This window comes from Pseudomonas sp. HLMP (genome assembly GCF_046365545.1).
Taxonomy (GTDB): Bacteria; Pseudomonadota; Gammaproteobacteria; order Pseudomonadales; family Pseudomonadaceae; genus Aquipseudomonas; species Aquipseudomonas guariconensis_B.
Map to the genome: position 1 here is coordinate 4,344,160 of NZ_JBDLLR010000001.1, position 57,226 is coordinate 4,401,385.

Here is a 57,226-nt window from a genome sequence, read left to right on the forward strand (position 1 = left end):
GCTCGACACCGCCGACCACGAACACATCGCCATTGCCGGTCATGATCGCCTGGGCGGCGGTGTGCAGCGCACTCATCGACGAACCGCACAGGCGGCTGACGGTCTGCGCAGCGGAGGTATGCGGGATCGGGGTCATCAGCGAGGCCATGCGGGCGATGTTCCAGCCCTGCTCCAGGGTCTGGTTGACGCAGCCCCAGATCACGTCCTCGACTTCCTTCGGGTCGACCTTGTCGTTGCGTTCCAGCAGTTTGCTGATCAGGTGCGCGGACATGTCTTCGGCACGGGTGTTGCGGTGCATGCCACCCTTGGAACGGCCCATCGGCGTGCGGCCGAAGTCGACAATCACCACGTCTCTTGGATTCAGGCTCATATCAATATTCTCGCTCTAACTCGTTGGGCGCTCAGTTGAAGAAGCGCTGGCCGTTCTTGGCCATCTCGCGCAGCTTCGCAGTCGGGTGGTACAGCGGCCCCAGATCGGCGTACTGGTCGGCCAGGGCGACGAACTCGGCGACCCCGATCGAATCGATGTAGCGCAGCGCGCCCCCACGGAAGGGAGGGAAGCCGATGCCATAGACCAGGCCCATGTCAGCCTCGGCGGCAGTCTCGACGATGCCGTCTTCCAGGCAGCGAACGGTCTCCAGGCACAGCGGGATCATCATCCAGTTGATGATGTCCTCGTCGCTCACTTCACGCTGTTCGAAGACGATCGGCTTGAGCACGTCGAGCACCGACGGGTCGGCGACTTTCTTCGGTTTGCCGCGCTTGTCGGTCTCGTAGGCGTAGAAGCCCTTGCCGTTCTTCTGGCCCAGGCGGTTGGCCTCGTAGAGGGCGTCGACGGCGGAGCGGCGATCGTCCTTCATGCGGTCCGGGAAGCCCTCGGCCATCACGTCGCGGCCGTGGTGGCCGGTGTCGATACCGACCACGTCCATCAGGTAGGCCGGGCCCATCGGCCAGCCGAACTTCTCCATGACCTTGTCGATGCGCACGAAATCGACGCCGGCGCTGACCAGCTTGGCGAAGCCGCCAAAGTACGGGAACAGCACGCGGTTGACCAAGAAGCCCGGGCAGTCGTTGACCACGATCGGGTTCTTGCCCATCTTCTTGGCATAGGCCACGGTGGTGGCAACGGCCACTTCACTGGACTTCTCGCCACGGATGACTTCCACCAGCGGCATCATGTGCACCGGGTTGAAGAAGTGCATGCCGACGAAGTTCTCCGGGCGCTTGAGGGCCTTGGCCAGCAGGCTGATGGAGATGGTCGAGGTATTGGAGGCGAGGATCGCGTCCTCCTTGACCTGGGCTTCCACCTCAGCCAGCACGGCCTGCTTGACCTTCGGGTTCTCGACCACGGCCTCGACGACGATGTCGACATTGGCGAAGTCGCCGTAGGACAGGGTCGGGCGGATGGCGTTGAGCGCCTCGGCCATCTTCGCCGGGGTCAGGCGGCCCTTCTCGACGCGCTTGCCGAGCAGCTTGGACGCTTCGTTCAGGCCCAGTTGGATGGCTTCCTCGCGGATGTCCTTCATCAGGATCGGCGTGCCCTTGACCGCCGACTGGTAGGCGATGCCGCCCCCCATGATGCCGGCGCCGAGCACGGCGGCCTGCTTGACGTCGTGGGCGATCTGGTCATGGGCCTTGGCCTTGCGCTTGAGCTCCTGATCGTTGAGGAACAGGCCGATCAGGCTTTCGGCGACCGAGGTCTTGGCCAGCTTGGCGAAACCGGCGGCTTCGACTTCCAGGGCCTTGTCACGGCCGAAGTTGGCGGCTTTCTGGATGGTCTTGATGGCCTCGACCGGTGCGGGATAGTTCGGGCCGGCCTGGCCGGCGACGAAGCCCTTGGCAGTCTCGAAGGCCATCATCTGCTCGATGGCGTTGAGCTTGAGCTTTTCCAGCTTCGGCTGGCGCTTGGCCTTGTAGTCCAGCTCGCCGCTGATGGCACGCTTGACCAGATCGAGGGCCGCCGCCGGCAGCAGCTCGGGGGCGACCACGGCATCCACGGCGCCGACCTTCAGGGCGTCTTCGGCACGGTTTTCCTTGCCGGCGGCGATCCATTCGATGGCGTTGTCCGAACCGATCAGGCGCGGCAGGCGCACGGTACCGCCGAAGCCCGGGTAGATCCCCAGCTTGACTTCCGGCAGGCCGATCTTGGCGGTGCTGGACATGACCCGATAGTCGGCGGCCAGGCACATCTCCAGGCCGCCGCCCAGGGCGATACCATTGATCGCGACGACGGTCGGCACTTCGAGGTCCTCGAAGTCGCTGAAGATACGGTTGGCTTCCAGGTTGCCGGCGACCAGCTCGGCCTCGGGCAGCTTGAAGTTGTCGACGAATTCGGTGATGTCGGCGCCGACGATGAACACGTCCTTGCCGCTGCTGACGATCACGCCCTCGATGGCGGCGTCGGCCTTGATGGCGTCCACGGCCTGGCGCAGTTCGTCCAGGGTCAGGCGGTTGAACTTGTTGACGGACTCACCCTTGAGGTCGAACTTCAGTTCGACGATGCCGCTTTCAAGAGCCTTAACCGTGATGGCTTTACCTTCGTAAATCATCAACTGATCTCCACGATATGGAAGCTGAACTGTACACGCCGATCGCTGGTGCAAGGGCCGGCTATCCCGCCCCCTTTCCCAGGCACACCCGTCAGCGCGCTAGTCGGGATTCTGTACGAGCGGTCTGACATACAAACGCTCAATTCATACGCCCGTTTGATTTGGGTACGCACACATTCTCCGAAAAGATCGACGTTGTCAAATGCTCGCAAGCAGCCTGAAAACGCGACTTTCCGGTCATTTTGCACCCCATGGGCAGGAAACATGATGACAGTGATCGCCGGACATTCATGTCAGCGATAGCCCCTGCGCAGCAGAAAATGTCAGCAGGCGGGAAATGAGTGACTACACTGGCGAGGCGATGTTCAACCGGCCTGCCTGGCCTTGAGGGCACGCCAGGGTCGCCCTGGTGGGTCTGCCTGGGACCGCGGGATTGCCCCGCGGTCTTTTTTTTGGCTTCAGGCCAGGTCCTCGAGGACCTGGGCAATATCCTGCAATACAGATTTGTCGCCACGCTCGCTCCAGTACAGGGCCAGCATGCGGTTGTCGGCCTCGACCTTGTAGACGCTCGCCGGCAAACGGGCAAAGGCCTCGGCCAGGCGCGGCTCCTCGCAGGGTTCGCGCCACTGGTTCCACCATACGCCCGGGGTGACCTGCCAATAGCTCCAGCGGTCGTCGTGCCCCTTGCGCCGCGCCCGGTGGTACTGTGGGCACGGGCTGGGCGGCTCTTTCTCCAGCCAGTGCGGCCACTGCTGGGGCGCCAATTGCATGGCCAGCCCCATGCGCCGCCCTTCCAGGCGCAGGTTCATCTGCTCGCTCTGCTTGCGCGATGGACGCAACCAGGCCAGAGGGCTGAGAATCAGCGCAAGGATTGACACCACCAGCCATACCGTCATATCTGTAGATCCCATAAAGCGTTGCAAATGAGCCGGTTAGCCATGTTTCACGGCGACCGGCCCGAAAGCGACCATACTTCTACTATCGCGATTGTCAGGAGTACCGCTCATGTCCTACGAACATCTTCTGGTCGCCGTCGACCTGACCGAAGAATGCGACCCGGTGATCAAACGCGCCATGAAGCTCGCCGAACCCACCGGTGCCAAGGTATCCCTGGTGCATATCGTCGAACCCATGGCCATGGCCTTCGGTGGCGACGTGCCGATGGACCTGTCGCAACTGCAGCAGCAACAGTTCGACCAGGCCAAGGAGCGCATGGACCGCCTGTTCAACAAATACCCGACCATCAACCGTGGCGACTCGCACCTGACCTACGGCCAGCCACGCCAGGAGATCCATCAGCTGGCCAAGGAACAGAACTGCGACCTGATCGTGGTCGGCAGCCATGGCCGCCACGGCCTGGCCCTGCTGCTCGGCTCCACAGCCAACGACGTGCTGCATGGCGCGCCGTGCGACGTACTGGCGGTGCGACTCCAGAAAAAAGAAGGCTGATAGCACACCGCTCAGCCAGACTGGCCCTTCGCGGGTACCCCCGCGAAGGGCCAGTGCGCATCAGCCTTCCAGTTCGGCCCAGCGCTCGACCAGCGCGTCCAGCTCGGCCTGCATCTGCTCCAGCTTCGCCAGCACCGCCGAGGTTTCGCCGATCGGCCGCTGGTAGAAGCCTGGCGCGTTGACCTCTTCCTGCACCGTGGCCATGCGCTGCTCCAGCTCGTCGATCTGCCCTGGCAGGGCCTCCAGTTCGCGCTGCAGTTTGTAGCTGAGCTTCTTCTTCGCCGGCTCCGCCGCAGCGGCAACGGCCGGCGTGGGCGCGGCCTCGGCAACCGGCTTTTCCACCACCGCACTGCCCAGTTCGGCCTTGCCGCCCTTACTCTCGGTCACGCCCAACAGCTTCGGCGAGCCACCCTGGCGGATCCAGTCTTCGTAGCCACCGACATACTCGCGCACCTTGCCCTGGCCTTCGAACACCAGGGTGCTGGTGACCACGTTGTCGAGGAAGGCACGGTCGTGGCTGACCATCAGCACGGTGCCCTTGAAGCCGGACAGCACTTCCTCGAGCAGCTCGAGGGTCTCCACGTCCAGATCGTTGGTCGGCTCGTCCAGTACCAGCAGGTTGGCCGGCTTGCTGAACAGCTTGGCCAGCAGCAGCCGCGCCCGCTCGCCGCCCGACAGCGCCTTGACCGGTGTGCGGGCACGCTGGGGGCTGAACAGGAAGTCGCCCAGGTAGCTCAGCACATGTCGGCTCTGGCCGTCGATCTCGATGAAATCGCGCCCTTCGGCCAGGTTGTCGATCACCGTCTTCTCCAGGTCCAGCTGATGGCGCATCTGGTCGAAATAGGCGACCTCCAGCTTGGTGCCGCGCTCGATCGTCCCCGAGGTCGGCTCCAGGTCACCGAGCATCAGCTTGAGCAGGGTGGTCTTGCCGGTACCGTTGGCGCCGAGCAGGCCGATGCGGTCCTCGCGCTGCAGGACCATGGAGAAGTCCTTGACCAGCAGGGGGCCTTCGGGGTGGGCGAAGCTGACCTTCTCCAGCACCATCACCTGCTTGCCGGACTTGTCCGCCACTTCGAGCTGGATGTTCGCCTTGCCCTGGCGCTCGCGGCGTTGGCTGCGCTCGACGCGCAGGGCCTTGAGAGCACGCACGCGGCCTTCGTTGCGGGTGCGGCGCGCCTTGATCCCCTGGCGGATCCACACCTCCTCCTGGGCCAGGCGCTTGTCGAACAGCGCATTGGCGGTTTCCTCGGCGGCCAGCATGGCCTCCTTGTGCACCAGGAAGCTGGCGTAGTCACCGTTCCAGTCGATCAGCCCGCCGCGGTCCAGTTCGAGGATGCGGGTGGCCAGGTTCTGCAGGAAGGAACGGTCGTGGGTGATGAACAGCACGGCGCCGTTGAAGCCGCTCAAGGCCTCCTCGAGCCAGGCGATGGCACCGATGTCCAGGTGGTTGGTCGGTTCGTCGAGCAACAGCAGGTCGGGCTCGGACACCAACGCCTGGGCCAGCAGCACGCGGCGGCGCCAGCCACCGGACAGCTCGGCCAGGGTCTTGTCGGCCGGCAGCTGAAGGCGGCTCAGGGTGCTCTCCACCACCTGCTGCAGGCGCCAGCCATCGCGGGCCTCCAGCTCGTGCTGGACGCGCATCAGCTTGTCCAGGTCGGCGTCGCCCTGGATGTTCTGGCTCAGGTGGTGATACTCGGCCAGCAGTGCGCCGACACCGTCCAGGCCCTCGGCGACCACGTCGAACACGCTGCGTTCGTCGGCCACCGGCAGCTCTTGCGGCAGCTCGCCGATCTTCAGCCCCGGCGCGCGCCAGATCTCGCCGTCATCGGCCTTTTGCTCGCCCTTGACCAGGCGCAGCATGCTCGACTTGCCGGTACCGTTGCGACCGATAATGCACACCCGCTCGCCACGGGCGATTTGCCAGGACACCTTGTCCAGCAGCGGCATGGCGCCGAACGCGAGGGACACATCGCTGAATTTGAGCAGGGTCATGATCGTCTCCAAAAACCGGGCGCGCATTCTACCCGACTTACCCTCTCCCGGCATCAGGCAGGCCATCTTCCGGGGGCTTTGCGACATCCGGTCGAAGATAATGATTGGATACAAGCGCAGTGCTTTCACCCGTGGCTGGCAAACGGCTAAGCTAAGGCAATCAACCCCAACAGTGCTGGCTTCGCCGTCACTTTCCCATGGTTCAACTGCCCGGACGTATCATGCGCAGCCGCCTGTTCCAATTCGTTTCCTGCCTGCTGCTCACCGCCACCACCGCGAGCGCGGCACACGCCATCGACATCACCCAGCAACGGCGGTACTACGACGAGGCCAAGCGCGCCCTGGCCAAGGGCGACAAGGGCCCCTACCTGCGCTATGCCCAGGCCCTGCGCGACTACCCGCTGACGCCCTACCTGGCCTACGACGAGCTGACCGCCCGCCTCAAGAGCGCCAGCAACCAGGAGATCGAGGGCTTCCTCGCCAAGCATGGCGACCTGCCCCAGGCCAACTGGATGAAACTGCGCTGGCTGCGCTGGCTGGCCGAGCGCGGCGACTGGAACACCTTCGTCAAATACTACGACCCCAAGCTCAACTTCACCGAGCTGGACTGCCTCAACGGCCAGTACCAACTGACCCATGGCCTGCGCGCCGAAGGCTTCGCCACCGCCGAAAAGCTGTGGAACGTCGGCAAGTCGCAGCCGGCCGCCTGCGATCCTCTGTTCAGCCTGTGGGCCGCCCAGGGCCAGTTGACCGAGGCCAAGCGCTGGCACCGCGCCAAGCTGGCGGCCCAGGCACGCAACTACGGCCTGGCCAACAGCCTGGTCAGGAACCTCACCACCCTCGCGCCCCAGGGCAAGCTGCTGGTCGAGGTGGCGCAAAAGCCCGAGTTGCTCAACCAACCGTCGCGTTTCACGCCAGTCAACGAGGCCATGTCCGACGTGGTCAGCCTCGGCCTGCGTCGTCTGGCGCGGCAGGACCCGGAGCGAGCCATGGCGCTGCTCGACGGCTATGCCCAGCGCATGCACTTCTCCCGTGACGAGAAGGTAGCCATCGCCCGCGAGATCGGCCTGACCCTGGCTCGCCGCTACGACCCACGTGCGCTCGACCTGATGACCCGCTACGACCCCGAACTGCGCGACAACACGGTCAGCGAATGGCGCTTGCGCCTACTGCTGCGCCTGGGCCGCTGGGAAGAGGCCTACGAGTTGACCAAGCGCCTGCCCCAGGACCTGGCGAGCAGCAACCGCTGGCGCTACTGGCAGGCCCGCAGCCTGGAACTGGCGCAGCCGAACGACCCGCAGATCCCGCTGCTGTACAAGACCGTGGCCCGCGAGCGCGATTTCTATGGCTTCCTCGCCGCCGACCGGGCGCAGACCCCCTACCAGTTGAACAACCGGCCCCTGGTGCTGAGCCAGCAGGTGATCAACAAGGTCCGCAATACCCCAGGCATTCGTCGCGCCCTGGAGTTCCATGCCCGTGGCCAGATCGTCGAGGGGCGCCGCGAGTGGTACCACGTCAGCCGCCACTTCACCCGCGAGGAGATGGTCGCCCAGGCACGGCTGGGCTACGAGCTGCGCTGGTATTTCCCGGCCATCCGTACCATCAGCCAGGCCCAGTACTGGGATGACCTGGACATCCGCTTCCCGATGGCCCACCGCGACACCCTGGTGCGCGAAGCCAAGGTACGCGGCCTGCATTCGAGCTGGGTGTTCGCCATCACCCGCCAGGAAAGCGCCTTCATGGAGGACGCCCGCTCCCCGGTGGGAGCCAGCGGCCTGATGCAACTGATGCCGGCCACCGCCAAGGAGACCGCACGCCGGTTCAACATCCCGCTGGCCTCACCGCGCCAGGTGTTCAATCCGGACAAGAACATCCAGCTCGGTGCGGCCTACCTGAGCCAGGTGCACGGGCAGTTCAACGGCAACCGGGTACTGGCCTCGGCGGCCTACAACGCCGGGCCGGGCCGGGTGCGGCAATGGCTCAAGGGGGCCAGGCACCTGAGCTTCGATGTGTGGGTCGAGTCCATTCCGTTCGACGAGACGCGCCAGTACGTGCAGAACGTGCTGTCCTACTCGGTCATCTACGGGCAGAAGCTCAATTCGCCGCAACCGTTGGTGGATTGGCACGAGCGGTATTTCGACGACATGTGATGTACAGGGCCGCTTCGCGGCCCTACTCGATCACCTCGACCTTCATCCCCACCTCGATCCGGCCACTGCCATCTGCCGCCAGGTTCTGCCCGAACAGCACATCCCCTTCCCGCTCGCGGAAGGTCTTCAACGTGGCCAGCGGCTCGCGATCAGCACTGCGCTCGCCGGTATGCGGGTCGAGCGTGGTCAGGATGCAGCGCACGCTGGGCTTGAGCAGCCGAAACGTCATATCGCCGATGCGGATGCGCTTCCAGCCATCCTCGGCGAACGGTGCTGCCCCCTCGACCACCAGGTTCGGCCGAAACCGCAGCATCTCCATGGGCCGTCCGATGCGTCGATTCAGCTCATCCAGCGAACCCTGGCCGATCAACAACAAGGGAAAGCCATCCGGAAACGCCGCCCGGTCACTGTTGAGGCCATAGCCATTGGGCAAATAACGGGCCCGCTGCTCGGGGCAATGCACCAGGCGCACGGGCTTGCCGAGCAGCTCGCTCAGCCAGGCCGCGGCGGCATCGCCAGCATCCGGAACACGCAAGGTATCGCGCCAGATGGTCACGCCCCGCAGGGCCTCGTCGGCAGGTGGCACGGCCACTTCCAGCGGCGCCTGCCCTGCTGTCTCGAGCAGTAGCCTGCCTTCGCCATGGCTCGCCTTGAGCTGGCCCAACCGCGGCCAGGCACGCTGGGTGAGGAAGCGGCCATTCTCCGCCTCCACTACCATCCAGCGCCGGTCGCCCTGCAACCCCAACAGGTCAACCGGTGAATCTTGCAGGCCCTGGGCCTGCCCTGACTTCACCGGGTACCGATACAACGCACTCAAGAACATCCTGCCCGCCTTGCCCAGTCGAAAACATCAAGCTTATACCCGATGCAGGGGCCGCTACGCGCCCTCTTCGCGACACAAGGCCGTTCCCACAAGGTCCTGCGCAAGCCGTAGAGCGCAGCTCAGCTAGGCCATGACATGGTCCAGCATCAAGCGCTGCTGCACCACCTCCACCAGCCGGTCGGGCTGGAATTTGGAGAGGAAGTCGTCGCAGCCGACCTTCTTCACCATCGACTCGTTGAAGCTTCCCGACAGCGACGTGTGCAAGACCACGTACAGGCCACGCAGGCGGGCATCCCCGCGTATCTCGGTGGTCAGCCGGTAACCGTCCATTTCCGGCATTTCCGCATCGGTGAAGACCATCAGCAGCTTTTCGCAGACATCCTCCCCCGCATCGGCCCATCCCTTGAGCATGCGCAGGGCCTTCAGGCCATCGCTGGCCACGTGCAGCTTCATGCCGAGCTGGGACAAGGTGTCACGCAGTTGCGCCAGGGCCACGCTGGAATCGTCCACCAATAGCACCTCGCGCCCCCGGGCACGGGCCAGGACCGGGTCCTCGAGCTTGTCGCGGGAAACCTTGGTGCTGTAGGGCACGATCTCGGCCAGCACCTTCTCCACGTCGATCACCTCGACCAGCCGCTCATCGACCTTGGTGATCGCGGTGAGGTAATGCTGGCGCCCCGCGCTGGACGGGGGTGGCATGATAGCTTCCCAGTTCATGTTGACGATGCGCTCGACACCGCCCACCAGGAAGGCCTGCACCGAGCGGTTGTACTCGGTGACGATGATCGTGCTGTCGGGGCCTGGCTGCAGCGGGCGCATGCCGATCGCCTGGGACAGGTCGATCACCGGCAAGGTCTGCCCGCGCAGGTTGACCACGCCGCAGACGAAGGCATGGCGCTGTGGCATCAAGGTCAACTTGGGCAACTGCAGCACTTCCTGGACCTTGAACACGTTGATTGCGAACAACTGGCGACCCGCCAGCCGGAACATGAGGATTTCCAGGCGGTTCTCACCCACCAGTTGCGTTCGTTGATCTACCGTGTCGAGAATGCCAGCCATTGGAAAACCTCCAGGCTTGAGTCAGGAAAGTGAATTCATCTGCCTTGTATCGGCGGGTTTCGATACGGCTTGACCCCTATCGGAAAATGCCGCCCGAGCAATTGATATCACTTTAACATCATGCTTTACTGCTGCCACGCACCTACAGCCCCTGTCGCCACCCATCAGGGAATCCCCTAGGCGCAATCGGGTGCAACCTGATGTTCCCGCCATCAGTTAGCCATTAATGTGACGCCATTCTCATTGCATGAACGGAGTCAGGCTTTTGCTAGCGATCGTTTTGGTGTCGCCACCCCCTGCTCCAGCCCCGCACGCTGGAGTTTCATGATGGATAGCGCACCCCTGAACAGCAGTGCCCTGCAGGATTTCCTGCTGGACGCCCAAGTCTTGTTGACCAAGTCCCAGGAGTGCCTGCAGCACCTGGAATTGATCGACAACGACCCTGATGCCTGCCACTGCCTGAACGATGCCCTAGCCACCCTCGCCCGGCGCGCCGACACCCTGGGCCTGCTCGAGGTGTCTCATTACACCGCCGGCCTGCAGCAGTTGCTCGCCCCCGCCTGCTGCCAGCAGCACCTGCCAGGCAACGCCCTGGCCGCCCTGCAGGGCTGCCTGACCCTGCTGGCCTGGCAACTGGAACTGGTCGATGTACGCACCGGCCGCCTGAACCTGGACCCTGCGGAACAGACCGAGCTGCTTGGCGAACTGGCCAGCGCCCTGGGCCAGCCACTCCCGCAATTGTGCGGGCCCTGCCAGGAGAGCGGCAACGCCTGCATCCACCCGCATCCACCGCACACCCTCCCCAACCAGGGGAATGCGTCGAGCCTCACGAAAGCCAACTAGGTACATGCACAACTTCAGCTTGGAACGTTGGCTTGGTGCAGACGAAACGAGCGGGGTGGCTCGGTGAGTTGTACCTGGAAGTAAAGCCGACCCACCCAGTAACAGCACATTGCCATCCAACTGGCCGCACGACCGCTCGTATCGGCCCGAAAACCCTGAGGTTTCAGTCAATTAGCCAGTCGCGACCAAATCAACCTGAAGTGATACCATGCGCACAACAAGTGCGCACGTCACAGGTATGGCTCGATTCGACGCACACTCGATGACTGACTGAAAGCAGGACGCCAAAGCCTCTGGCACATGCAAGGCCTCCAACAGCGATGATTCAGTGGCTTCCCAATCTATGCTCCCACGCTTGAAGATCCCCCAGCGTTGCCGCTCCTGCACTGCCCTGTTGCACTGGACGACCGCCGCCCTGTGCGTGGCATCGCTGGCTGCCAACCTGGTGCTGTGCCTGCGTGCGCAACCGCTGCCGCTCGGCCTGTTGCTGTTGCAACTGGCCGCCATGTTCGGGGTCGGTTGGCAACTGCGCCATGGGGCCCGGTCGATCAACCTGCGCCCGGCGGAACTGGCCGACCGCATGCTCAAGGTCCAGGAAAGCGAGCGCCAGCGGCTGAGCCGGGAACTGCATGACGACATAGGCCAGTTGCTCACCGCCGCCAAGCTCCAGGTCGATTGGTTGCAACGCCGCGTGCCCGACGAGTTGCAGACACAGTGCACCACCTTGCGCACGACCCTGGAGAACACCTTGGCCAACGTGCGCGATGTCTCGGCGATCCTCAATCCACGGCAACTGGCCAGCCTCGGCCTGGAAGCCAGCCTGCGCGCCCATCTGCTGCGCACCCTGGAAAACACCGACGTGCACTGGAGCCTGGAATGCCGGCAACGCCTGGGCGGTATCTGCGAAGCCGTGTCCATGGCCGCCTTTCGCATCACCCAGGAAGCGGTCACCAACATGCTGCGCCATGCCCATGCACGCAACCTGACGATCCGCCTGCAACGCACACCCGAAGGCCTCGCCCTGTCGATCCAGGACGACGGCTGCGGCTTCGTCCCCGCCGACGATCCGGCCAAGGCCGGCCAACGGGGCATGGCAGGTATGCTTGAGCGAGCGACGGCCCTGCAGGGCAGCCTGCAGGTGACCAGTCGACCTGGCCAGGGCACCCGTATCGACGCCCTGTTCCCATGGCCGCCACGCACCCGAGAACGTGCCAGGACCTCCGCTGCCCATGACCTGTAGATTGTTGCTGGTGGACGACCACTCGCTGATCCGCGCCGGGGTCCGCGCCCTGGTCGCCGACATTCCCGGCTACGCGGTGGTCGGCGAAGCCGACGATGGCAGCCAGTTGCTGGAGATGGTCCAACGCCTGGCGCCGGATATCGTCCTGCTGGACATTTCCATGCGCTCGACCGGTGGCCTGGACGCCCTCACCCAACTGCGGGCGAGCGGTTGCACCTGCAAGGTGCTGATCCTCTCCATGCATACCGACCCGGAGTTGATCATGCGCGCCCTGGAAAGCGGCGCCCACGGTTACCTGCTCAAGGACACCACGGCCACCGAACTGGAGCAGGCCTTGCTCGCCCTGTGCAACGGAGAGCGCTACCTCAGCCCGGCCATCGCCCACACGGTGATCAACCAGGCCCTGCTACGCGCCCAGACGGGCAGGCAGCCTGCCAGCGACCGGCACAACCTGACCGCCCGCCAGTTGGAGATCCTGCGGCTGATCGTGCGCGGCAAATCGACCCGGGAGATCGCCAACGGCCTGGGCCTGTCGATCAAGACCGTGGAAACCCACCGCTCGCAGATCATGAAGCGCCTGCAGATCTACGACGTGGCGGGCCTGGTGCTGTTCGCCGTGCGCGAGAAGATCATCAGCCTGGACGACTGAGCAGCGGCGAATCGGCCGGCAGGTGCAGACGCAATGCCCCCGGGCAGGCCTCGAATCGCAGGCTGTCGGCCTGCAGCGGTTCACCGTCGAGGTTGATGTCCAGGCCCTGGGAGCTCTTGATTTCCACCCAGGGCAAGCGGGCCCGGACGAACAATTCCTCCCCGGCGAGCAACTCACGCAAGGCCCCCACCATCTCCTGCGGTGCGGGCAGGATACCGATATCCAGCAGGCCGTCGTCGACCACCGCCTGCGGGCACAGCACGTGCCCGCCCCCGGCCTGGCGGCCATTGCCGATGCCCAGCGCCAGCAGGTCGCCCTGCCAGTGGAAGTCCGGTCCCTGCAGCTCCACCGAGGCCGCCTGCAGCTCGCTGAAACGCGACAGGCCGGTGAACAGATAGGCGGCCGCACCCAGCACCTTCTTCAAGTCCTCCGAGGTATTGGCCGTGACCTGGCTGCCGAAACCGCCCGTGGCCATGTTGAGGAACAGTTGCTCGCCGACCTTGCCCAGGTCGATGGCCCGGGCGGGTTGCTCCAGCAGGGCCAGGGCGGCATCCGGCTCCAGCGGTACCGCCGCGGCCTTGGCGAAATCATTGGCCGTGCCCAGCGGCAACAGCGCCAGGCTGGCCTGACCGCCGGCCAGGCCCATGGCCTCGGCCACATCACGCAAGGTGCCATCGCCGCCACCGGCCACGATATGGGGATAACCGGCCGCCAAGGCCTCATCGACCAGGCGCTGGGCATCGCCCGCCTCCCAGGTCAAGCGCACGTCCAGTGTCCAGCCCCGTTCCCGCAAGCTGCCCACGGCGCTGCGCACCTCCTCGTTCATGGCTTGCTTGCCATGCAGGATCAACATCGCCTTGCGCTCGTGCATCGCGCTACTCCCTGAAGAAAGTCCACTCCGATCTCGACCATCGCCCGAGGCAGATTGCTGCATGCCAAGGGCGATTGCGTCAGAAGATAGCCGGTTTCACATAAATAACATTGAAAGCTGAAAGCAGCGGGTGCATCATTCGACAAATATTTGGCCTTCACGGATGATGCCGACAGAAAAAGTCATTTTATTGACTTTTCTCCCCGCCAGACGCCTGACAGGTCGAGATTTCCTTTGGTCGCGCTGCCCGCAGCGCCCTGATTCGAGGCTGTGAAATGAGCGTTCTGATTCCCTGCATCATCGCTGGCGGCGCCGGCACCCGTCTCTGGCCAGTGTCCCGCGAGGCCATGCCCAAGCCCTTCATGCGCCTGCCCGATGGCCAGAGCCTGCTGCAGAAGACCTTCGCCCGCGCCAGCGCCCTGCCAGGCGTGGAGCGGGTGGTGACGGTGACCAACCGCGATGTCTTCTTCCGCACCCAGGACGAGTACCAGCAGGTCAACCCGTTCAACGCAGCCCTGGACTTCATCCTCGAACCCTGCGGGCGCAACACAGCTCCTGCCATCGCCGCCGCCGCGCTGCACTGTGCCCGTCTGTATGGCGACGACTGCCTGCTGCTGGTCATGCCAGCCGACCATTTGATCCAGGACCTGGATGCCTTCGAGCAGGCCGTCGCCCAGGCCGCCCAACTGGCCCATGCCGGTTGGCTGTCCACCTTCGGCCTGCTGCCGACCCGAGCCGAGACCGGTTTTGGCTACATCGAGCAAGGCCAGGCACTGGGCGAGCTCGGCTACCAGGTCGCACGCTTCGTGGAGAAACCCGACGCCACCACTGCCCAGGCCTACCTCGACGGCGGCCGCCACCTGTGGAATGCCGGCATGTTCTGCCTGCGCGTGGACACCCTGCTGGACGAGCTGCAGGCCCATGCGCCGCAGGTACTGGCCAGCGTGACCGAGTGCCTGGAGCAGAGCGAGACCAAGCAGGGTGACCGCACCCTGCAGGTGGAACTGGAGCCGGCCACCTTCGCCAAGGCCCCGGACATCTCCATCGACTTCGCCCTGATGGAGCATTCCCGCCAGGTCGCCGTGGTGCCGTGCGAGCTGGGCTGGAGCGACATCGGCTGCTGGGAGGCGGTACGCGAACTCAGGCCCACCGACCGCCATGGCAACCATTGCAACGGCGAAGCCGTGCTGCACGACGTGCACAACTGCTACATCGATGCGCCGCGCCGGCTGGTCGGGGCCGTCGGCCTGGACAACCTGATCGTCATCGACACCCCCGACGCCCTGCTGATCGCCGATGCCGCGCGCAGCCAGGAGGTCAGGGTGATCGCCCAGCAGCTCAAGCGCCAAGGCCACGATGCCTATCGCCTGCACCGCACCGTCACCCGCCCCTGGGGCACCTACACCGTGCTCGAGGAAGGGCCACGCTTCAAGATCAAGCGCATCATGGTGCGCCCGGGCGAATCGCTGTCCCTGCAGATGCACCATCATCGCAGCGAGCACTGGATCGTGGTCAGCGGCATGGCCTGCGTGACCAACGGCGATGAAGAGTTCCTGCTCGACACCAACGAGTCCACCTTCATCAAGCCAGGCCGCACCCACCGCCTGACCAACCCCGGCGTCATCGACCTGGTGATGATCGAGGTGCAAAGCGGCGAGTACCTGGGCGAAGACGACATCGTGCGCTTTACTGATATCTATGGACGCGCCCCGGCAGCCGCCCTCGGTTGACTGCCCCCAGGGCGCGTTCTGTCTTTCAGGGCCGCCAGGCGGCCCATAGCGAGGAACGGGGCCATGCGCATACTCTGGACACTGCCCTACCTGCCCTGGCCCACCACCAGCGGCAGCAAGACCCGGCAATACCACCTGCTGCGCGAACTGGCGCGGCACGGGCACCGGATCACCTTGCTGGTGCAGTCGAAGGTACCGCTCGGCGATGCCGCCCGCGAGGCCCTGGAACCCCTGGTCGAGCGCCTGGTCGTGCTCCCCAGGCGGCCACTGCACAGCCCGCTCAACCTGCTAGCCTCGCCGATCATCGACTACCCCATGCGGGCCATCATCCATGGCCTGGCGCCGTGCCTGCGACACCGCTTCGAGCAACTGCTGGACGAGCCCTGGGACGTGATCCAGATCGAACACAGCTACAGCTTCCAGCCCTTCGAGAAAGCCCTGCAGGCCCGTGGCCTGCCCTACATGCTCAGTGAGCACACCCTCGAATCGGTGATGGGCGTCGCCTGCCACGACCGATTGCCGCTGTGGCTACGGCCGCTCAATGCCTTCGACCGCTGGCGCTATCGGCGCTGGGAACAGCGGGTACTGCGCCAGCCCAGCGAGGTAGTGGCAGTCAGCGCCCATGATGCCGAATTGATCAGCCAGATCAGCGGGCGCCGGGTGAACGTGGTGGTCAATGGCGTCGATTGCGACTACTACCAGGCGGTGTGCCCGGCCTTTCACAGCCAGCGCCTGCTGTTCGTCGGCAACTTCGAGTATGGCGCCAACCTGGAAGCCATCGAATGGGCGCTGGAGGAGATCCTGCCCCAGGTATGGATGAGCAACCCGGCGGTACGCCTGGCCATTGCCGGGCATGCCCTGCCGCCCAGCTGGAAACTGCACTGGAACGATCCGCGCATCGAATGGATCGGCTATCGCCCCGACCTGCGCGAGCTGCAACGACGTTCGGCGCTGTTCTTCGCGCCGCTGCGCTACGCCGGTGGCTCGAAGGTGAAGATCCTCGAGGCGATGGCCGCCGGGCTGCCGGTGATCACCACCCACAAGGGCGCGTCCGGCCTTGCGGTCAACAACGGCGAGCACTACCTGGGCGGTGACGAGGGTGGTCAGCTCGCCCTGCTGATCACCCAACTGCTCAACCAGCCCTGGCGCATGTGCCAGTTGGGCGAGGCCGGCCGCCAGTTCGCCCGCCAACGCCACGACTGGAGCGTCGCGGCCCAGCAACTGGAGAACGTGCACATGCGCCTGCGCCAGTTGGCACCGGCGCAGGCCGCGTCCCTGGGCGACGTGTTGCTCGGCCGCTCAGCCAAGTAGCTCGCTGAAGGGAATGAACGACACGCTGTCGCCCTCGCGCGGCGTGGTGCCTTCGCGCACTTCCACCAGCCCCTCGGCCCAGGCCGCGCTGCGCAGCACGCCAGAGCTCTGGTTCTTGTAGATGCGCACCTGGCCTTGCTCGATCCGCGCCCGCAGGTATTCGCGGCGCGTGCCTGAGCGGGGCCAGTCGAATCCTGCCGGCATGTCGAAACGCAGTGGCGCGACCTGGGTCACGCCCTGGCGGCGCAACAGGTAGGGCCGGGTCAACAAGCCGAAGGTCACCAGGGTCGACGCCGGGTTGCCCGGCAGGCCGATGACCGGCACGCCACGAAAATGCCCGAACGTCAGCGGCTTGCCCGGCTTGATCGCCAGCTTCCAGAGGGCCAGTTCACCAGCTTCGCGCAAGGCCATTCCCAGGTAGTCGGCCTCGCCCACCGAAACGCCGCCCGTGGACAGGATCAGGTCGACATCGCCCAGCCCGGCCAGGCATTCGCCGGTTCGTTGCAGGTCGTCGGCGAGGATGCCCACATCCACCACCTCGCAGCCCAGGCGCTGCAACCAGCTGGCCAGCAGGCGGCGATTGCTGTTGTAGATCTGCCCCGGCCCCAACGGCAGGCCGGGCTCGACCAGCTCGTCCCCGGTGGACAGCACGGCCACCCGCACCCTGCGTACCACCTCGAGCCTGGCATGACCCAGGGTCGCGGCCAGGCCCAGCTCGATCGGCCCCAGGCGCGTACCCGTGGCCATCACTTGCTCGCCCACCCGGGTTTCCTGGCCCTGCGGGCGAACGTTCTGGCCGACCTGCAACGGCTCGAGCAAGCGTACCCGGCCATCCTCGAGGACCTCGACGTTTTCCTGCATCTCGACGCAGTCGGCGCCTTCGGGCAGTGGCGCGCCGGTGAAGATCCGGGCGCAGGTGCCCGGCTGCAGCGGCGCGGGTGCGTGGCCGGCGAAGATACGCTGGCTCACCGCCAGCGGCTCGCCCTGCCAGTCGGCCAGGCGCAGGGCATAGCCATCCATGGCACTGTTCGGCCATGGCGGCAGGTCGAGGCTGGCCACCAGGTCACGGGCCAGCACCCGGCCCTCGGCGTCAGCCAGGGCCACGTCCTCGGTGTCACGGATCGGCGCGGCCTCGGCCAGCGCCAGCAGCCGCTCCAGGGCTTCTTCCACCGGCATCAGCGGCCGGGCCTGCATACCCTCAACCACGGCTGTCACAGGCCGCTGCCTGCTTCAGGTGGAGGACGAAGTTGCAGGGCCGGTGACGGGCATCGAGCTGTTCGGCGAGGATGCCATCCCAGCCGGTACGCACGGCATTGGTCGAGCCCGGCAGGCAGCACACCAGGGTACCGTTGGCCAGGCCTGCCAGGGCACGGGACTGCACGGTGGAGGTGCCGATGTCGGCCACGGAGATCTGCCGGAACAGCTCGCCGAAGCCCTCGACCTGCTTGTCCAGCAGGCAGGCCACGGCTTCCGGCGTGCTGTCGCGGCCGGTGAAGCCGGTACCGCCGGTGATCAGCACTACCTGCACCTGGTCATCGGCGATCCAGGTGGCGACCTGGGCGCGGATCTTGTACAGATCATCCTTGAGCAGTACCCGCGCGGCCAATCGGTGGCCGGCGGCGGTGAGCCGGTCGACGAACAACTGGCCGGAAGTATCGGTTTCGAAAGTACGGGTGTCGCTGACCGTCAGCACGGCGATGTTCAGCGGCACGAAGGGGGTATCTGCCTTGGCTTTCATGGAGATCCGTCGCAGCGGTGGGTGATGGCGGTTGTTATATCACAGGGTGGGCCGTCGCAGGCTGCGCTGCGTGGCTATGCAGGGGGCAACTGGGATTTGTCAGCCCATCGCCGACAAGCCAGCTCCCAGGGGCCGCGCCGTTCTTGAGATTCGGGGGGCAAGCGCGCCCCAGGACGACAGGCTATTGTTCTCCATCAATGCCCCACCTTTGCCGCTATGCTGCACTTTGCAAGGAACTTGCGCAGACACCTTGCGTCTTAACTGGCATCAAGCACCATTGCACTGGAGAAACACGATGATCCAACGGACCCTTCCCGCTTTCCTGCTCGCCCTGGGCCTGGGCGCCCTCGCCGGCTGCGCATCGCCAACCGTCATTACCCTGAACGACGGCCGCGAGATCCAGGCAGTGGACACCCCTTCCTATGACGAAGACTCCGGCTTCTACGAATTCGAACAGCTCGACGGCAAGCGTACCCGCGTCAACAAAGACCAGATCCGGACCGTCAAAGAGCTGTGATTTCGCCTCCCCTTTTTGGCAAAGCTCCTTTTTGCAACAAGGGGTTGCGTTCGAAAAGGGTATGCAGTAGGATTTCGGTCATCGGAGTGTAGCGCAGCCAGGTAGCGCGTCTCGTTCGGGACGAGAAGGCCGCAGGTTCGAATCCTGTCTCTCCGACCAAATTCCTCGAAACTGCAAGAAGCCCGCCTTGAGCGGGCTTTTTGTTGTGCCTGGAAAAAGGCTCTTTTACTGCGGCCATTGGGGGCCGCTTCGCGCCCCATCGCCGGCTTGCCGACGATGGGCTGCAAAGCAGCCCCATGGCGTGAGCAACAGCATTGCCCCGCGGTACATGCTTCAATTTACTGCACCGCAGCCACTTCCTCCGGCAGCACCGGAACGTGCAGCAGTTGCAGGCGCGAATGGCTCCACTCACGCGTCTTGTTGGTCAGCTCGAGGTCGTTGTTCAGCTTCTGGCCATACGTCGGCACGATCTCCTTCAGCCTGGCCTGCCATTCCGGGGTCTTGATGCGGTCCTTGAAGGTCTTCTCCAGCACCGTCAGCATGATCGGCGCAGCCGTCGAAGCGCCTGGCGAAGCGCCCAGCAGCGCGGCGATGGTGCCGTCCTGGGAGGCCACCACCTCGGTGCCGAACTGCAGGATGCCGCCGTGCTCAGGGTCCTTCTTGATCACCTGCACGCGCTGGCCGGCCTGCAGCAGTTTCCAGTCCTGGTTCTGGGCGTTGGGGAAATACTCGCGCAGGGCATCCATGCGGTCGTCGAAGCTGAGCATCAGTTGGCCCATCAGGTAGGTGCTCAGGTCGAAGTTGTCGATGCCGGCATTGATCATCGGGCTGATGTTATGGGTGGTCAGCGAGGCGAACATGTCCAGCAGCGAGCCGTTCTTCAGGTACTTGGTCGAGAAGGTCGCGAATGGGCCGAACAGCAGCACTTCCTTGCCGTCGATGACACGGGTATCCAGGTGCGGGACCGACATGGGCGGTGCGCCGACCGAAGCCTTGCCGTACAGCTTGGCCTTGTGGCGGGCGACAATGTCGGGGTTGTCGGTCATCAGGAACTGGCCACCGACTGGGAAACCGGCGTAGCCCTCGGCTTCAGGGATACCGGACTTCTGCAGCAGCTTCAGCGCGCCGCCACCGGCGCCGATGAACACGAACTTGGCCTTGACGCGGGCTTCCTTGCCACCCTTGGCAAGGTCCGCTACCACCACGTTCCAGCTGCCGTCATCATTGCGCACGATGTCACGCACTTCGTGACGCAGGTGCAGCTTGACGTTCGGGTTGCGGGCCATGGAAGCGAACAACTGGCGGGTGATCTCGCCGAAGTTGACGTCGGTACCAATGGCCATGCGGGTCGCGGCGACCTTTTGCTCGGGCGAACGGCCCTCCATCACGATCGGCACCCACTTGCGAATCTGCTCGTGGTCCTCGGAGATCTCCATGCCACGGAACAGCGAACTGTGCCGCAGGGCCTCGACACGCTTGTGCAGGAACGCGACGTTCTCGTCACCCCAGACGAAGCTCATGTGCGGCACATTGTTGATGAACGACTTCGGGTTGCTCAGCACACCCTGCTCGACCTGGTAGGCCCAGAACTGCTTGGAGACCTCGAACTGCTCGTTGACGTTGACCGCCTTGCTGATGTCGATCTTGCCGTCCTTGCCTTCGCTGGTGTAGTTCAGCTCGCAGAAGGCGGAGTGACCGGTGCCGGCGTTGTTCCAGGCATTGGAGCTTTCCTCGGCGACCTGGTCCATGCGTTCGTAGACGTCGACCGTCCAGTTCGGCTCCAGCTCGGTGAGGTAGGTCCCCAGGCTCGCGCTCATGATACCGCCGCCGATCAGCAGGACATCGACGGACTTTTCCGGCTCGCCGGGCTTGGAACAGCCGATGACGCTCAGGCACAGGAGCGTCAGCAGGATTTTTTTCATAGCTCAATCCAATTGAAGTGAAGTGGTTGGCATCTCGTTGCCCCCGGTGTGCACGCCCGGTTGTTGTTCTCGCCCGCACGACCGGCACTCGAGGCGAGTGGCGTCTTGCGGCAGTTGGCCAGCAAGATCGCAGGGTCGGCGAATGGGGTTTCGATGGATCGGGGCACGATCGCCTCGGGCACTAAGCCCAGCCCGCGCCAAAGCACAAGCCGTGCCAGCTCCACCAAGACCAATGGCTAATAGCTGAGGCGCATGGTCGCACCCGAAGATTGGCGGTTTTGCTGGCGACAATCCGCCACCTGCAGCGGGCGTTTGTCCAGCAAATGGCGGATTTCCCCCATTCAAGCTCCAAGCTTCAAGCTGATCGGCGCAGGGTGTCATGCCTGAGCGCCGTCCGCTCTTACTTACAGCTTGCGGCGTGAAGCTTGCCCCACTCTTCACGCCGAACTGAACTGCAGGGCAGCCAACCTTGCATAGAGCGGGCTTTCCTCGATCAATTGACGATGGTTGCCGATCGCCGCCAAGCGGCCCTTGTCGATCACCGCGATGCGGTCGGCATGCTGCACCGTGGCCAGGCGGTGGGCGATCACCAGCGTGGTCCGGCCCGCCATAAGGCCGGGCAATGCCTGCTGGACCAGGTGCTCGCTCTGGGCATCGAGGGCGCTGGTGGCTTCGTCGAGTAGCAGGATCGGCGCATCCACCAGCAGCGCGCGGGCGATCGCCAGGCGCTGGCGCTGGCCGCCGGACAAGCCGATGCCACCCTCCCCCAGCAGGGTCTGGTACCCCTGGGGCAATTGCTGGATGAACTCATGGGCATGGGCGCTGCGCGCCGCTGCCTCGACCTGCGCCAGGCTGGCCTCGGGCCGTCCATAACGGATGTTGGCCTCCACCGTGCCACGCAGCAACGCCGGGTTCTGCGCCACCAGGGCGAACTGCCGACGCAGCTCGTCCGGGGCCAGCTCGGCGATCGCCTGGCCGTCGAGCAGGATGCGCCCCTGCTGGGGGTCGTAGAAGCGCAGCAACAGGTCGAACAGGGTCGACTTGCCCGCACCGGAAGGCCCCACCAGCGCCACGGTCTGCCCAGGCTCGATGGTCAGGCTCAGGCCATCGATGGCCGCGACCGTCGGCCGCGACGGATAGGCAAAATGGATACCCTGCAGCTCGATACGCCCCTTGGCCCGCCCGCTCGGCAGCACGGCAGGCTCGACGGGGGCCAGGATGGCGCTGCGCGCCGCCAGCAGCTCGGCGATGCGCTCGGCGGCGCCGGCCGCTCGTTGCAACTCGCCGATCACCTCGCTGAGGGTGCCGAAGGCACTGCCGACGATCAGGCTGTAGAACACGAAGGCCGCCAGTTCGCCACCGGAGATGCGCCCGGCGATGACATCCATGCCGCCGACCCAGAGCATCACCCCCACCGCACCGAGCACCAGCACGATCACCAGGGTGATCAGCCATGCGCGCTGGGCAATGCGCCGTCGCGCCACGGCGAACGCCGCTTCCACGGTGCCGGCGAACAGCTCGCGGTCCCGCGCCTGATGGTTGTAGGCCTGCACCGTCTTGATCTGCCCCAGGGCCTCGGCCACGTGGCTGCCCACGTCGGCAACCCGGTCCTGGCTCTGCCGCGACAGGCTGCGCACTCGCCGACCGAACAGCAGGATCGGCGCCAACACCAAGGGCAGCGCCAGCACCACGATGCTGGTGAGCTTGGGGTTGGTGACGAACAACAGCACCACCCCGCCGACCACCATCAAAGCGTTGCGCAGGAACATCGACAGTGACGAGCCGATCACCGATTGCAGCAAGGTGGTGTCGGCGGTCAGCCGCGACTGGATCTCCGAGCTGCGGTTGTCCTCGAAGAACCCCGGGTGCAGGCCGACCAGGTGATCGAATACCGCCTTGCGGATATCCGCCACGCAGCGTTCGCCGATCCACGACACCAGGTAGAAGCGGCTGAAGGTCCCTACCGCCAGGGCCAGCACCAGCAGCAGGAACAAGCCGATGGCCTGGTTGAGCTGGTGTGGGGAGCGGGTCATGAACCCCTGGTCCACCAGCAGGCGGATGCCCTGTCCCATCGACAGGGTGATGGCGGCGGTCACGACCAGTGCCAGCAAGGCCAGCGCTACCTGCCTGCGGTACGGACGGATGAACCGCCAGCCCAGGCGCAGGGCGCGGCGCTGGCGGGAGGAAACCGGCTCGGGCATGAAGGTGTCCATTCACAGCTAGGGGGCAGCAGACTACCACTCATCCGCTCACGGGGAACCGTGGCCAGCCTCCCGGTATCGCAATGAGGACCACAGCGCAGCGGCGAGGCGATGGCCAAGGTTGCTATACCCTTTCGTTCTAACGTGCCTCTGGAGCTTTGCCGCGCTTTCTGTTGGACTGTCCCTGTCGTGACGCCCAGGGAGCTGTCACAGGCTAGTCACGGCAAGTGGTTTACCCTGAGCTTGAACCTGATGAGGAGACAGGAAATGAGCTTGCAGCATAGCAGCGATACGCCCAAGACCACGAACCAACCGCAATCCCAGGTCTGCGGCTCGATCATCGACGCCCAGGGCCGTGAAATCCCGATCACCGAGCAGATGATCCAGAAGGCCTGCAAGGACCTGGAAAAGAGCCGGGAAGAACCCGTGCGCAAGGCCTGAAGGCAACGAATCCCTTACAACCCGGCGCTTGCGCCGGGTTTTTGCTTTTCAGGGGCACCATCGTGGGGCTGCGTCGCAGCCCATCCCCCTAGACCAGCACGCCCCCCAAGGCACTGACCACCTGCGCCAACTGTGGCGCATCGCCGTTCAGGTGCACCTTCAGCCCCTCGATCTCGCGCCGATGCGGGTAATGCTTGCGCAGCAGGTCGAAGGCCGCGCGCTGCTCGGCCGGAACATCACTGAGGCTGCGGCGAAAATCGGCGTCGTCGCGCCGAGGGTCGTACACCGCCCGGCACAGGGTCGCCAAGGCCCAGGCCGGATCCGCGGCGGCATCCAGGTCGAGCCGCGCCAGAGCCGGCGCCGGCAGCAGGTCGGCCAACTGCACCTGCTCCGGCTCACCCCGCCAGCGGCAGAACGCCTGGTAGATCTGCGCCGTGCCACGCTGCTTGCCATCCAGGCTGTAACCGGCGATATGCGGGGTAGCCAGGGTACACAGGTCGGCCAGGACCAGGTCCACCTGGGGTTCGCCCTCCCAGACATCCAGCACCGCATGCACGTCTTCGCGCTCCAGCAGCAACTCGCGCAGGGCCTGGTTGTCCACCACCGGACCGCGGCTGGCATTGATCAACCAGGCCCCCGCACGCAGGCGCGCCAATTGCCCCGCGCCCAGCAGGTGCCAGGTGGGGTGTGCGCCCTCGCGCTGCAACGGCGTATGCAGGCTGATCGCATCGCACTGTTCGAGGATCGTCTCGAGGCTGACGAAATCGCCACCCTCACGGGCCTGGCGCAACGGGTCGCAGACCAGCACCTTCCAGCCCAGGCCGTGCAGCACCCGCACCAGGCGCTCCCCGACCTGCCCCGCACCAACCACGCCGTAGACCCGCTTGGCCAGGTCCACGCCATCCAGCTCCGCCAGGGTCAGCAGGCTGCCCAGCACGTAGTCCACCACCCCCCGGGCGTTGCAGCCCGGGGCGCTGCTCCAGTGGATACCGGCTTCGGCGAAGTAGTCCAGGTCCAGGTGGTCGGTGCCGATGGTGCAAGTGCCGACGAAACGCACCTGGCTGCCCGCGAGCAGTTGCCGGTCGACTTGGGTTACCGAGCGCACCAGCAATACATCGGCGTCCTTGACGCAGGCCGCGTCGATGCTGCGTCCGGGGTAACGGCGAATCTCGCCGAAACCGGCAAAGAAGGCATCGAGCAGCGGGATATTCTCGTCGGCAACTATCAGCATGGCGCTCTCCTGTCAGGGGCACGCAGTGTAGGCGCTATGCCAGGCACGATCCAGCGGGCTCAATCGGCCTTCTTGCGGATCCAGTACAGGTAGGTGCCGGCCTGTTCCTCTTGCTCGAGCAGCTCATGGCCGAGGAAGTTGCAGAACTTGGGGATGTCGCGGCGGGTCGAGGGGTCGGTGGCGATGACCTTGAGCAGGCCGCCGGCCGCCAGGTCACGGACGTGCTGGTGCAGCATCATCACCGGCTCCGGGCAGTTCAGGCCGGTGGCGTCGAGGATGGCGTCAGGGGTGAATTCGGTCATGGGGTGCTCCACAAATGATGGGGGCATTGTCGCGCATCGGGCCGCGCGCTCCAAGCGCCCGGGCACATTCGCCCGGGCAGCGGCCGCCAGCCAGCCGCCTCAGCGTGGCTTGAGGTCCAGCCGGCGCAGGTGGCAGGTGACCTCCTCGCGGTCGTGGTACAGCTGCTTGCAGGCGATCGACACCTTGACCTTGCGTGCCTTGAAGCCGGCCTCGATACGTTCGAGCAGGCGGCGTACCTCGGCATAGCGCTGCTTCATCGGCAACTTGAGGTTGACCACCGCCTCGCGGCACAACCCCTCGCCCAGCCAGGTCTCGATCAGCGCTGCGGTGCGCGCAGGCTTCTCGACGATGTCGCAGACCATCCAGTCCACCGTCTGCTTCGGCTGCCAGGTGAAACCGTCGGCCATCAGGTGCTGGACCAGGCCAGTGTCCATCAGGCTCTCGGCCATCGGGCCGTTGTCGATGGCCGTTACCAGCATGCCGCGCCGAACCAACTGGTAGGTCCAGCCACCGGGCGAGGCCCCCAGGTCGACACCGGTCATGTCGTCGTTCAGGCGCTGCTCCCATTGCTCGCGCGGGATGAACTGGTGCCAGGCCTCCTCCAGCTTGAGGGTCGAGCGGCTGGGCGCCTCGCGGGGGAACTTCAGGCGCGGGATGCCCATGGGCCAGAGCGCCGAATTGTTCGCCTCGACCAGGCCGACGAACACCCGCCGGCCACTGATGAAGGTCAGCAGCAGGCGCGGTCGCCCGGCGCCCTCGACCAGGCGGCCAGCCTTTTCCAGGGCCTTGCGCAGCGGCACCTCGAACTTGCGGCAAAAGGTCGAGAGCGCCTTGCCCTCGTTGCTGTCAAGCACCTCCAGCCACAGGCTGCCGTACACCGGATGCTCGGCCAGGTGCTCGAGCAGCACGCCGATGCGCTCGCTCTCGGGCAACTCGACGAACTCGCCCCGGGCCCACTGGCGCGGAAAGATCAGCTGCTCGAAGCGCAGTTCACGCATCAGGCGCGCGGCGCCGTCCGGCTCGGTGCAGACGAACTCGGCACAGGCGCTCTGCGGCTTGCCCCGGGCATAGCCCGCGACACCCAGGCGGGCGGCGTGTTCGCTGATCTCGGCGCAGACCTCGCCCTCGAAGCCGGGCCGGCAATGCATGAACAGGATATTCATCTCTCACTCCACGTCGCTGGCGTGCACCGCCAGCCTTGATCCGGCGCAAGGCAGGCGCCGGCAGGGCGGCGATGATAAAGGAAGATCGGAACCGGCGACATGCCCCACCGGTCCAGAACAAGGTCAGGTCCGGCAATTCGGTCTACCCTGACCATTCAGCCAGGTCCGTGCCGTGCGGACCACCACAGAGCGGTGACACCGGTATCCCGTGGTCTGTGTGGCGGGTTCGCGCATTCGATTTCAGCGCCAGGACTTGAGTACGCGAATCAACCGCACGCACCACCGAAGGTACCGGGCACCGGCGCAGAAGGAGTTGGCAATGCCCTCGCTCGATAGCCTGAAGACCCTCAAGACCCTTACGGCGGCCGGCCGTACCTACCATTATTTCAGCCTCGCCGAAGCCACCCGCCAACTCGGCGACCTCGAGCGCCTGCCCATGTCGCTCAAGGTGCTGCTGGAGAACCTGCTGCGCTGGGAGGACGGCAAGACCGTCACCGGCGACGACCTGCGCGCCCTGGCCCAGTGGCTCGGCGAGCGTCGCTCTGATCGCGAGATCCAGTACCGCCCGGCGCGGGTGCTGATGCAGGACTTCACCGGGGTGCCCGCAGTGGTCGACCTGGCCGCCATGCGCGCCGCCATGGCCAAGGCCGGCGGCGACCCGCAGCGGATCAACCCATTGTCGCCGGTGGACCTGGTGATCGACCACTCGGTGATGGTCGATCGCTACGCGAGCCCCCAGGCCTTCGCCCAGAACGTCGACATCGAGATGCAGCGCAATGGCGAGCGCTACGCCTTCCTGCGCTGGGGCCAGAGCGCCTTCGACAACTTCCGCGTGGTGCCGCCAGGCACCGGCATCTGCCACCAGGTCAACCTGGAATACCTGGGCCGCACGGTGTGGACCGGTGAGGAAGACGGCCGCACCTATGCCTTCCCCGACACCTTGGTCGGCACCGACTCGCACACCACCATGATCAATGGCCTCGGCGTGCTCGGCTGGGGCGTGGGCGGCATCGAGGCGGAGGCGGCCATGCTCGGCCAGCCGGTATCGATGCTGATCCCCGAGGTGATCGGCTTCAAGCTGACCGGCAAGCTGCGCGAAGGCATCACCGCCACCGACCTGGTGCTGACGGTCACGCAGATGCTGCGCAAGAAAGGCGTGGTGGGCAAGTTCGTCGAGTTCTACGGCGATGGCCTGGCCGACCTGCCCCTGGCCGACCGCGCCACCATTGCCAACATGGCACCGGAATACGGTGCCACCTGCGGTTTCTTCCCGGTCGACCAGGTGACCCTCGACTACCTGCGCTTGTCGGGCCGGGCCGAGGAGACGGTGCAACTGGTCGAGGCCTACTGCAAGGCGCAGGGCCTCTGGCGCCTGCCAGGCCAGGAGCCGCTGTTCAGCGACACCCTGGCGCTGGACATGCACGACGTCGAGGCCAGCCTGGCCGGGCCCAAGCGCCCGCAGGACCGGGTCGCCCTGTCCCAGGTGCGCCAGGCCTTCGACGGCTTCATCGAACTGCAACCCAGGCCCTTGGCCAAGGAAGTCAGCCGGCTGGAAAGCGAAGGTGGCGGCGGCGTGGCGGTAGGCAATGCCGACCAGGCCGGCGAGGTCGACTACACCCATGACGGCCAGACCCACACCCTGCGCGACGGCGCCGTGGTGATCGCCGCCATCACCTCCTGTACCAATACCTCCAACCCCAGCGTGATGATGGCGGCCGGCCTGGTGGCGAAGAAAGCCCTGGAAAAGGGCCTCAAACGCAAGCCTTGGGTGAAGAGCTCGCTGGCGCCAGGCTCCAAGGTGGTCACCGACTACTTCAAGGCCGCCGGCCTCACGCCCTACCTCGACCAGCTCGGTTTCGACCTGGTCGGCTATGGCTGCACCACCTGCATCGGCAACTCCGGCCCGCTGGACGAAGCCATCGAGAAAGCCATCGGCAGCGCCGACCTGACCGTCGCCTCGGTGCTGTCGGGCAACCGCAACTTCGAAGGCCGCGTGCACCCGTTGGTCAAGACCAACTGGCTGGCCTCGCCGCCCTTGGTGGTGGCCTATGCCCTGGCCGGCAGCGTGCGCCTGGACCTGACCTGCGATCCCTTGGGGACCGGTACCGATGGCCAGCCGGTCTACCTGCGCGACATCTGGCCCAGCCAGCAGGAAATCGCCGATGCCGTGGCCAAGGTCGATACCGCCATGTTCCACAAGGAATACGCCGAGGTCTTCGCTGGCGATGCCCAATGGCAGGCCATCGAAGTGCCGCAGGCGGCCACCTATGTGTGGCAGGACGATTCCACCTACATCCAGCACCCGCCGTTCTTCGACGACATCGCCGGCCCCTTGCCGCAGATCGACGATATCCAGGGGGCCCGCATCCTCGCCCTGCTCGGCGATTCGGTGACCACCGACCACATCTCCCCGGCTGGCAACATCAAGGCCGACAGCCCTGCCGGCCGCTACCTGCGCAGCCAGGGCGTGGAGCCACGCGACTTCAACTCCTACGGCTCGCGCCGCGGCAACCACCAAGTGATGATGCGCGGCACCTTCGCCAACATCCGCATCCGCAACGAGATGCTCGGTGGCGAGGAAGGCGGCAACACCCTGCACGTGCCCAGTGGCGAGAAGCTGTCGATCTACGACGCGGCCATGCGCTACCAGGACGAAGGCACACCGCTGGTGGTGATCGCCGGCCAGGAGTACGGCACCGGCTCCAGCCGTGACTGGGCGGCCAAAGGTACCAACCTGCTGGGGGTCAAGGCAGTGCTGGCCGAGAGCTTCGAGCGTATCCACCGCTCCAACCTGGTGGGCATGGGCGTGCTGGCGCTGCAGTTCAAGGCCGGGGAAAGCCGCAAGACCCTGGGCCTGACCGGCAAGGAGCGCATCGATGTGCTGGGGCTGTCCGGCGCGCAGCTACGCCCAGGCATGAGCCTGCCGCTGCGCATCACCCGCGAGGATGGCCAGCAGCAACAGATCGAGGTGCTATGCCGGATCGATACCCTCAATGAAGTGGAGTACTTCAAGGCCGGAGGGATCCTGCACTATGTGCTGCGCCAGCTGATTGCGGCCTGAAGCACGGAGGCACTTGCAGGAGCGGCCTTGCCGGGGCGCCTGACCGCTCCTGCAAGGCCAACGGCAACCTTCCCCTCCCCCATTCGCCGCTGGCCCTTCTCCGAACAATCAGTCATGATCGGACCAAACCGTCATAAATCGTTAAAAAAACGCAAACCTGACGGCAACTTACGTGAAATCGCCAGATCCTTTAACCCAGGCGCGCCCTGTGCTCATTGAGCCAGGTCAAGCGAATTTAAGTATCCATTCAATAAAATCACCGGCTTGCCGATACCTGTCGAAAGCCTTGCGGATTGACTGCCCATGCGTAACAACCAGCCGATTACCCAGAGAGAACGGACCTTCCCTGCCCAACAACGGTTGATCTCCACCACCAATGCCAAGGGTGTGATCACCTATTGCAATGATGCCTTCATCGACATCAGCGGTTTCTCCCGCGAGGAACTGACGGGCGCGCCCCATAACCTGGTCCGCCATCCCGACGTGCCCCCGGCGGTTTTCGCCCACATGTGGCAGACCCTCAAGCAGGGCTTGCCGTGGATGGGCATCGTCAAGAACCGCTGCAAGTCGGGCGATCACTACTGGGTCAACGCCTATGTCACGCCGATCTTCGACAACAACCAGGTGATCGGCTACGAGTCGGTGCGAATCAAGCCCACCGCCGAGCAGATCCGCCGCGCCGAGGCACTGTACCAGCGCATCAACCAAGGCAAGCCGGCAGTACCACGGCGTGACAAGTGGCTGCCGGTGCTGCAGGACTGGCTGCCGTTCATCCTGGTCAGCCAGGTCGGTTTCCTGATCGGCAACTGGCTCGGCCACTCCTGGGGCTTCGCGTTGGCCGCGGGCCTGTCGGTACCGCTCGGCCTGCTCGGCCTGACCTGGCAGCAACGCGGCCTCAAGCGCCTGCTGCGCCTGGCCGAACAGACCACCTCCGACCCGCTGATCGCGCAGATGTACACCGACAGCCGTGGCGTGCAGGCCCGTCTGGAAATGGCCATGCTCAGCCAAGACGCGCGCCTGAAGACCTGCCTGACTCGCCTGCAGGACAGCGCCGAGCACCTCAGCGACCAGGCGCGCCAGTCCGATGCCCTGGCCCACCAGAGTTCCACGGGCCTGGAACGCCAGCGAGTGGAAACCGAGCAGGTCGCTGCCGCGGTCAACCAGATGGCAGCCACCACCCAGGAAGTGGCCAATCACGTCCAGCGCACCGCCGATGCCACCCAGGAAGCCAACCGCCTGACCAGCCAGGGCCGGCACATCGCTGGGGAGACCCGCGAGGCCATCGAGCGCCTGTCGGCAGCCGTCGGCGAAACCGGCCAGACCGTCACTCAGCTGGCCAAAGACAGCGACGAGATCGGTGGCGTGGTGGATGTGATCAAGGGGATCGCCGACCAGACCAACCTGCTGGCCCTCAACGCCGCCATCGAGGCGGCGCGCGCCGGTGAGATGGGCCGAGGCTTCGCCGTGGTCGCCGACGAGGTACGCCAACTGGCCCAGCGCACCGCCGAGTCCACCGGGCAGATCCACAACCTGATCGCCAAGCTGCAGCAGACCGCCAACAACGCCGTACAGACCATGGAAAACGGCCACCGCCAGGCCCAGGAAGGCGTGGAGCGGGTCATGGAAGCCGACCAGGCGCTGGCGGGCATCAGCGAAGCGGTGGCCAACATCACCGACATGGCCACCCAGATCGCCGCGGCGACCGAGGAGCAGACCGCGGTGGCCGACGAGATCAGCCGCAACATCAGCACCATCGCCGACCTGGCCGACCAGACCGCCGAACAGGCCCAGCGCTCGGCACTGCTCAGCGAAGAGCTGACCAGCACGGCGGGCAGCCAGTATTCCCTGGTGGAGCGCTTCAACCGCTGAGGCGCTGGCCTTTATCGCCGGTCGTTGTCACCTGGGGCTGCAAAGCAGCCCCAATGTCACTCAGTCAAAGGGTGCTTTGCAGCCCTTGGCTCCCCTCCTCACCACTCCAGCGACAGGCGACTCTCGAAGCAGCGCACCTCCCCTGTCAGTGGATCCTCGAACCGCAACCCTTGCGCCAGCAGCTTCAGTGGCCGCTGGTAGTCATCCTGCACCTCGCACAGCGCCGGGTAGAACGGGTCGTTGCAGATCGCCGCGCCCAGCGCCGCCATATGTACCCGCAACTGGTGCGTCTTGCCAGTCACCGGCGAGAGGCCGTAGCGCCACAGCTCGCCATTCTTCTCCAGGACCTCGGCCAGGGTTTCGCTGTTGGGCTGCCCCGCCACTTCCTGCATTCGAAAAAAGGGCTCGCCATGCACCAGGCGGCTACGGTGCACCAGGGGAAACTCACGCTCGGGCAGCGCCGCGGCGATCGCCTGGTAGCGCTTGTCGATGCGCCGTTCGGGAAACAGCCGCTGGTAGGCACTGCGGCTGTGTGGGTTGGCGGAAAACAGCACGAGCCCGGCGGTATGCCGGTCGATACGGTGCAGCGGCACCAGGTGCGGGTTGCCCAAGCGACGGATCAGGCGACGCAGCAAGGTCTGCTCGACATACTCACCGGTCGGGGTGACCGGCAGGAAATGCGGTTTGTCGGCCACCACCAGATGCTCGTCCACATGCAGGATCGTTTCCTGCACCGGGATCGGCTTCTCGTTGGGCACCTCGCGAAAGTAGTGCAGGCGCATGCCCTGGCGATAGGGCATGTCCACCGGAATCGCCTGCCCTGCGGCATCCAGCACGCGCCCACGAGCAAAACGGTCGAGCCACTGCTCGCGGCTGATGCCCTTGAAACGATCGCACAGGCAGTCGAGTACCGTCGCCCAGCGACCTGGTGGCAGGCAGACCGTACTGGCTTGCTGGTGGGCGGGGTCGAAAGGCGCGGTCATGGCAGGGCTCGCAAACTCAAGGGCGGGCATTATCCTCCATGCCCGCCAGGTCAACCAGCCCGGGCCGCCGTCTCGCTGTGTGCCTTCAGCCAGCGCAAGACCTGCACCGCATCCCAGCGCCCCGGATCGTAGAGGGCATAGACCAAACCCTGGTACCCCACCACATCCAGCTGACGATGGTAACCGGCACGCTGGAACAGCGCCTCGATCTCGGCGAAGCAGGTGTTGAAATGGACCTTGCCGAACGGCGTCCGGTCATCCGTCACCAGACCTTCGAGGCGCAGCTCCAGTACGGCGTCGCAGACCCGCTCGGGGGACATGCGGTTGACGCTGTACTTCAGTTGCTCGACGTTGAGCATTGATTCACCCTGATACTGTATTTATATACAGCATACGGACGTGACCGGTATGCCGTCAATTGGCCTGGGCTTCAGCGGATCCCGGCGAGGTAGCCCGTGCCCCGGCGAATGGTCAACACCTGGCGACGCGGCGCGCCACGCGATACGGCCAGGTGCACCCAGCCGTCGAACTCGAGGATCAGCTGGTCGAACATCACGTCGCTGTCACGGATACGCAGGGCCAACTCGCGGGGCGCGAGGTCGAACACGGTGAAGTCAGCGGCCAGGCCACTGAGGTGGGCGCTACTGGATGCCCCGCCCACGCGCCGGTTGACGGCCGGGCTGCGGTAGCCACTGCTGACGATGATGGGGGCGCCGCACAGCGCGCGCACCTGTTCGAGTGTCCGGCACAGCAGGCCCAGGTTGGCCAGGGCCTGCGCGGGGGGCGCATTGTCCAGCCCTTCGCGCGCGGCGATTTGCGAAACGGTCATTTCCTCGAGGGTGAAATGGGGGGTGATGAGCATCGCAGAGCTACTCCAGGACGATTGAAGGGGCCGACCTGTCTCGGTCGGCCTCGCATCTTCGCCCTGCGCGCCGGATCATGCAGGAGGGCACCGCTTCCCCTCTCGGCAATCATCCCTTCAGGAACGCCACCACCTGCTCCGCATCGAACGGCCAGCCCAGCTCGGCACCGGTGTCGCAACGGCGCAGCACGGGAATGCGCAGGCCATAGCGCTCGAACAACGCCTCGCTGTCGGCGATATCGACCAACTCCACCAGCAGGCCGTGCTCGACGAAAGGCATCAGCAAGGCTTCGGCCACTTCGCACAAATGGCACCCCAGGGTGCCGAACAGTTGGCATTCAGGCAGCATGGACAGGTCCCGCATCAGCAAGGAATGGGATGATCATTCTAGGTCCATGCCGGGCCACGTGCACCTGGCCTGCGTCAATCCTGGCTGGTGGCGCCGATGCGGTGCAGCGACAGGTCGGCGCCCTGGAACTCCTGCTCGTGGCTCAGGCGTAGCCCCGGCACGGCCTTGATAAGGCCATACACGGCAAAGCCGCCCAGCAATGCCACCAGCACTCCCGCCAGGCTGCCGGCCAACTGACTGGCCAGGCTGACACCGCCCAGCCCGCCGAGCGCAGCCTGGCCGAAGAGGCCACAGGCGATGCCGCCCCAGACGCCGCACAGGCCATGCAAAGGCCAGACGCCCAGCACATCGTCGATCTTCCAGCGGTTCTGCGCCGCGGTGAAACTCCAGACGAACAGCACCCCCGCCACCAGGCCGGTGGCCAGGGCGCCGAGCGGATGCATCAGGTCAGATCCGGCACAGATGGCCACCAGCCCGGCCAACGGGCCGTTGTGCAGGAAGCCAGGGTCGTTGCGCCCGGCTGCCAAGGCAGCCAGGGTCCCGCCGACCATGGCCATCAGCGAATTGATCGCCACCAGGCCACTGACGCCCTGCAAGGTCTGGGCGCTCATGACGTTGAAGCCGAACCAGCCGATGATCAGGATCCACGACCCCAAGGCCAGGAACGGAATGCTCGACGGTGCGAACGCCACCAGCCGGCCCTCACGGTAGCGGCCACGGCGCGCGCCCAGCAACAGCACCGCCGCCAGCGCCAGCCAGCCGCCCATGGCATGCACCACCACCGAGCCGGCGAAGTCGTGGAACGGCGCCCCGAAGCGCGCCTGCAGCCAGCCCTGCACGCCGAAGTTGCCGTTCCACACCACGCCTTCGAAGAACGGGTAGACCAGCGCCACGATCAAGGCCGTGGCGCACAGTTGCGGCACGAACCGGGCACGCTCGGCGATGCCACCGGAAATGATCGCCGGAATCGCCGCGGCGAAGGTCAGCAGGAAGAAGCACTTGACCAGGGCATAGCCATGGTCGGCGGCCAGTTCGCCGGCCGGCTGGAAGAAGTTCACCCCATAGGCCACCCAGTAGCCGAGCAGGAAGTACACCAGGGCCGAGACCGCGAAGTCGCTGAGGATCTTCGACAAGGCATTGACCTGGTTCTTGTGCCGTACGGTACCGACTTCGAGGAAGGCGAAACCCGCGTGCATGGCCAGGACCAGGATGGCGCCCATGAGAATGAACAAGGTATTGGAGCCATGGACCAGGGAGTCCATCGCGCTGTGCATGTTTTCCATGAAAGAGGCAGACCTGCTGAAAAAGGCACCAGGACGGTTCAAGAATCCACCGCCTTGCACCGATTCGGTGCCATGGCCCCGCCCCGTTTCGGTGAGCCGGGCAAGGCCTGCGTGGTTTTTCTTGGGTTTGTCGTGGATTGGGTTAAGGTTTATCGGTATCCGTCGGGCCAGCGCACGCATTCGGCGCAACACCCCACGGCCACGCCCCGGGAGATAGCAAGGGTCGTACCAGCGATGGCACTGAACCTTCCTTCTTCCCCATCACTCGAAATAGCCACACACATCCACAGGGAGAGACCCATGGCCAGCAAATCGGCAAAGACTGCTCAAGAGATATTGATGGCTGACTTCCAGGCCCTGGTGCGCGACACTGAGAAACTGCTCGCCGACACCGCCAACCTGGCCGGCGACCAGGCCGACGAACTGCGCGAGCAGATCCACGACCGCCTGGTCCAGGCCCGCGAGACCCTGCAACTGACCCAGGACTCGGTACGCCAGCGCGGCCAGGCGGCCCTCGGCAGTGCCGAGCAGTACGTGCAGGACAATCCGTGGCAGGCCATCGGCATCGCCGCCGGCGTCGGCCTGCTGATCGGCCTGCTGGCCAATCGGCGCTGAGGAGTTCCCATGGAAAACGACGCTCTGGGCACCAGCGCTTCCGGCAAGCGCCTTGGCGCGGCCTTGCTCGGCCTGCTGCACAGCCATGTCGAGCTGTTCGGCATCGAACTGCAGGAGCAGAAAGCCCGTACCCTCAGCCTGCTGCTGTTCGCCGGCCTGGCGCTGGTGTTCGCTTTGCTGCTGCTGACCGCACTGTCCGGGCTGGTCCTGGTGCTGCTGTGGGACAGTTATCGCCTGGCCGGCATCATTGGCCTGTGCGTGTTCTATGGCGTCGCCGCCCTGTACTGCGGGTTGCGTCTGAAGGCCGCGGTGTTCGACGAATCGTCGCCGTTCAGCGCCACCCTCGAGGAACTTGCCAAGGACAGGGAGCGCCTGTTGCCATGAACCTGCCTGAACTCCCCAATACCCGTAATCCCCGTGAACTGCGCAAGGCACTGTTGCGCCTGCGCCTGGAAATGCACCGCCAGGAGATCCGCCACGAATCGGCGCAGTTGGTCGAGCCGGTCAGGCGCCTGCGTGGCATGGGCAGCTCGCTGCAAGATGGCCTGGGCATCCGGCATGCGCCGCTGTGGGGCCTGGGCGCGGTGGTCGCGCTGGGCTTTCTCACCGGCAAGGGCGTGCGCAGCGGCAATCTCAGCCGCCTGGTGCGCCTGGGCAGCAGCCTGGTGCCCTTGGTCCGCCTGTTCCTGCACAACCGGCGCGGCTGAGCGGTCGCGCCTGCCGCTTGCGCGGGCGCGCCTGACACGGGAAGCTATGGCGTCCACCTGACGGGAGATCGAGCCTTGGACTGGCATACCCTGCTGACCCGCGAACGCCTGGGCAAAGCCCTGTACAGCCCCGAGGAACTGGGGCGCAGCCCCTTCCACAAGGACCACGACCGCATCATCTTCTCTGGCGCGTTCCGCCGCCTGGGGCGCAAGACCCAGGTCCACCCGGTCTCCAGCAACGATCATATCCACACCCGCCTGACCCACTCGCTGGAAGTCAGTTGCGTCGGCCGCTCCCTGGGCATGCGCGTCGGCGAGCCCCTGCGCGACAGCCTGCCTGACTGGTGCGAGCCCAGCGACCTGGGCATGATCGTGCAGTCGGCCTGCCTGGCCCACGACATTGGCAACCCGCCGTTCGGCCACTCCGGCGAAGATGCCATCCGCCACTGGTTCCAACAGGCCGCTGGACGTGGCTGGCTGGACGACATGAGCGACGACGAACGGGCCGACTTCCTCAACTTCGAAGGCAACGCCCAAGGTTTTCGTGTCCTGACCCAACTGGAGTACCACCAGTTCGACGGTGGCACCCGGCTGACCTACGCCACCCTGGGCACCTACCTGAAGTACCCCTGGAGCGCCCGTCACGCCGATGCCCTGGGCTACAAGAAGCACAAGTTCGGCTGCTACCAGAGCGAACTGCCACTGCTGCAACAGATCGCCCGCAAGCTCGGCCTGCCACAGCTGGAAGAGCAGCGCTGGGCACGCCATCCACTGGTGTACCTGATGGAGGCGGCAGACGATATCTGCTACGCGCTGATCGACCTGGAAGACGGCCTGGAGATGGAGCTGCTGCAATACGCCGAGGTCGAGGCCTTGCTGCTCGACCTGGTCGGCGACGACCTCCCCGACACCTACCGTCAGTTGGGGCCCGGCGACTCGCGGCGACGCAAGCTGGCGATCCTGCGCGGCAAGGCCATCGAGCATTTGACCAATGCCGCCGCCCAGGCCTTCGTCGAACAGCAGCCGGCCCTGCTCGCCGGTTGCCTGGCAGGCGACTTGGTCGAGCATATGCACGGCCCGGCCAAACGCTGCGTGCTGCAGGCCAAGGACATGGCGCGCAAGAAGATCTTCCAGGACAAGCGCAAGACGCTGCACGAGATCGGCGCCTATACCACCCTGGAGATTCTCCTCAACGCATTCTGCGCAGCCGCCCTGGAACAGCACGGAGGCCGCACGCCCTCCTTCAAGAGCCGACGTGTCCTGGACCTGCTCGGCAACCATGCCCCAGACCCACAAGGCTCACTGCACAACGCCTACCTGCGCATGATCGATTTCATCGCCGGCATGACCGACAGCTACGCCAGTGAAATGGCCTGCGAAATGACCGGTCGCTCCAGCCCAACCTGAAAGACCACAAACCGACCATGGCATGCATCGGCATGCTCTGAAGGAAATTTCCTAGGTCATCGCAGGACAAACTAAACAGCCGCCCCAACTTTTCAATAAAAAGTTACCAAACAACGAATTGACATGACTTATTCGTGATCAATTCGTAGCGCTGGTAACTTTTTACTGTAGGTAAATTCCCATATACGGCCCACAGCCGTTTCCTCCATGTCCCGACGACTTCCAACTGAGCTAAGGTGCGCACTGTTTCCGACAGCTGCCGCATTAGGAAGTTGAATATGCACTCCGTATTTATTGTCGACGACCATCCCGTTATCCGGCTGGCCGTTCGCATGTTGCTGGAAAACCAGAACTACAGGATCGTCGGTGAGTCGGACAATGGCGTCGATGCCATGCAGATGATCCGCGAAACGCGCCCCGACCTGGTCATCCTCGATATCGCCATCCCCAAACTGGACGGCCTGGAGGTGCTGTCGCGCTTCCAGGCCATGGCGCTGCCTCTGAAGGTGCTGGTGCTGACGGCCCAGTCGCCAGCGCTTTTCGCGGTGCGCTGCATGCACTCGGGTGCCGCCGGCTATGTCTGCAAGCAGGAAGACCTGGGCGAACTGCTCAGCGCGATCAAGGCCGTACTTGCCGGCTACAACTACTTCCCCAGCCAGGCAGTCAACAGCAATCCGGGAAAAGTGAACAACGAGGAACAACTTTTCCGACAGGTCAATGACCGAGAGTTGATGGTCCTGCAACTTTTCGCACAAGGTAGAAGCAACAAGGAAATTGCAAAAGGCATGTTTCTCAGCAACAAGACGGTCAGTACCTACAAGAAGCGCCTGATGCAAAAACTCCAGGTCGATACCTTGGTCGACCTGATCGATGTGGCCAAACGCAATGCATTGGTCTGAGGTGGGTAGGTAATGAAGCGCTACCTGACCTGCCTGTGCATCGTCCTGGCCCTGGCCTGTGGCAAGGCCTACGCGGCACAGGCCGATGCCGAGGCCTTCACCCTGCTCACGCGATCGACGGTCAAGCCCACCCGCCCCGAACTGACCGAGGCGCAACGCCAGTGGCTGGAAGGCAAACAGGAACTGGTGATGGGTGCATCCTTTCCGGATTACCCGCCCTTCGACATCACCACCGGCGGCCGCGACTACCAGGGGCTCACCGCCGAATATGCCGGCCTGATCGGCCAGGTGCTCGGCTTGCCGGTACGGGTGCTGCGATTTTCCAGCCGCCAGGCGGCGGTCGACGCGCTCAAGCAGGGCCGCATCGACCTGCTCGGCAGCGCCAATGGCTACGAAGCCTCGGCGGGCCTGGCGCTGTCCCGGCCCTACGCCATCGACCAGCCGGTGCTGGTGACCCGCGAGGACGAAATGCGCCCCTTGGACGACGGGCTCGCAGGCATGCGCCTGAGCATGCTCTACCACTACCTGCCCGCGCGAGAAGTGCATGACAACTATCCGCAGGCCGAGCTCCTGGCCTTCCCCTCGTCCACCCAGGCACTCAACGCCGTGGCCTTCGGCCAGGCCGACGTGTTCATCGGCGACACCATCTCCACCCACTACCAGCTCAACCGGGGCCACCTGCCCCTGCTGCGCATGGCCAGCTTCGGCAATCACGAAGCCATCGGCTTCAGCTTCGCCATGCGCCGCGAGGATACCCAGCTCAAGGCACTGGTCGATGCCGTGCTCGACAGCCAGCCCAACGCCGTGACCGCCAGTATCTTCAAGCGCTGGAGCGCCGGCAGCGACATGCTCCTGACCGACCGCAAGCTGCAATTGACGCCGGACGAGGAGCACTGGCTGCAGCAGCACCCGGTGATGCGCGTCGCCGTCAACGAAACCGCGGCCCCGGTGTCCTACTTCGACGGCAGCGGCCATTTCCGTGGGATCGCCGCCGACCTGCTGGAGTTGATCCGCCTGCGCACCGGGCTGCGCTTCGAGGTCCAGCGGGCCAGCGGCATCCGTGACATGATCGCCCGCCTCAAGGACGGCCGGGCGGACGTGATCGCGGCCATTTCCAGCGACGAGAAACACGACGGCGCCTTGCGGATCAGCCGTCCCTACCTGGAAAGCAACTACGTGCTGGTGACCCGTGCCGGCCCTGGACAAGCCTCCTCCCTCGAGCAATTGCAGGGCAAGCGGGTCGCCATCACCCGCGATAGCCTCATGGCCGAACTGCTCGCGACGCAGCACCCTCAGGTCAGGCGGATCGAGACCGAAAGCCCGTTCTTTTCCATGGCGCTGCTCGGCAGCGGCGCGGTGGATGCGGCGATCGCCACCTTGATCGACGCCAATCATGCGCTGGCCGGCAATCCCGACCTGGTCATCCGCCGCACGATCGGCAACGAGCCAGCCACCTTCACGATGGCCAGCACCGGCCAGGCCCAGGCGCTCGCCTCGATCCTCGACAAGGCCCTGCTGAGCATCTCGCCGGAAGAACTGGGTGTGATCAACAGCCGCTGGCGTGGCTATGGCGTGCAGGACGATGCCCATTGGCGGGAGTTTCGCCGCCTGGCCGTGCGGGTGTTGCTGGGCTTCGGCCTGCTGCTGTTGCTGGCGCTGGTCTGGAACGCCCGCCTGCGCCGGCAGATCCGGCATCGCCAGCGCGCCGAACGGGCGCTGAGCGACCAGTTGGAGTTCATGCGCGCACTGCTCAACGGCACTCCCCACCCGATGTACGTACGCGATCGCGAGGGGCGCCTGCAAAGCTGCAACGACAGCTACCTGGAGGCCGTCCAGGCGCAGCCCGCGGAGGTCATCGGCAAGCGCCTGGCAGACAGCCTGTGCAGCGACCCTGAACATACCCGGCAGATCGAGGCCGACTACCAGCAGGTCATGGAGGCCGGCACGCCACTGATCCTGGATCGTCCTCTGCAAATGAAAGGACGGGAGCTGACCATCTACCACTGGATCCTGCCCTACCGCGACTCGCTGGGCGAGGTGCAGGGGATCATCGGCGGCTGGATCGATATCAGCGACCGGCGCAAGTTGGTCCAGGCCCTGCGCCAGGCCAAGCAGCAAGCCGACGATGCCAATCGCGCCAAGAGTACCTTCCTGGCCACCATCAGCCATGAGATCCGTACACCGATGAACGCCATCATCGGCATGCTCGAGCTGGCCGTCAGGCGGGCGGACCAGGGGCAGTTGGACCGACCGGCACTGGAGGTCGCCTACCATTCGGCCAAGGACCTGCTGGGCCTGATCGGCGACATCCTCGACATCGTCAGGATCGAGTCCGGCCACCTGTCCCTGTCCGTGGAACCGGTCGACCTGGGTGCACTGGTCGAGTCGGTGGGCCGGGTCTTCGATGGCCTGGCGCGGCAGAAAGGGCTGTCCCTGGAAGTGGTCATCGCAGCGAACGCACGCTGCCATGCGTTGCTCGATCCGCTGCGCTTCAAGCAGGTGCTGTCCAACCTGGTCAGCAACGCCATCAAGTTCACCGAACACGGCCAGGTGCGCATCAGCATGGCCCTGCACGACGAAAACCCGGCAGCCGGCCCGACCCTTGACCTGGAGGTGCGCGACAGTGGCATCGGCATCCGTGAAGACGAACTGCGTCAGCTGTTCAACCCATTCGTCCAGGCCAACCCCCACAGCGAGGGCGCACGTGCCGGCACCGGCCTGGGCCTGGCCATCAGCCGCAACCTGTGCCAGATGATGGGCGGCGACCTGACGCTCGAGAGCCTGCAAGGGGTCGGCACCCGCGTCCGCCTGCAGATGCCCCTGCAGCGCGTCGCGGCGCCCTCGTCCGCCCCCCCTGACGTCGCGGACGTGGACACACCGGATACCCGGCTGAACGTGCTGGTGATCGACGACCACCCGGCCAACCAGTTGCTGATGGCGCAGCAACTGGGGTTCCTCGGGCTGCGCCATGCCAGCGCCGGCGATGGCCGCGAAGGCCTGGAGAAATGGCGCGAGGGCGGTTTCGATGTGCTGATCCTCGATTGCAACATGCCGCACATGAGCGGCTACCAGGTCGCCGAGGCGGTACGCGCCGAGGAAGGCGCGCAAGGCCGGCCGCGCTGCGTCATCCTCGGCTATACCGCCAACGCCCAGCCCGAGATCCGCCAGAAATGCCTGGACGCCGGCATGGACGACTGCCTGCTCAAGCCCATCGGCCTGCGCACCCTGAAGCAGCGCCTGGCCAGCGTAACGCCCTGCGCGCCATCCCCACGCAAGCACAAGCGTTTCACGCTCGACGGGCTGGCGACCATCGTCGGCGACAACCAGGAAGATCGCCAGCGCCTGCTGGCCACCCTGCTGCAAAGCCTGCAGCAGGACCTGGCCATCTTGATGGCCATCGATCCACACGAAGATGCCCAGGCGATCGCCGGCCAGGCGCACAAGATCCTCAGCGCGGCACGGATGCTGGAAGCCAGGGAGTTGATGGCGGCCTGCGAGGCCCTTGAACAGGAAGATTTACCGCTGATGCAGCTCAAGCTGCGACGGCAGGCACTGGCGCGGCACATGCGCCGCGTCGAGGAAGCGCTGGCCCGGTACCTGCACGGCCCGGTCGGCGCTCGGTGAAGCGGCACGCCGACGGCGGCCGCTTCGGCAGGATCAATCGGCCTTGGCGTTGATCGGCTTGTCCGGATACCAGGCGTCCAGCAGCGGGCTGACTTCGATCTTGGTCAGTTCGCCACGGCCCTTGAGCCAGGCCTCGACGGTAGCGCGCTGCTCTTCGCTGACCGAACCACGCTTGGCCAGGCAGACCAGGCCGAAGTCATCGCCGCCGACGTAGTCCAGGCCGTTGGCATCCATGGCCTCTGCGAGGAAGGCGTCGAGGAAGGCATCGATGGCTTCTTCGGACAGGTCTTCCTTGAATTCCAGGTTCAGTTCGAAACCCAGCTCCTGGAACTCATCCACGCACAGCTTCTTGCGCAGACGACGGGAACGGTTGGTAGCCATGAAACAATCCTCTTGAGTAATAACGCGCGGCACTTTACCAGTTTCCGTGGCGATGCGGCGCTTTTCCGTCGGACATGGCCCATGGGCGGTACGCTTGGGGCATAATGCGCACTATATTTCGTCTGGGGGCCATCATCTCGTACAGCCCCGTTGTCCTTTCCCTCGTACGCAGGGTTCCAGTACCTATGATCAAAACGCTCCGCCCACTGCTCCTCGCCGGCCTGCTCCTGCCACTGGCCATGCCCAGCCAGGCCGCCCCCGTCAACACCACCCTGTCGCCCAAGGTGCAGCAGGCGCTGAAGAACAACAAGCTGCAGAATTCTGCCCTGTCCCTGGTGATGCTGCCCCTCGATGGGCCAGGCACACCGACGATCTACAACGCCGACGTGTCGGTGAACCCGGCGTCGACCATGAAGCTGGTCACCACCTACGCCGCCCTGGAACTGCTCGGCCCGACCTTCCAGTGGAAGACCGAGTTCTATACCGATGGCACCCTGAGCAACGGCGTGCTCAACGGCAATCTGTACCTCAAGGGCGGCGGCGATCCGAAGCTGAACATGGAGAAGCTCTGGCTGCTGATGCGCGACCTGCGGGCCAACGGGGTACGCACCGTCAGCGGTGACCTGGTGCTCGATCGCAGCCACTTCGTCCAGCCCAACCTGCCCCAGTTCGACGATGACGGCGGCGACATGAACAAGCCGTTCCTGGTCAGGCCCGACTCGCTGCTGGTCAACCTCAAGGCCCTGCGCTTCGTCGCCCGTAACGACGGCGGCAAGGTGACGGTATCGGTCGAACCACCAATCGCCAACATCCGCATCGACAACCAGGTCAAGGCCCTAACGTCCCGGCAGTGCACCGGTGAGGTGCGCTACAACCCGACGGTGCAGGCCAATGGTGTCAGCGTCGTGGTCAGCGGCCAGTTGGGCGATGGCTGCAACTCCCAGACCTACCTGGCGCTGCTCGACCATCCGACCTATGCCGCCGGCGCCGTGCGGGCGATCTGGAGCGAGCTGGGCGGTACCATCCAGGGCCGCGACCGCGTCGAGAACGTGCCCAAGAGCGCACGCCTGCTGACCCGCGCGTTCTCGCCAGACCTGGTGGAAGTGATCCGCGACATCAACAAGTACAGCAACAACACCATGGCCCAGCAGTTGTTCCTCAGCCTGGGCGCGCAGTTCCGTACCGACGTCGACGGCGACGACGCCCGTGCCGCCCAGCGCGTGGTGCGCCAGTGGCTGGCGCGCAAGGGCATCACCGCGCCACACCTGGTGATGGAGAACGGATCCGGGCTGTCTCGCGCCGAGCGGGTCAGCACGCGGGAGATGGCGGCGCTGCTCAAGGCGGCGTGGAAGAGCCCTTATTCGGCCGAGTTCATCAGTTCCATGCCCTTGGTAGGCATGGACGGCACCATGCGCAAGCGGCTCAAGCGCACCGCCCTGACCGGCGAGGGCCACATCAAGACCGGGACGCTCAATACCGTGCGGGCGATTGCCGGGTACACTCGGGACAGCAACGGCCATACCTGGGCAGTGGCGGCAATCCTCAACGATCCCCGGCCCTGGGGGGCTTCGCAGGTGCTTGACCAGGTCTTGTTGGACCTTTATCGGCAACCGAAGCTGATCGAGCGTACGGCGGCTACAGGGCCCTGATGGGCTTGGGGCCGCAAAGCGGCCCCCAAAATGGCGTACTTGCCTACACATAATGCCGAAATCCCGCCCTGCCAAACCTCAGGACAACTCCGCCTCGACCCGATCCCGCCCCGCCTGTTTCGCCGCATACACCCCGGCATCGGCCCGCAGCAACAGCGCATCGGCGCCCTCTCCCGGCCGCCAGCCCGCCACCCCGAAGCTCGCCGTCACCCTGCCCACGCCCTCCACCGCCACACTGCGAACCCCCTGCCACAACTCCAGCGCCAGCGAGCGCGCCTGCTCGGCATTGCTCCCCGGGCACAGCACCATGAACTCCTCTCCCCCCAGCCGACAGAACACATCGGTACGCCGCAGCCTGTGCCCGATACGCTGGCACAGGCTGCGCAACACATGGTCGCCCACCGCATGCCCGTACTGGTCGTTGATCCGCTTGAAATGATCGATATCGAGCATGATCACCGCCAGGTCCAGGCCATCCCGCTGGGCCCGTTCCAGCTCGCTCTTGAGCCGCTCCTGAAAGTAGCGGCGGTTGTGGATACCGGTCAGCGCATCGGTGACCGAGAGAGTCCTGAGCTCTTCCTCGACCCGCTTGAGATCGGAAATGTCGGTCAGGTAGCCATGCCACAAGGTACAGCCATCCTCGCCCTCCTCCGGCGTCGCCTCGCCACGGACCCAACGCAGGCCTGCCCGGGGCAGGACCACCCGGTATTCCTCGCGCCACGGCGTGAGATGCTCGGCCGAATAGCGCACTGACCTGCGCACCCGGTCCAGGTCGTCAGGGTGGATGCGCTCGAACACCACCGTGGCATCCTGGCGCAGCAGCTGCAGGTCGACCTCATAGATGTCGTACAAGCCTTTGCTGGCATAGGGGAAACAGGAACGCCCATCAGCGTCCAGGCGGTACTGGTAGATGCCACCGGGGACTTCGGCGCTGAGCTTTTCCAGCAGGCGATCACGCACGGCCAACGCTTCGAGGACACGCCGGCGCTCGGTGACGTCGATGCAGATCGCCAGGTAGCCGACCCACAGGCCTTGCTCGTCGAGCACCGCGGTGACCAGCATGTTGCCCAACAGGTGGCTGCCATCCTTGCGCACCAGGGTCCACTCCCCCGGTTCGCCACCGCCCTCCTGCACCGTCTCGGCGAACATCGCCTGGCCACCGCAGATCTCGCGCCCGTAGCGCAGGCTCAAGGCGTGGGCACGCTGATGCAATTCCTCGGGCTGGACCAGGTCCTCCAGCGTCAAGTGGCCGATCGCCTCGCGGGCCGTGTAGCCGAACATCCGCTCGGCGCCGGCATTGAAGGTGCTGACCAAGCCCTTGAGGCTGGTGGCGATGATCGCCACCTGGGTCGCGGCATCCAGCACGCTGCGCAACTGGTTGTGGGTCTCGCGCAGGGACTGCTCGCTGACCCGCAGCTCGGCGGTACGCTGCTCGACCAGGTGCAAGGCCCGCTGCCGTTGGCTGAACAGGCTGTAGAGCAAGGCGCTGAGCAATACGCTCAGCAAGCCGCCCAACAGGCTGACCGCCAGGACCACGGAGGCGCGATTGGCCCGGAGAAAGACCAGGCTGGGACGAATGTCGAGCTGGTAATGATGGTCGGCCAGGTGCAACAGGTGCCGGCTGGCCAATCGCACCCGGGCGACCGGGCTCTGCGAGTCGAACAGCACTTCGTCGCCACTCGGCCCGGAGGTATCGAGGATACGCACCACCAGGTTGTCCTCGGCCGCTGGCGGCAGGCCCTCGGCGATCAACTGATGCAGGCTCAGCAGCGCCATCACGTAGCCGGCGGGTGGGCCGCCGAGGGCGTTCTCGGTGAACACCGGCGCCACCATCAGCAAGCCTCGGACAGCCCCCGCTTCGGCGTTGATCACATCCAGCGGCGCGGACACCGCTATGCTACCCGGCGAGACGGCCCGGGCCAGGGTCGCCTCGCGCTGGGGCTGGCCACGCAGGTCCAGGCCCGCGGGCAGGCCCAGCACGTCAGAAGACTGGGTGTAGAGCACCGGATAATGAGGGTTGCGGGGCGCTGCCGGGCGCCAACCGCCCTGCCCGTCCTGGTCGCGGATGCGGTAGTCCTGGCCGAGCCAGGCGCTGGCCCGTCGCTCGAAGTCATCGCGCTGCCCGGCCTCGACCCGCGGCGCCCAGGCGTAGGCCTGGGTCCGGTGCTGCAGCGGGCGGGCATAGCCGTCGAATTCCCGGGGGGTGATTTCGTTGGAGTAGGTGAAGAAGCGCCGCAAGCCATCCAGCCGTTGCTCCTGGTCGTCGAAGCGTTCGGCGATACGGCTGTAGCGCTCATTGGCCAGCAGGTCGAAGCGTTGGCGCAACTGCTGCTTGTAGAGGCTCTGCGCGGCGATGGCCAGCGCGGCCGTGAGCAGGCCGCCCGCGACCAGGGCCGCCAAGGCCACGGCCCAGGCGGACAGCGCTTCGCTGAACAGGCCGAGCACCTTCGCACGCACGCCACACTTCGACATAGAGCATTCTCATCACGTCAGCGTCCTGCGAATTGTCCAGCCCTATGCTGATTTATAGCCATTGGCCATCAGCCCCGCAACGTACCTCGTCGACTCACCGCGCTTGCAGGCGCCAGGCCCTGTGGATCCGGTTGTTGCGCGCGAAATCCGGGTCCAGGGTCTGGGCACTGATCTCCTCCACCGCGTAACGCTCGACCAGGCTCGCGTCGAGCTGGAACTTGCGGAAGTTGTTGGAGAAGTACAGCACACCGCCCGGCGCCAGGCGGGCCATGGCCAGGTCGAGCAGTTGCACGTGATCGCGCTGCACGTCGAACACACCTTCCATGCGCTTGGAGTTGGAGAAGGTCGGCGGGTCGATGAAGATCAGGTCGTAGCTGTCCTGGTTGTCTTCCAGCCAGGCCATCACATCGCCCTGCTCCAGGCGGTGACGCTCGGAGAAGCCGTTGAGCGACAGGTTGCGCCGCGCCCAGTCGAGGTAGGTCTTGGACAAGTCGACGCTGGTGGTGCTGCGCGCGCCGCCCTTGGCCGCATGGACCGTGGCCGTGGCGGTGTAGCAGAACAGGTTGAGGAAGCGCTTGCCGGCCGCCTCGCGCTGGATGCGCAGGCGCATCGGCCGATGGTCGAGGAACAGGCCGGTGTCCAGATAGTCGGTGAGGTTGACCAGCAGCTTGACGCCGCCCTCGTTCACGGTCTGGAAGCGGCCTTCGCTGCCCTGGCGCTCGTACTGGCGCGTGCCACTCTGGCGCTCACGGCGCTTGAGCACCACGCGCTGCGGGTCGATGCCCAACGCCTGGGGGATCGCCGCCAGGGCGTCGAGCAGGCGAGCCTGGGCCTTGTCCGGGTCGACCGAGCGCGGCGCGGCGTACTCCTGGACATGCACCCAATCCTGGTAGAGGTCGACCGCCAGGGCATATTCCGGCATGTCGGCATCGTACAGGCGGTAGCAGTCGACCTGCTCGCGCCGGGCCCACTTGCCCAGCTGGCGCAGGTTCTTCTGCAAACGGTTGGCGAACATCTGCGCCCCCTCGGACAGACGCGCCGGCTCACTGGCCACGCTCGCAGGCCGCCCCGGCTCGCCAGCCTCGGCATCGGCCTGGCGACGCTCGCCGGTGACGAACTGGTCGGGCTGCACCTTGAACAGCAGCAGCTTGCAGGGCAGCGCGCCGTTCCAGAAGGCGTATTGCTTGTGGCTGCGGATGCCCATGCGCTTGCCCAGCTCCGGAGCGCCGGTGAACACCGCCGCCTCCCAGCCCAGGCACGCCTGGCGCAGGCGTTCGCCGAGGTTCTGGTAGAGGTACAGCAGGCTGGCCTCGTCGCCCAGGCGCTCACCGTAGGGCGGGTTGCTGATCACCAGGCCTTTCTGGTTCTGGTCCGGGCGCGGCTCGAAGCTGCCGACCTCACCCTGGTAGATCTTCACCCAATCCCCCAGCCCGGCGCGCTCGACGTTGTTGCGCCCTGGCTGGATCAGCCGTGGGTCGGCCTCATAGCCGCGAATCCACAGCGCTGGCCTGGCCAACCCGGCCTGGGCACGGGCCTGGGCCTCGTCGTGCAGTTTGCGCCACAGCGCCGGCACATGGCCGAGCCAGGCGCTGAAGCCCCAGCGCTCGCGCTTGAGGTTCGGGGCGATATCGGCGGCCATCATCGCCGCCTCGACCAGGAAAGTACCGACACCGCACATGGGGTCGGCTAGGGCGCCGCCCTGGGCGGCGATACGCGGCCAACCGGCACGGATCAGCACCGCCGCCGCCAGGTTTTCCTTCAACGGCGCAGCGCCCTGCTGCAGGCGATAGCCACGCTGGTGCAGGCTGTGCCCGGACAGGTCGAGAGAGAGGATCGCCTCGCCACGCTCCAGGCGCAGGTGCACGCGCAGGTCCGGGTCGATCTTGTCCACCGACGGGCGCTGCCCCTCACGGTTGCGCAGCTTGTCGACGATGGCGTCCTTGACCTTGAGGGCGCCGAAGTGGCTGTTGTCGATGCCCGAACCATGGCCACTGAACTCCACCGCCAGGGTGCCGTCGGCGGCCAGGTGGTCCTGCCAGTCGACCCCGTGCACGCCCTGGTAGAGTTCGTCAGCGTTCTTCATGGCGAAACGCTTGAGTACCAGCAGCACGCGGTTGGCCAGGCGCGACCAGAGGCACAGGCGGTAGGCGGTTTCCATGTCGGCCAGGCCACGGATGGCCGAGGTGTGCTCGCGCACATCGTCCAGGCCCAGGCCGCGGGCCTCCTCGGCGAGCAGGCCTTCCAGGCCCTTGGGGCAGGTGAGATAGAGTTCGAAACGGTCCGACATGAGCAATCCAGAGCCTTGGGCTGAGTGAGTGACAGGGCGACGCATCGCCCCGCCGATGTTTGCCCGAACACCCTTCCAGCAGGCGTCCGAGTGGCCTTGCCCGTCTTCGGGAAGCGCCAGGCCGCCTGATCGACATACCCTCCGCCCGTGGCGAAAGCAGGTTAGATCGTCAGGCAGTACGAAAATTTCCGGCGGCGAAGCAGCCGATGTGACCCTTCGTCGCATTACCTATTATTACCGTCATCCTCCAGCAGCACTGGCCAAATGACGCCAAGGGGCATTAAACCCTGATCATAGCGGGCTCAACGGCAAATAAAGTTGAGTCGCATTTATTTACTTATCCTCTGACCCTCGGAAAGGTTACGTCCTTATGACAAATCGATCATTCACAGTGTGACGCGCTTTGGTTAGAACTCCTCTTAGGCCGTCTCGCAACGGGACGGCACTTCTGCTCGCCACGCCGGCAGCGAGCGCATACCGGCAGAAAGATTCTGCCCGGCCTCGGAGAGGCCGACGGGACATTACAGTCAACAAGTGAGGGCAACACCCTATGAGAAGACTTAAGCGTGATCCGTTGGAAAGAGCATATTCACGTGGCTACCAGTATGGGGTCACCGGCAAATCCCGCGAGCTTTGCCCCTTCAACCTGCCATCCGTTCGCCAAGCCTGGATCAATGGCTGGCGTGAAGGACGGGGCGACAACTGGGACGGTCTGACCGGCACCGCTGGTATCCAGAGACTCAACGAAAATCACGCCGTTGGCTGAGCGAGGACACTGAATTCGAGTCACCATGCACGCCCTATCCGGGCGGCGGGCTGAGGCCCAGGGGCCCCTTCGAGGGGCCCTTTTTTATGCCCGCCGCTTTACTGGCGCGGCATCGCCGCAATGGCATCGACCGCTTCGCGGATCAATGCCGGCCCCTTGTAGATGAACCCCGAGTAGATCTGCACCAGGCTGGCGCCTGCGGCGATCTTCTGCGCCGCATGCCGGCCTTCGGTGATCCCCCCAGCGGCGATGATCGGCAGCTTGCCGCCCAGCTCGCCCGACAGCACCTTGACCGTATGGGTACTCTTCTCCAGCACCGGCGCACCGGACAGGCCACCCGCCTCGTCGCCGAACGGCAGGCCCTCGACACCCTCGCGGCCCAGGGTGGTGTTGGTGGCGATCACCGCATCCATGCCCGACTCCAGCAAGGCCGAGGCGACCAAGGCAGTTTCCTCGTCGGTCATGTCCGGGGCGATCTTGATCGCCAGCGGCACACGCTTGCCGTGCTCGAGCGCCAGTTGCTCGCGCCGCGCCGCCAGGGCATCGAGCAGTTGCTTGAGCGAATCGCCGAACTGCAGGGTGCGCAGGCCCGGCGTGTTGGGCGAGCTGACATTGACGGTGATGTAGCTGGCCGCGCCGTAGACCTTCTCCAGGCAGATCAGGTAGTCATCCACCGCACGCTCGACCGGGGTATCGAAGTTCTTGCCGATGTTGATGCCCAGCACACCGTCGTAGCGTGCGGCCCGTACCCGTGCCAGGAGGTGGTCGACGCCCAGGTTGTTGAAGCCCATGCGGTTGATGATCGCCGTCGCCTCCGGCAGGCGGAACAGCCGCGGCCGAGGGTTGCCCGGCTGTGCGCGCGGCGTCACGGTGCCGATCTCGACGAAACCGAACCCCAGCTGGGCGAAACCGTCGATGGCCGCGCCGTTCTTGTCCAGGCCCGCGGCCAGGCCCACCGGGTTGGCGAAGTTCAAGCCCATGACCGTCACCGGCAAAGCCGCCGGCTGCTTGCACAGCAGGCCATTGAGCCCGAGGCGGCCACCGGCGCCGATCAGGTCCAGGGACAGGTCGTGGGAGGTTTCCGGGGAAAGCTTGAACAGCAGCTGGCGGGCCAGGGTATACATGGGCGGGCAAGACTCGCGGTGAGTGAGGGGGAGGATTATAGCCAGCACGTCGCCCGGGCGACAGGGCCCTGGCACATGGGTTGCTTCGTCAGGCACAACGACAGCCTATCGAGCAACGGCGAGAACTCCGTGAATACACACTTTCCAAGCATGCCCCTGGCCTGGGTCAACGGCAGCGACGCGCCGGAAAAGACCAGCCTGGACATCGGCTTCATGGCCCTGACCGATTGCGCATCGGTGGTGGTGGCCGCCACCCAGGGCTTCGCCCAGTTCCACGGCCTGACCCTCAACCTCAAGCGCCAGGGGTCCTGGGCCGGCCTGCGCGACAAGCTGGTCAGCGGCGAACTCGACGCCGCCCACTGCCTGTACGGCCTGGTCTATGCCGTGCACCTAGGCATCGGCGGCGTACCGGCCCGCGACATGGCCGTGCTCATGGGCCTGAACCAGAACGCCCAGGCCATCAACCTGTCCCCGGCCCTGCAACGCCGGGGCGTGACCAGCCCTGAAGCACTGGCGCGCCTGGTGCACCAGCATGGCGCGCGCCTGACCTTCGCCCAGACCTTCCCCACCGGCACCCATGCCATGTGGCTGTACTACTGGCTGGCCAGCCAGGGCATCCACCCGCTGCGCGACGTGCACAGCGTGGTGGTGCCGCCGGCGCAGATGGCCGCGCATGTCCAGGCCGGGCGCATCGATGGGTTCTGCGTCGGCGAGCCGTGGTCCGCCGACGCCGTGACCAAGGGCCAGGGCTTCACCCTGGCCACCAGCCAGTCGATCTGGCCGGACCATCCGGAAAAGGTGCTCGGTTGCGCCCGCGCCTTCGTCGAGCAGTACCCCAACAGCGCCCGCGCCCTGGTCAAGGCCATCCTCGCCGCCAGCCGCTTCATCGAACAAAGCCAGGAAAACCGCCGAGGCACTGCCCAACTGCTCAGCGGCAAGGCATACCTGGACACCTCGCTGTCGAGCATCGAGGCGCGGCTGCTCGGCGACTACCAGGACGGCCTGGGCAACCAGTGGCACGACCGCCACGCCCTGCGGCTGTTCGACCAGGGCCGCGCCAACCTGCCCTACCTGTCCGACGGCATGTGGTTCATGACCCAGTTCCGCCGCTGGGGCCTGCTGCACGACGACCCCGACTACCTCGGCGTGGCCCGCCAGGTCCAGCAACTGGCGCTGTACCGTGAGGCGGCCACGGCGCTCGGCGTGCCGTGCGACGACTCGCCCATGCGCAGCAGCCTGCTGCTCGATGGCATCCACTGGGACGGCAGCGATCCCCACGGCTATGCCCGTGGCTTCCGCCTGCATGCCCTGGACGAGGCGCACGGCGTGCGCGCCGGTCTGTGAGGGGGACGAACATGCTGCGCATCCTGCTGATCGACGACACGGAAAAGAAAGTCGGCCGCCTCAAGGCCGCGCTGATCGAAGCCGGCTTCGAGGTGATCGAAGCCACGGGCCTGACCATCGACCTGCCCACCTGCGTCGAAACGGTGCATCCGGACGTGGTGTTGATCGATACCGAGTCACCGGGCCGGGACGTGATGGAACAGGTGGTGCTGGTCAGCCGCGACCGCCCCCGGCCCATCGTGCTCTTTACCGACGAACATGACCCAGGGGTGATGCGCCAGGCCATCCAGGCCGGCGTCAGTGCCTACATCGTCGAAGGCATCCAGGCGGTGCGCCTGCAGCCGATCCTCGACGTGGCCATGGCCCGCTTCGAGAGCGACCAGGCGCTCAAGGCCCAACTGCTGGCCCGCGACCAGCAACTGGCGGAGCGCAAGCGCATCGAGCAGGCCAAGGGGTTGTTGATGAAGATGAAGGACTGCAACGAGGAACAGGCCTACACCTTGATGCGGCGCCAGGCCATGAGCCGCCAGCAGAAGCTGATCCAGGTGGCCGAGCAGATCATCGCCATGCATGAAATGCTCGGCTGAAGCCAGGGCCTCGAGGATGTGAGCCCAGCCTCGAGATCCCTGGGGCGCGAAGCGGCCCTAGGACCACCCGTTGCCAGCATTCACAGACTCGCCCTCAACTGAGCACAAGTTGGCCCGGCTCTTGCTGAACGATACTCACAGGTAGCCAACGGCGGTTGCCCCCACTCCCGACAAAGACGTCGCTCCCCCTCCACCTCGGTGGACAGGGAAGCGGCGTCTTTTTCGTTCCGCCCTGCGCAGGCAGGGCATGACTACCGCTGCAACCGCGCGAGGTGTTCGATGAGTACGAGCTTCTGGAAATCCGGGCATGTGCCCACCCTGTTTGCCGCGTTCCTGTACTTCGACCTGAGCTTCATGGTCTGGTACCTGCTCGGCCCTCTGGCGGTGCAGATCGCCGCCGACCTGCAACTGAGCGCCCAGCAACGGGGCCTGATGGTCGCCACACCGATCCTCGCGGGCGCGATACTGCGTTTCGCCATGGGCCTGCTGGTCGATCGCCTGTCGCCGAAGACCGCCGGCCTGATCGGCCAGGTGGTGGTCATCGTCGCCCTGGCCTGTGCCTGGCAACTGGGCGTGAACACCTATGAACAGGCCCTGCTGCTGGGCGTGTTCCTCGGTTTCGCCGGTGCCTCGTTCGCCGTGTCGCTGCCCTTGGCCTCCCAGTGGTATCCACCGCAGCACCAGGGCAAGGCCATGGGCATCGCCGGGGCCGGCAACTCCGGCACGGTGTTCGCCGCCCTGCTGGCGCCCGCCCTGGCCGCAGGCTTTGGCTGGAACAATGTGTTCGGCTTCGCCCTCGTGCCGTTGCTGCTGACCCTGGCGCTGTTCGCCCTGCTCGCCCGCAACGCGCCACAGCGCCCCAAGCCCAAGGCCATGGCCGACTACCTCAAGGCCCTCGGCGATCGCGACAGCTGGTGGTTCATGTTCTTCTACAGCGTCACCTTCGGCGGCTTCATCGGCCTGGCCAGCGCCCTGCCCGGCTACTTCAGCGACCAGTACGGCCTGAGCCCGGTCACCGCCGGCTACTACACCGCCGCCTGCGTGTTCGCCGGCAGCCTGATGCGCCCGCTGGGCGGCGCCCTGGCCGATCGCTTCGGCGGTATCCGCACCCTGCTGGCCATGTACAGCGTGGCTGCAGTGTGCATCGCAGCGGTGGGTTTCAACCTGCCCAGTGCCACTGCCGCCCTGGCCCTGTTCGTCAGCGCCATGCTCGGTCTGGGCGCCGGTAACGGCGCAGTCTTCCAGCTGGTGCCGCAGCGCTTTCGCCAAGAGATCGGGGTGATGACCGGACTGATCGGCATGGCCGGCGGTATCGGCGGCTTCCTCCTGGCCGCCGGCCTCGGCGCCATCAAGCAGCATACCGGTGACTACCAGCTGGGCTTGTGGTTGTTCGCCAGCCTGGGCCTGCTGGCCTGGTTCGGCCTGTACGGTGTCAAGCAGCGCTGGCGCACCACCTGGGGCTCGGCGGCCGTCACCACGGCCCGCATCTGAACGCCGCCCATGGACTTGCGACTGAACTTCGCCCAGGCCAGCGCCACCGGGCCGCGCGTGGAAAACCAGGACGCCCTGCGCCTGGTCACGCCGGCAGCGGAGCTGGCCGCCAGCAAGGGCTACCTCTTCGCCCTCGCCGACGGCGTCAGCCAGTGCGCCGACGGCGGCCTGGCGGCACGGGCCAGCTTGCAGGCGCTGGCCCTGGACTACTACGCCACCCCGGCGACCTGGAGCGTGGCCCAGGCCCTCGATCGCCTGCTGCTGGCACAGAATCGCTGGCTGCGCGCCCAGGGCAACGGCCAGCCCCTGCTGACCACCCTCACCGCCCTGGTGTTGCGCGGGCGCCGCTTCACCCTGGCGCACGTCGGCGATTGCCGCGCCTACCGCTGGCACGACGACCAGTTGCAATGCCTGAGCGAAGACCATGTCTGGGACCAGCCCGGCATGCAGCATGTGCTCAAGCGTGCACTGGGCCTGGACCAGCACCTGCTGGTCGATTACCTGGAGGGCGAGCTGCGCCACGGCGAATGTTTCCTGCTGCTGAGCGATGGGGTGTGGGCAAGCCTGGGGGACCAGCGCATCCGTTCGCTGCTGCGCGAGCAGAGCGACCTGCAGGAGGCCGCCGACACCCTGGTCGCCACGGCCCACCGCTGTGGCAGCCAGGACAACGCCAGCGCCCTGCTGGTGCGGGTCGAACAGCTCGGCCCGACGAACCTCGGCGACACCCTGGCGCAGTTGCAGCAATGGCCGATCCCGGCCGCGCTGCGCCCAGGTCAGTCGCTCGATGGCTGGCACATCGAGGCCTTGCTGTCGCGCAGCCAGCAATCGGTGCTCTACCGCGCCCGTGACAGGCAGGGGCAAGCCTGGCTGCTCAAGACCCTGCCCGCCCACCAGGAAGGTGCCGCCCAGCGCCTGCTGCTGGAAGAGTGGTTCCTGCGCCGGGTCAGCGGCCGACACTTCCCCGAGGTGCATGCCGCCAGCCAGCGCCAGCACCTGTACTACCTGATGCGCGAGTATCCCGGCCAGACGCTGGCCGCCCTGCTGGCCGAGCACGGGCCGCTGTCGTTGGCGCGCTGGCTCGAAGTGGCGCGCCAGTTGCTGCAGGCCGTGGGCATCCTGCACCGGCGCAACCTGCTGCACCGGGACATCAAGCCAGACAACCTGCACCTTGGCGACGACGGCCAGTTGCGCCTGCTGGACTTCGGCCTGGCCTACTGCCCGGGCCTGTCCGAGGATACGCCGCACCTATTGCCCGGCACGCCGTCGTTCATCGCCCCGGAAGCCTTCGAAGGCCAGCCTCCCAGCCCGCGCCAGGACCTCTACGCAGCCGGCGTGACCCTGTACCACCTGCTGACCGGCCACTACCCCTATGGCGAGATCGAAGCCTTCCAGCGCCCGCGCTTCAGCCACCCGGTGAACCCAGCGCGCTATCGCCCCGATGTGCCGGAGTGGCTGCAGCACAACCTGCAGCAGGCGGTGGCCGCAGACCCCGGCCAACGCTTCGAAACCGCCGAACAATGGCTGCTGCTGCTCGAGCGCGGCGACCGCCAAGACTTGCCCGGGCGCCCTCGCCCCCTGCTGGAACGCGAACCACTGAAGACCTGGAGAACCCTGGCGCTGCTTTCCCTGCTGCTGAACCTGATCGTGCTGTTCGCCCTGTTCAAGGGCTGAACGGTGCCTGCCCATGAGGAGAATACGAATGAATGCGAAAGTCTGGCTGGTCGGTGCCGGCCCTGGAGACCCCGAGCTGCTGACCCTCAAGGCCGTGCGTGCGCTGCGACAGGCGCAGGTGGTGCTGGTCGATGACTTGGTCAATCCCGCCATGCTGGAGCACTGCCCAGGCGCCCGGGTCATTGCCGTGGGCAAGCGCGGCGGCTGCCGCTCCACGCCCCAGGCGTTCATCCAGCGCCTGATGCTGCGCCACGCCCGCCAGGGCCGCTGCGTGGTTCGACTCAAGGGCGGCGACCCGTGCATCTTCGGCCGCGGCGGCGAAGAAGCGCTGTGGCTGCAGGCGCGGGGCATCGAGGTGGAGGTGGTGAACGGCATCACCGCAGGGCTGGCCGGCGCGACGCAGTGCGGGATCCCCCTGACCCTGCGCGGCGTCAGCCGGGGCGTGACGCTGGTGACAGCGCATACCCAGGATGACAGCGAAGTGAACTGGCAGGCCCTGGCCGAGGGCGGCACGACGCTGGTGGTGTACATGGGGGTGGCGCGGCTGGAGCATATCCGTCGCGGCCTGCTGGAAGGTGGTATGGCGGCGCACACACCGGTGGCGATGATCGAGAACGCCTCGTTGCCCCAACAGCGGGCGTGCCGCAGCCGGTTGGGTGGGATGACGGACGACGCCCTGGCGTTCGGCCTGCGCAGCCCGGCGATCCTGGTCATTGGCGAGGTCGTGGGCGAATCGGCAGCGCTAGCGGGCGAGTTACGGGCATTGGTGGGTTAGCGAAGCGGCCCCAATAAAACCCCCACCAAAGAAAAACCCGGCCGAAGCCGGGTTTTTCCGTGAAGCATCAAACCAATTACTTGGCCTGGGCTTCGACCTGAGCTTCAACGCGACGGTTGATGGCACGGCCTTCCGAGGTGGCGTTGTCGGCGACCGGACGGGTCTCACCGTAGCCAACCGAATCAACACGGGAGGACTCGATGCCGTACTGCTCGGTCAGGACCTGCTTGACCGCATCGGCACGACGCTCGGACAGTTTCTGGTTGTAAGCGTCAGGACCAACGGAGTCGGTGTGACCTTCAACAGTGGTGGTGGTCTGCGGGTACTGCTTCATGAAGTCAGCCAGGTTCTGGATGTCACCGTAGCTGTTCGGCTTGACCACCGACTTGTCGAAGTCGAACTTGACGTCCAGCTCGACACGTACGACTTCGGCGACTGCCGGGCAGCCGTCGGCGTCAACGGTGACGTTGGCCGGAGTGTCAGGGCACTTGTCGACGTTGTCGCAGACGCCGTCGTTGTCGCTGTCGGCGCAGACTTCGGCAACCGGAGCAGGCGCGACTTCAGCTTGCTTCGGGCTACCGCCGAAGTTCAGGCCGATACCGACGCTCGGTGCCCACTCGGTGTCACCCTGGTCGATGTTGTACTGGGCTTCTACGCCAGCACGGGCGTAGAACATGTCGGTGATGTACCACTTGGCACCGGCGCCGACGTTGGCGAAGGTGGAGTGGTCACGACCGCTGCGACCGGTCTGGCGGATGCTCTGGTGCGAGAAACCAGCCGAAACGTACGGACGGATGGCGTCGTACGGGTTGTTGAAGTGGTAAACGGCGTCCAGGGC

At 65.5% G+C, this 57,226-nt stretch carries 48 protein-coding genes and 1 tRNA gene (2 of these 49 running past the window's edge); 25 read left to right on the forward strand and 24 right to left on the reverse strand.

The annotated features are described in order from the left end of the window. The 3 genes from fadA to ABFA30_RS20070 form a co-directional block, all read right to left on the reverse strand. On the reverse strand, positions 1-370 hold the 5' portion of the coding sequence (gene fadA / locus ABFA30_RS20060) for an acetyl-CoA C-acyltransferase FadA (RefSeq protein WP_225786924.1). Its footprint begins 806 nt before the window's first position; 370 of the gene's 1,176 nt are visible here — the first part of the coding sequence; it begins with the start codon at positions 368-370; the stop codon falls past the left edge of the window. 31 nt (positions 371-401) lie between these two features. Beyond that, a complete protein-coding gene (gene fadB / locus ABFA30_RS20065; protein WP_410045833.1) occupies positions 402-2,549 on the reverse strand; it encodes a fatty acid oxidation complex subunit alpha FadB in 2,148 nt (715 codons plus the stop codon). A gap of 458 nt (positions 2,550-3,007) precedes the next feature. Then, entirely contained in the window at positions 3,008-3,445 is a 438-nt protein-coding gene (locus ABFA30_RS20070; protein WP_225786926.1) for a hypothetical protein, read from the reverse strand. Positions 3,446-3,554: 109 nt separating this feature from the next. Here ABFA30_RS20070 and ABFA30_RS20075 point away from each other — a divergent pair, with 109 nt between their 5' ends. Further along, a complete protein-coding gene (locus ABFA30_RS20075; protein ID WP_225786927.1) occupies positions 3,555-3,998 on the forward strand; it encodes a universal stress protein in 444 nt (147 codons plus the stop codon). 60 nt (positions 3,999-4,058) lie between these two features. On the opposite strand, the gene ABFA30_RS20080 is transcribed toward ABFA30_RS20075, so the two are convergent. Further along, positions 4,059-5,990 (reverse strand): ATP-binding cassette domain-containing protein, encoded by a 1,932-nt coding sequence (locus ABFA30_RS20080; protein ID WP_225786928.1) that lies wholly within the window; start codon positions 5,988-5,990, stop codon positions 4,059-4,061. A 221-nt stretch (positions 5,991-6,211) separates the two neighbouring features. Between ABFA30_RS20080 and ABFA30_RS20085 the strand changes: the two genes are divergently transcribed. Beyond that, positions 6,212-8,140 carry a transglycosylase SLT domain-containing protein gene (locus tag ABFA30_RS20085; RefSeq protein WP_225786929.1) on the forward strand — a complete coding sequence of 643 codons (1,929 nt, stop codon included), beginning with the start codon at positions 6,212-6,214 and terminating at the stop codon, positions 8,138-8,140. Between the two features lie 22 nt (positions 8,141-8,162). On the opposite strand, the gene ABFA30_RS20090 is transcribed toward ABFA30_RS20085, so the two are convergent. Both ABFA30_RS20090 and ABFA30_RS20095 read right to left on the reverse strand, forming a co-directional pair. Then, positions 8,163-8,963 carry an MOSC domain-containing protein gene (locus ABFA30_RS20090; protein ID WP_368815647.1) on the reverse strand — a complete coding sequence of 267 codons (801 nt, stop codon included), beginning with the start codon at positions 8,961-8,963 and terminating at the stop codon, positions 8,163-8,165. A gap of 123 nt (positions 8,964-9,086) precedes the next feature. Next, positions 9,087-10,022, reverse strand: coding sequence for a chemotaxis protein CheV (locus ABFA30_RS20095; RefSeq protein ID WP_225786931.1), 936 nt, complete (start codon positions 10,020-10,022; stop codon positions 9,087-9,089). 327 nt (positions 10,023-10,349) lie between these two features. Between ABFA30_RS20095 and ABFA30_RS20100 the strand changes: the two genes are divergently transcribed. The 3 genes from ABFA30_RS20100 to ABFA30_RS20110 all read left to right on the forward strand — a co-directional run bounded on the left by ABFA30_RS20100 (position 10,350) and on the right by ABFA30_RS20110 (position 12,754). Then, positions 10,350-10,865 carry a histidine kinase gene (locus ABFA30_RS20100; protein WP_410045834.1) on the forward strand — a complete coding sequence of 172 codons (516 nt, stop codon included), beginning with the start codon at positions 10,350-10,352 and terminating at the stop codon, positions 10,863-10,865. Positions 10,866-11,208: 343 nt separating this feature from the next. After that, positions 11,209-12,105, forward strand: a complete 897-nt coding sequence (locus ABFA30_RS20105; protein WP_253080517.1) for a sensor histidine kinase — start codon at positions 11,209-11,211, stop codon at positions 12,103-12,105. Then, positions 12,095-12,754 carry a response regulator gene (locus ABFA30_RS20110; RefSeq protein WP_368815648.1) on the forward strand — a complete coding sequence of 220 codons (660 nt, stop codon included), beginning with the start codon at positions 12,095-12,097 and terminating at the stop codon, positions 12,752-12,754. The genes ABFA30_RS20105 and ABFA30_RS20110 overlap by 11 nt, the downstream gene beginning before the upstream one ends. Here ABFA30_RS20110 and yegS read toward each other — a convergent pair. Next, entirely contained in the window at positions 12,738-13,625 is an 888-nt protein-coding gene (gene yegS / locus ABFA30_RS20115) for a lipid kinase YegS (RefSeq protein WP_225786935.1), read from the reverse strand. The two genes, ABFA30_RS20110 and yegS, sit on opposite strands and share 17 nt — an antisense overlap. A 275-nt stretch (positions 13,626-13,900) precedes the next feature. On the opposite strand from yegS, the gene ABFA30_RS20120 reads away from it, so the two are divergent. Next, entirely contained in the window at positions 13,901-15,355 is a 1,455-nt protein-coding gene (locus ABFA30_RS20120; protein ID WP_253100475.1) for a mannose-1-phosphate guanylyltransferase/mannose-6-phosphate isomerase, read from the forward strand. Between the two features lie 63 nt (positions 15,356-15,418). Next, complete coding sequence (locus tag ABFA30_RS20125; protein WP_253080499.1) at positions 15,419-16,666, forward strand: glycosyltransferase family 4 protein; 1,248 nt, start codon at positions 15,419-15,421, stop codon at positions 16,664-16,666. Here the strand turns inward: ABFA30_RS20125 and glp are convergent. After that, entirely contained in the window at positions 16,655-17,860 is a 1,206-nt protein-coding gene (gene glp / locus ABFA30_RS20130; protein ID WP_410046060.1) for a gephyrin-like molybdotransferase Glp, read from the reverse strand. The genes ABFA30_RS20125 and glp overlap by 12 nt on opposite strands. A gap of 4 nt (positions 17,861-17,864) precedes the next feature. Next, positions 17,865-18,404: a molybdenum cofactor biosynthesis protein B gene (gene moaB / locus ABFA30_RS20135; protein ID WP_410045835.1), complete on the reverse strand. Its 540-nt coding sequence runs from the start codon at positions 18,402-18,404 to the stop codon at positions 17,865-17,867. Positions 18,405-18,699: 295 nt separating this feature from the next. Between moaB and ABFA30_RS20140 the strand changes: the two genes are divergently transcribed. Then, entirely contained in the window at positions 18,700-18,921 is a 222-nt protein-coding gene (locus tag ABFA30_RS20140) for a YgdI/YgdR family lipoprotein (protein WP_110971301.1), read from the forward strand. Positions 18,922-19,003: 82 nt separating this feature from the next. After that, positions 19,004-19,080: transfer RNA gene (locus ABFA30_RS20145), tRNA-Pro, on the forward strand. A 179-nt stretch (positions 19,081-19,259) separates the two neighbouring features. Here the strand turns inward: ABFA30_RS20145 and mqo are convergent. Both mqo and ABFA30_RS20155 read right to left on the reverse strand, forming a co-directional pair. Then, entirely contained in the window at positions 19,260-20,843 is a 1,584-nt protein-coding gene (gene mqo / locus ABFA30_RS20150; protein WP_225786939.1) for a malate dehydrogenase (quinone), read from the reverse strand. A gap of 437 nt (positions 20,844-21,280) precedes the next feature. Continuing rightward, complete coding sequence (locus tag ABFA30_RS20155) at positions 21,281-23,044, reverse strand: ABC transporter transmembrane domain-containing protein (RefSeq protein WP_253090890.1); 1,764 nt, start codon at positions 23,042-23,044, stop codon at positions 21,281-21,283. Positions 23,045-23,311: 267 nt separating this feature from the next. Between ABFA30_RS20155 and ABFA30_RS20160 the strand changes: the two genes are divergently transcribed. Then, positions 23,312-23,485: a PA1571 family protein gene (locus tag ABFA30_RS20160; protein ID WP_225786941.1), complete on the forward strand. Its 174-nt coding sequence runs from the start codon at positions 23,312-23,314 to the stop codon at positions 23,483-23,485. Positions 23,486-23,573: 88 nt separating this feature from the next. Here the strand turns inward: ABFA30_RS20160 and pdxB are convergent, their stop codons facing one another. From pdxB to rlmM, 3 genes are all read right to left on the reverse strand, one after another. Further along, the gene (pdxB, locus tag ABFA30_RS20165; RefSeq protein ID WP_410045836.1) at positions 23,574-24,716 is read right to left on the reverse strand and encodes a 4-phosphoerythronate dehydrogenase PdxB; all 1,143 of its coding nucleotides are present in this window, start codon (positions 24,714-24,716) and stop codon (positions 23,574-23,576) included. Positions 24,717-24,775: 59 nt separating this feature from the next. Then, positions 24,776-25,018: a sulfurtransferase TusA gene (gene tusA / locus ABFA30_RS20170; protein ID WP_225786943.1), complete on the reverse strand. Its 243-nt coding sequence runs from the start codon at positions 25,016-25,018 to the stop codon at positions 24,776-24,778. A 99-nt stretch (positions 25,019-25,117) separates the two neighbouring features. Then, on the reverse strand, positions 25,118-26,182 hold the full coding sequence (gene rlmM / locus ABFA30_RS20175; protein ID WP_410045837.1) for a 23S rRNA (cytidine(2498)-2'-O)-methyltransferase RlmM: 1,065 nt from the start codon (positions 26,180-26,182) through the stop codon (positions 25,118-25,120). Between the two features lie 319 nt (positions 26,183-26,501). On the opposite strand from rlmM, the gene acnA reads away from it, so the two are divergent. Both acnA and ABFA30_RS20185 read left to right on the forward strand, forming a co-directional pair. Beyond that, a complete protein-coding gene (gene acnA, locus ABFA30_RS20180) occupies positions 26,502-29,243 on the forward strand; it encodes an aconitate hydratase AcnA (protein WP_410045838.1) in 2,742 nt (913 codons plus the stop codon). A 303-nt stretch (positions 29,244-29,546) separates the two neighbouring features. Continuing rightward, positions 29,547-31,112: a methyl-accepting chemotaxis protein gene (locus ABFA30_RS20185; protein ID WP_253080501.1), complete on the forward strand. Its 1,566-nt coding sequence runs from the start codon at positions 29,547-29,549 to the stop codon at positions 31,110-31,112. A gap of 98 nt (positions 31,113-31,210) precedes the next feature. Here the strand turns inward: ABFA30_RS20185 and ABFA30_RS20190 are convergent, their stop codons facing one another. The 5 genes from ABFA30_RS20190 to ABFA30_RS20210 form a co-directional block, all read right to left on the reverse strand. Beyond that, positions 31,211-32,095, reverse strand: coding sequence for a pseudouridine synthase (locus ABFA30_RS20190; RefSeq protein ID WP_225786947.1), 885 nt, complete (start codon positions 32,093-32,095; stop codon positions 31,211-31,213). 50 nt (positions 32,096-32,145) lie between these two features. After that, on the reverse strand, positions 32,146-32,454 hold the full coding sequence (locus tag ABFA30_RS20195) for a transcriptional regulator (protein WP_225786948.1): 309 nt from the start codon (positions 32,452-32,454) through the stop codon (positions 32,146-32,148). A 71-nt stretch (positions 32,455-32,525) separates the two neighbouring features. Further along, entirely contained in the window at positions 32,526-32,957 is a 432-nt protein-coding gene (locus ABFA30_RS20200; RefSeq protein WP_253080503.1) for a D-Ala-D-Ala carboxypeptidase family metallohydrolase, read from the reverse strand. A 109-nt stretch (positions 32,958-33,066) separates the two neighbouring features. Beyond that, positions 33,067-33,306, reverse strand: coding sequence for a glutaredoxin family protein (locus ABFA30_RS20205; RefSeq protein WP_317235047.1), 240 nt, complete (start codon positions 33,304-33,306; stop codon positions 33,067-33,069). A gap of 74 nt (positions 33,307-33,380) precedes the next feature. Next, on the reverse strand, positions 33,381-34,589 hold the full coding sequence (locus ABFA30_RS20210; RefSeq protein WP_410045839.1) for an ammonium transporter: 1,209 nt from the start codon (positions 34,587-34,589) through the stop codon (positions 33,381-33,383). 300 nt (positions 34,590-34,889) lie between these two features. Here ABFA30_RS20210 and ABFA30_RS20215 point away from each other — a divergent pair, with 300 nt between their 5' ends. The 6 genes from ABFA30_RS20215 (at position 34,890) to ABFA30_RS20240 (ending at position 41,841) form a co-directional block, all read left to right on the forward strand. Continuing rightward, positions 34,890-35,204, forward strand: coding sequence for a YqjD family protein (locus tag ABFA30_RS20215; RefSeq protein ID WP_253080504.1), 315 nt, complete (start codon positions 34,890-34,892; stop codon positions 35,202-35,204). Between the two features lie 9 nt (positions 35,205-35,213). Beyond that, on the forward strand, positions 35,214-35,588 hold the full coding sequence (locus ABFA30_RS20220) for a phage holin family protein (protein WP_225786952.1): 375 nt from the start codon (positions 35,214-35,216) through the stop codon (positions 35,586-35,588). Continuing rightward, positions 35,585-35,911 (forward strand): hypothetical protein, encoded by a 327-nt coding sequence (locus tag ABFA30_RS20225; protein WP_225786953.1) that lies wholly within the window; start codon positions 35,585-35,587, stop codon positions 35,909-35,911. The genes ABFA30_RS20220 and ABFA30_RS20225 overlap by 4 nt, the downstream gene beginning before the upstream one ends. 75 nt (positions 35,912-35,986) lie before the next feature. Beyond that, entirely contained in the window at positions 35,987-37,318 is a 1,332-nt protein-coding gene (locus tag ABFA30_RS20230; protein ID WP_410045840.1) for a deoxyguanosinetriphosphate triphosphohydrolase, read from the forward strand. 278 nt (positions 37,319-37,596) lie between these two features. After that, the gene (locus ABFA30_RS20235) at positions 37,597-38,217 is read left to right on the forward strand and encodes a response regulator transcription factor (RefSeq protein WP_225787154.1); all 621 of its coding nucleotides are present in this window, start codon (positions 37,597-37,599) and stop codon (positions 38,215-38,217) included. A gap of 12 nt (positions 38,218-38,229) precedes the next feature. Continuing rightward, positions 38,230-41,841 (forward strand): transporter substrate-binding domain-containing protein, encoded by a 3,612-nt coding sequence (locus tag ABFA30_RS20240; protein ID WP_410045841.1) that lies wholly within the window; start codon positions 38,230-38,232, stop codon positions 41,839-41,841. Between the two features lie 33 nt (positions 41,842-41,874). Here the strand turns inward: ABFA30_RS20240 and ABFA30_RS20245 are convergent, their stop codons facing one another. Beyond that, positions 41,875-42,222 (reverse strand): YggL family protein, encoded by a 348-nt coding sequence (locus tag ABFA30_RS20245; RefSeq protein ID WP_225786956.1) that lies wholly within the window; start codon positions 42,220-42,222, stop codon positions 41,875-41,877. 185 nt (positions 42,223-42,407) lie between these two features. Between ABFA30_RS20245 and dacB the strand changes: the two genes are divergently transcribed. Continuing rightward, positions 42,408-43,871, forward strand: coding sequence for a D-alanyl-D-alanine carboxypeptidase/D-alanyl-D-alanine-endopeptidase (dacB, locus tag ABFA30_RS20250; RefSeq protein ID WP_410045842.1), 1,464 nt, complete (start codon positions 42,408-42,410; stop codon positions 43,869-43,871). 78 nt (positions 43,872-43,949) lie between these two features. On the opposite strand, the gene ABFA30_RS20255 is transcribed toward dacB, so the two are convergent. After that, complete coding sequence (locus tag ABFA30_RS20255) at positions 43,950-46,343, reverse strand: diguanylate cyclase (RefSeq protein ID WP_253167550.1); 2,394 nt, start codon at positions 46,341-46,343, stop codon at positions 43,950-43,952. 94 nt (positions 46,344-46,437) lie between these two features. Continuing rightward, on the reverse strand, positions 46,438-48,630 hold the full coding sequence (gene rlmKL, locus ABFA30_RS20260; protein ID WP_253080508.1) for a bifunctional 23S rRNA (guanine(2069)-N(7))-methyltransferase RlmK/23S rRNA (guanine(2445)-N(2))-methyltransferase RlmL: 2,193 nt from the start codon (positions 48,628-48,630) through the stop codon (positions 46,438-46,440). 550 nt (positions 48,631-49,180) lie between these two features. Between rlmKL and rmf the strand changes: the two genes are divergently transcribed. After that, positions 49,181-49,396: a ribosome modulation factor gene (rmf, locus tag ABFA30_RS20265; RefSeq protein ID WP_225786960.1), complete on the forward strand. Its 216-nt coding sequence runs from the start codon at positions 49,181-49,183 to the stop codon at positions 49,394-49,396. A gap of 98 nt (positions 49,397-49,494) precedes the next feature. Here the strand turns inward: rmf and ABFA30_RS20270 are convergent, their stop codons facing one another. Next, entirely contained in the window at positions 49,495-50,520 is a 1,026-nt protein-coding gene (locus ABFA30_RS20270; RefSeq protein WP_225786961.1) for a quinone-dependent dihydroorotate dehydrogenase, read from the reverse strand. Positions 50,521-50,670: 150 nt separating this feature from the next. Between ABFA30_RS20270 and ABFA30_RS20275 the strand changes: the two genes are divergently transcribed. The 5 genes from ABFA30_RS20275 to cobA all read left to right on the forward strand — a co-directional run bounded on the left by ABFA30_RS20275 (position 50,671) and on the right by cobA (position 56,388). Next, a complete protein-coding gene (locus tag ABFA30_RS20275; RefSeq protein WP_410046061.1) occupies positions 50,671-51,864 on the forward strand; it encodes a CmpA/NrtA family ABC transporter substrate-binding protein in 1,194 nt (397 codons plus the stop codon). An 11-nt stretch (positions 51,865-51,875) separates the two neighbouring features. After that, the gene (locus tag ABFA30_RS20280; RefSeq protein WP_225786963.1) at positions 51,876-52,451 is read left to right on the forward strand and encodes an ANTAR domain-containing response regulator; all 576 of its coding nucleotides are present in this window, start codon (positions 51,876-51,878) and stop codon (positions 52,449-52,451) included. Positions 52,452-52,730: 279 nt separating this feature from the next. Next, positions 52,731-53,942 carry a nitrate/nitrite transporter gene (locus ABFA30_RS20285; protein ID WP_253080509.1) on the forward strand — a complete coding sequence of 404 codons (1,212 nt, stop codon included), beginning with the start codon at positions 52,731-52,733 and terminating at the stop codon, positions 53,940-53,942. A 9-nt stretch (positions 53,943-53,951) separates the two neighbouring features. Further along, positions 53,952-55,613, forward strand: a complete 1,662-nt coding sequence (locus ABFA30_RS20290; protein WP_253090884.1) for a bifunctional protein-serine/threonine kinase/phosphatase — start codon at positions 53,952-53,954, stop codon at positions 55,611-55,613. A gap of 28 nt (positions 55,614-55,641) precedes the next feature. Then, positions 55,642-56,388 carry a uroporphyrinogen-III C-methyltransferase gene (gene cobA, locus ABFA30_RS20295; RefSeq protein WP_253167555.1) on the forward strand — a complete coding sequence of 249 codons (747 nt, stop codon included), beginning with the start codon at positions 55,642-55,644 and terminating at the stop codon, positions 56,386-56,388. Positions 56,389-56,464: 76 nt separating this feature from the next. Here cobA and ABFA30_RS20300 read toward each other — a convergent pair whose 3' ends face one another. Next, positions 56,465-57,226, reverse strand: partial view of an OmpA family protein gene (locus ABFA30_RS20300; protein ID WP_253090882.1) — the 3' portion only. 273 nt of this gene lie beyond the right edge of the window; 762 of the gene's 1,035 nt are visible here — the last part of the coding sequence; its start codon lies beyond the right edge, outside the window; it ends in the stop codon at positions 56,465-56,467.

Coding starts and splice junctions, on each gene's coding strand:
- pdxB (WP_410045836.1), bottom strand. CDS start 24,716: ATGCTGATAGTTGCCGACGAGAATATCCCGCTGCTCGATGCCTTCTTT.
- ABFA30_RS20205 (WP_317235047.1), bottom strand. CDS start 33,306: ATGCTGCCTGAATGCCAACTGTTCGGCACCCTGGGGTGCCATTTGTGC.
- rmf (WP_225786960.1), top strand. CDS start 49,181: ATGAGAAGACTTAAGCGTGATCCGTTGGAAAGAGCATATTCACGTGGC.
- ABFA30_RS20185 (WP_253080501.1), top strand. CDS start 29,547: ATGCGTAACAACCAGCCGATTACCCAGAGAGAACGGACCTTCCCTGCC.
- ABFA30_RS20085 (WP_225786929.1), top strand. CDS start 6,212: ATGCGCAGCCGCCTGTTCCAATTCGTTTCCTGCCTGCTGCTCACCGCC.
- ABFA30_RS20105 (WP_253080517.1), top strand. CDS start 11,209: ATGCTCCCACGCTTGAAGATCCCCCAGCGTTGCCGCTCCTGCACTGCC.
- mqo (WP_225786939.1), bottom strand. CDS start 20,843: ATGAAAAAAATCCTGCTGACGCTCCTGTGCCTGAGCGTCATCGGCTGT.
- ABFA30_RS20195 (WP_225786948.1), bottom strand. CDS start 32,454: ATGCTCAACGTCGAGCAACTGAAGTACAGCGTCAACCGCATGTCCCCC.
- ABFA30_RS20190 (WP_225786947.1), bottom strand. CDS start 32,095: ATGACCGCGCCTTTCGACCCCGCCCACCAGCAAGCCAGTACGGTCTGC.
- glp (WP_410046060.1), bottom strand. CDS start 17,860: ATGCAGGCCCGGCCGCTGATGCCGGTGGAAGAAGCCCTGGAGCGGCTG.
- ABFA30_RS20125 (WP_253080499.1), top strand. CDS start 15,419: ATGCGCATACTCTGGACACTGCCCTACCTGCCCTGGCCCACCACCAGC.
- ABFA30_RS20235 (WP_225787154.1), top strand. CDS start 37,597: ATGCACTCCGTATTTATTGTCGACGACCATCCCGTTATCCGGCTGGCC.
- ABFA30_RS20215 (WP_253080504.1), top strand. CDS start 34,890: ATGGCCAGCAAATCGGCAAAGACTGCTCAAGAGATATTGATGGCTGAC.
- ABFA30_RS20080 (WP_225786928.1), bottom strand. CDS start 5,990: ATGACCCTGCTCAAATTCAGCGATGTGTCCCTCGCGTTCGGCGCCATG.
- ABFA30_RS20100 (WP_410045834.1), top strand. CDS start 10,350: ATGGATAGCGCACCCCTGAACAGCAGTGCCCTGCAGGATTTCCTGCTG.
- ABFA30_RS20275 (WP_410046061.1), top strand. CDS start 50,671: ATGCCCCTGGCCTGGGTCAACGGCAGCGACGCGCCGGAAAAGACCAGC.
- ABFA30_RS20285 (WP_253080509.1), top strand. CDS start 52,731: ATGAGTACGAGCTTCTGGAAATCCGGGCATGTGCCCACCCTGTTTGCC.
- ABFA30_RS20220 (WP_225786952.1), top strand. CDS start 35,214: ATGGAAAACGACGCTCTGGGCACCAGCGCTTCCGGCAAGCGCCTTGGC.
- ABFA30_RS20120 (WP_253100475.1), top strand. CDS start 13,901: ATGAGCGTTCTGATTCCCTGCATCATCGCTGGCGGCGCCGGCACCCGT.
- yegS (WP_225786935.1), bottom strand. CDS start 13,625: ATGCACGAGCGCAAGGCGATGTTGATCCTGCATGGCAAGCAAGCCATG.
- ABFA30_RS20160 (WP_225786941.1), top strand. CDS start 23,312: ATGAGCTTGCAGCATAGCAGCGATACGCCCAAGACCACGAACCAACCG.
- ABFA30_RS20240 (WP_410045841.1), top strand. CDS start 38,230: ATGAAGCGCTACCTGACCTGCCTGTGCATCGTCCTGGCCCTGGCCTGT.
- ABFA30_RS20110 (WP_368815648.1), top strand. CDS start 12,095: ATGACCTGTAGATTGTTGCTGGTGGACGACCACTCGCTGATCCGCGCC.
- ABFA30_RS20200 (WP_253080503.1), bottom strand. CDS start 32,957: ATGCTCATCACCCCCCATTTCACCCTCGAGGAAATGACCGTTTCGCAA.
- fadB (WP_410045833.1), bottom strand. CDS start 2,549: ATGATTTACGAAGGTAAAGCCATCACGGTTAAGGCTCTTGAAAGCGGC.
- ABFA30_RS20255 (WP_253167550.1), bottom strand. CDS start 46,343: ATGTCGAAGTGTGGCGTGCGTGCGAAGGTGCTCGGCCTGTTCAGCGAA.
- ABFA30_RS20090 (WP_368815647.1), bottom strand. CDS start 8,963: ATGTTCTTGAGTGCGTTGTATCGGTACCCGGTGAAGTCAGGGCAGGCC.
- ABFA30_RS20095 (WP_225786931.1), bottom strand. CDS start 10,022: ATGGCTGGCATTCTCGACACGGTAGATCAACGAACGCAACTGGTGGGT.
- ABFA30_RS20140 (WP_110971301.1), top strand. CDS start 18,700: ATGATCCAACGGACCCTTCCCGCTTTCCTGCTCGCCCTGGGCCTGGGC.
- dacB (WP_410045842.1), top strand. CDS start 42,408: ATGATCAAAACGCTCCGCCCACTGCTCCTCGCCGGCCTGCTCCTGCCA.
- ABFA30_RS20155 (WP_253090890.1), bottom strand. CDS start 23,044: ATGCCCGAGCCGGTTTCCTCCCGCCAGCGCCGCGCCCTGCGCCTGGGC.
- ABFA30_RS20270 (WP_225786961.1), bottom strand. CDS start 50,520: ATGTATACCCTGGCCCGCCAGCTGCTGTTCAAGCTTTCCCCGGAAACC.
- ABFA30_RS20225 (WP_225786953.1), top strand. CDS start 35,585: ATGAACCTGCCTGAACTCCCCAATACCCGTAATCCCCGTGAACTGCGC.
- ABFA30_RS20075 (WP_225786927.1), top strand. CDS start 3,555: ATGTCCTACGAACATCTTCTGGTCGCCGTCGACCTGACCGAAGAATGC.
- ABFA30_RS20290 (WP_253090884.1), top strand. CDS start 53,952: ATGGACTTGCGACTGAACTTCGCCCAGGCCAGCGCCACCGGGCCGCGC.
- cobA (WP_253167555.1), top strand. CDS start 55,642: ATGAATGCGAAAGTCTGGCTGGTCGGTGCCGGCCCTGGAGACCCCGAG.
- moaB (WP_410045835.1), bottom strand. CDS start 18,404: ATGAAAGCCAAGGCAGATACCCCCTTCGTGCCGCTGAACATCGCCGTG.
- rlmKL (WP_253080508.1), bottom strand. CDS start 48,630: ATGTCGGACCGTTTCGAACTCTATCTCACCTGCCCCAAGGGCCTGGAA.
- acnA (WP_410045838.1), top strand. CDS start 26,502: ATGCCCTCGCTCGATAGCCTGAAGACCCTCAAGACCCTTACGGCGGCC.
- ABFA30_RS20070 (WP_225786926.1), bottom strand. CDS start 3,445: ATGACGGTATGGCTGGTGGTGTCAATCCTTGCGCTGATTCTCAGCCCT.
- tusA (WP_225786943.1), bottom strand. CDS start 25,018: ATGACCGAATTCACCCCTGACGCCATCCTCGACGCCACCGGCCTGAAC.
- ABFA30_RS20280 (WP_225786963.1), top strand. CDS start 51,876: ATGCTGCGCATCCTGCTGATCGACGACACGGAAAAGAAAGTCGGCCGC.
- ABFA30_RS20245 (WP_225786956.1), bottom strand. CDS start 42,222: ATGGCTACCAACCGTTCCCGTCGTCTGCGCAAGAAGCTGTGCGTGGAT.
- rlmM (WP_410045837.1), bottom strand. CDS start 26,182: ATGAATATCCTGTTCATGCATTGCCGGCCCGGCTTCGAGGGCGAGGTC.
- ABFA30_RS20210 (WP_410045839.1), bottom strand. CDS start 34,589: ATGGAAAACATGCACAGCGCGATGGACTCCCTGGTCCATGGCTCCAAT.